General features: G+C 50.5%; 60 protein-coding genes and 1 pseudogene (2 of these 61 cut by a window edge). 36 read left to right on the top strand and 25 right to left on the bottom strand.

Annotation, left to right across the window (positions count from 1 at the left end):
- Positions 1–266 (bottom strand): annotated as a pseudogene (locus HRU77_15140) (hypothetical protein) (it extends 429 nt beyond the left edge of the window).
- 79 nt (positions 267–345) lie between these two features.
- The gene (locus tag HRU77_15135) at positions 346–1,260 is read right to left on the bottom strand and encodes a LysR family transcriptional regulator (protein QOJ21900.1); all 915 of its coding nucleotides are present in this window, start codon (positions 1,258–1,260) and stop codon (positions 346–348) included.
- 211 nt (positions 1,261–1,471) lie between these two features.
- On the opposite strand from HRU77_15135, the gene HRU77_15130 reads away from it, so the two are divergent.
- The 5 genes from HRU77_15130 to HRU77_15110 all read left to right on the top strand — a co-directional run bounded on the left by HRU77_15130 (position 1,472) and on the right by HRU77_15110 (position 7,251).
- Positions 1,472–2,893, top strand: a complete 1,422-nt coding sequence (locus HRU77_15130; protein QOJ22207.1) for a form I ribulose bisphosphate carboxylase large subunit — start codon at positions 1,472–1,474, stop codon at positions 2,891–2,893.
- 66 nt (positions 2,894–2,959) lie between these two features.
- Positions 2,960–3,316: a ribulose bisphosphate carboxylase small subunit gene (locus HRU77_15125; GenBank protein QOJ21899.1), complete on the top strand. Its 357-nt coding sequence runs from the start codon at positions 2,960–2,962 to the stop codon at positions 3,314–3,316.
- Positions 3,317–3,432: 116 nt separating this feature from the next.
- Entirely contained in the window at positions 3,433–4,239 is an 807-nt protein-coding gene (locus HRU77_15120) for a CbbQ/NirQ/NorQ/GpvN family protein (GenBank protein ID QOJ21898.1), read from the top strand.
- A gap of 47 nt (positions 4,240–4,286) precedes the next feature.
- The gene (locus HRU77_15115) at positions 4,287–6,614 is read left to right on the top strand and encodes a nitric oxide reductase activation protein NorD (GenBank protein QOJ21897.1); all 2,328 of its coding nucleotides are present in this window, start codon (positions 4,287–4,289) and stop codon (positions 6,612–6,614) included.
- A gap of 115 nt (positions 6,615–6,729) precedes the next feature.
- A complete protein-coding gene (locus HRU77_15110) occupies positions 6,730–7,251 on the top strand; it encodes a hypothetical protein (protein ID QOJ21896.1) in 522 nt (173 codons plus the stop codon).
- A 67-nt stretch (positions 7,252–7,318) separates the two neighbouring features.
- Here the strand turns inward: HRU77_15110 and HRU77_15105 are convergent, their stop codons facing one another.
- From HRU77_15105 to ccmA, 12 genes are all read right to left on the bottom strand, one after another.
- Positions 7,319–7,642, bottom strand: a complete 324-nt coding sequence (locus tag HRU77_15105) for a DNA-binding protein (GenBank protein ID QOJ21895.1) — start codon at positions 7,640–7,642, stop codon at positions 7,319–7,321.
- Between the two features lie 46 nt (positions 7,643–7,688).
- Positions 7,689–9,428 (bottom strand): dihydroxyacetone kinase family protein, encoded by a 1,740-nt coding sequence (locus HRU77_15100; GenBank protein ID QOJ21894.1) that lies wholly within the window; start codon positions 9,426–9,428, stop codon positions 7,689–7,691.
- 108 nt (positions 9,429–9,536) lie between these two features.
- Complete coding sequence (locus tag HRU77_15095) at positions 9,537–10,004, bottom strand: peroxiredoxin (GenBank protein QOJ21893.1); 468 nt, start codon at positions 10,002–10,004, stop codon at positions 9,537–9,539.
- Between the two features lie 3 nt (positions 10,005–10,007).
- Entirely contained in the window at positions 10,008–11,336 is a 1,329-nt protein-coding gene (ccmI, locus tag HRU77_15090) for a c-type cytochrome biogenesis protein CcmI (protein QOJ21892.1), read from the bottom strand.
- Positions 11,333–11,833 carry a cytochrome c-type biogenesis protein CcmH gene (locus tag HRU77_15085; GenBank protein QOJ21891.1) on the bottom strand — a complete coding sequence of 167 codons (501 nt, stop codon included), beginning with the start codon at positions 11,831–11,833 and terminating at the stop codon, positions 11,333–11,335. The genes ccmI and HRU77_15085 overlap by 4 nt, the downstream gene beginning before the upstream one ends.
- Positions 11,834–11,872: 39 nt before the next feature.
- On the bottom strand, positions 11,873–12,403 hold the full coding sequence (locus HRU77_15080) for a DsbE family thiol:disulfide interchange protein (protein QOJ21890.1): 531 nt from the start codon (positions 12,401–12,403) through the stop codon (positions 11,873–11,875).
- Positions 12,400–14,454, bottom strand: coding sequence for a heme lyase CcmF/NrfE family subunit (locus HRU77_15075; protein QOJ21889.1), 2,055 nt, complete (start codon positions 14,452–14,454; stop codon positions 12,400–12,402). Before HRU77_15075 ends, HRU77_15080 begins: the two co-directional genes overlap by 4 nt.
- 74 nt (positions 14,455–14,528) lie before the next feature.
- Positions 14,529–14,978 carry a cytochrome c maturation protein CcmE gene (ccmE, locus tag HRU77_15070; GenBank protein ID QOJ21888.1) on the bottom strand — a complete coding sequence of 150 codons (450 nt, stop codon included), beginning with the start codon at positions 14,976–14,978 and terminating at the stop codon, positions 14,529–14,531.
- Positions 14,962–15,159 carry a heme exporter protein CcmD gene (gene ccmD, locus HRU77_15065; GenBank protein QOJ21887.1) on the bottom strand — a complete coding sequence of 66 codons (198 nt, stop codon included), beginning with the start codon at positions 15,157–15,159 and terminating at the stop codon, positions 14,962–14,964. Before ccmD ends, ccmE begins: the two co-directional genes overlap by 17 nt.
- The gene (locus HRU77_15060) at positions 15,159–15,902 is read right to left on the bottom strand and encodes a heme ABC transporter permease (GenBank protein QOJ21886.1); all 744 of its coding nucleotides are present in this window, start codon (positions 15,900–15,902) and stop codon (positions 15,159–15,161) included. Before HRU77_15060 ends, ccmD begins: the two co-directional genes overlap by 1 nt.
- Before the next feature lie 110 nt (positions 15,903–16,012).
- Positions 16,013–16,672: a heme exporter protein CcmB gene (ccmB, locus tag HRU77_15055; protein QOJ21885.1), complete on the bottom strand. Its 660-nt coding sequence runs from the start codon at positions 16,670–16,672 to the stop codon at positions 16,013–16,015.
- Position 16,673: 1 nt separating this feature from the next.
- Positions 16,674–17,288 (bottom strand): cytochrome c biogenesis heme-transporting ATPase CcmA, encoded by a 615-nt coding sequence (gene ccmA / locus HRU77_15050; GenBank protein ID QOJ21884.1) that lies wholly within the window; start codon positions 17,286–17,288, stop codon positions 16,674–16,676.
- 782 nt (positions 17,289–18,070) lie between these two features.
- On the opposite strand from ccmA, the gene HRU77_15045 reads away from it, so the two are divergent.
- The 4 genes from HRU77_15045 to HRU77_15030 all read left to right on the top strand — a co-directional run bounded on the left by HRU77_15045 (position 18,071) and on the right by HRU77_15030 (position 21,703).
- A complete protein-coding gene (locus tag HRU77_15045) occupies positions 18,071–19,945 on the top strand; it encodes a histidine kinase (protein QOJ21883.1) in 1,875 nt (624 codons plus the stop codon).
- Positions 19,911–20,567 carry a response regulator transcription factor gene (locus HRU77_15040; GenBank protein QOJ21882.1) on the top strand — a complete coding sequence of 219 codons (657 nt, stop codon included), beginning with the start codon at positions 19,911–19,913 and terminating at the stop codon, positions 20,565–20,567. Before HRU77_15045 ends, HRU77_15040 begins: the two co-directional genes overlap by 35 nt.
- 324 nt (positions 20,568–20,891) lie before the next feature.
- Entirely contained in the window at positions 20,892–21,239 is a 348-nt protein-coding gene (locus HRU77_15035; protein ID QOJ21881.1) for a hypothetical protein, read from the top strand.
- 95 nt (positions 21,240–21,334) lie between these two features.
- On the top strand, positions 21,335–21,703 hold the full coding sequence (locus HRU77_15030) for a DUF393 domain-containing protein (GenBank protein ID QOJ21880.1): 369 nt from the start codon (positions 21,335–21,337) through the stop codon (positions 21,701–21,703).
- Between the two features lie 38 nt (positions 21,704–21,741).
- Here HRU77_15030 and pyrC read toward each other — a convergent pair whose 3' ends face one another.
- Positions 21,742–22,782 (bottom strand): dihydroorotase, encoded by a 1,041-nt coding sequence (gene pyrC / locus HRU77_15025; protein QOJ22206.1) that lies wholly within the window; start codon positions 22,780–22,782, stop codon positions 21,742–21,744.
- A gap of 48 nt (positions 22,783–22,830) precedes the next feature.
- On the bottom strand, positions 22,831–23,691 hold the full coding sequence (rsmI, locus tag HRU77_15020; GenBank protein ID QOJ21879.1) for a 16S rRNA (cytidine(1402)-2'-O)-methyltransferase: 861 nt from the start codon (positions 23,689–23,691) through the stop codon (positions 22,831–22,833).
- 10 nt (positions 23,692–23,701) lie between these two features.
- Between rsmI and HRU77_15015 the strand changes: the two genes are divergently transcribed.
- On the top strand, positions 23,702–24,841 hold the full coding sequence (locus tag HRU77_15015) for a penicillin-binding protein activator (protein QOJ21878.1): 1,140 nt from the start codon (positions 23,702–23,704) through the stop codon (positions 24,839–24,841).
- A complete protein-coding gene (locus tag HRU77_15010) occupies positions 24,828–25,166 on the top strand; it encodes a YraN family protein (GenBank protein ID QOJ21877.1) in 339 nt (112 codons plus the stop codon). The genes HRU77_15015 and HRU77_15010 overlap by 14 nt, the downstream gene beginning before the upstream one ends.
- Before the next feature lie 24 nt (positions 25,167–25,190).
- On the opposite strand, the gene HRU77_15005 is transcribed toward HRU77_15010, so the two are convergent.
- Entirely contained in the window at positions 25,191–25,931 is a 741-nt protein-coding gene (locus tag HRU77_15005; protein ID QOJ21876.1) for a pteridine reductase, read from the bottom strand.
- A 97-nt stretch (positions 25,932–26,028) separates the two neighbouring features.
- On the opposite strand from HRU77_15005, the gene HRU77_15000 reads away from it, so the two are divergent.
- The 19 genes from HRU77_15000 (at position 26,029) to HRU77_14910 (ending at position 41,423) form a co-directional block, all read left to right on the top strand.
- Positions 26,029–27,195, top strand: a complete 1,167-nt coding sequence (locus HRU77_15000; protein QOJ21875.1) for a class I SAM-dependent methyltransferase — start codon at positions 26,029–26,031, stop codon at positions 27,193–27,195.
- 179 nt (positions 27,196–27,374) lie between these two features.
- Entirely contained in the window at positions 27,375–28,259 is an 885-nt protein-coding gene (locus tag HRU77_14995) for an HDOD domain-containing protein (GenBank protein ID QOJ21874.1), read from the top strand.
- Positions 28,260–28,357: 98 nt separating this feature from the next.
- Positions 28,358–29,443, top strand: a complete 1,086-nt coding sequence (locus tag HRU77_14990) for a histidinol-phosphate transaminase (GenBank protein ID QOJ21873.1) — start codon at positions 28,358–28,360, stop codon at positions 29,441–29,443.
- 41 nt (positions 29,444–29,484) lie between these two features.
- On the top strand, positions 29,485–30,072 hold the full coding sequence (gene hisB / locus HRU77_14985; GenBank protein ID QOJ21872.1) for an imidazoleglycerol-phosphate dehydratase HisB: 588 nt from the start codon (positions 29,485–29,487) through the stop codon (positions 30,070–30,072).
- Positions 30,073–30,098: 26 nt separating this feature from the next.
- On the top strand, positions 30,099–30,743 hold the full coding sequence (hisH, locus tag HRU77_14980) for an imidazole glycerol phosphate synthase subunit HisH (protein QOJ21871.1): 645 nt from the start codon (positions 30,099–30,101) through the stop codon (positions 30,741–30,743).
- A gap of 54 nt (positions 30,744–30,797) precedes the next feature.
- On the top strand, positions 30,798–31,553 hold the full coding sequence (gene hisA, locus HRU77_14975; protein QOJ21870.1) for a 1-(5-phosphoribosyl)-5-[(5-phosphoribosylamino)methylideneamino]imidazole-4-carboxamide isomerase: 756 nt from the start codon (positions 30,798–30,800) through the stop codon (positions 31,551–31,553).
- 75 nt (positions 31,554–31,628) lie between these two features.
- On the top strand, positions 31,629–32,405 hold the full coding sequence (gene hisF / locus HRU77_14970; protein ID QOJ21869.1) for an imidazole glycerol phosphate synthase subunit HisF: 777 nt from the start codon (positions 31,629–31,631) through the stop codon (positions 32,403–32,405).
- 51 nt (positions 32,406–32,456) lie between these two features.
- The gene (hisI, locus tag HRU77_14965; protein QOJ21868.1) at positions 32,457–32,849 is read left to right on the top strand and encodes a phosphoribosyl-AMP cyclohydrolase; all 393 of its coding nucleotides are present in this window, start codon (positions 32,457–32,459) and stop codon (positions 32,847–32,849) included.
- Positions 32,846–33,172, top strand: coding sequence for a phosphoribosyl-ATP diphosphatase (locus HRU77_14960; GenBank protein ID QOJ21867.1), 327 nt, complete (start codon positions 32,846–32,848; stop codon positions 33,170–33,172). Before hisI ends, HRU77_14960 begins: the two co-directional genes overlap by 4 nt.
- Positions 33,173–33,175: 3 nt before the next feature.
- Positions 33,176–33,526 carry a histidine triad nucleotide-binding protein gene (locus HRU77_14955; protein ID QOJ21866.1) on the top strand — a complete coding sequence of 117 codons (351 nt, stop codon included), beginning with the start codon at positions 33,176–33,178 and terminating at the stop codon, positions 33,524–33,526.
- 32 nt (positions 33,527–33,558) lie between these two features.
- A complete protein-coding gene (gene tatA / locus HRU77_14950; protein ID QOJ21865.1) occupies positions 33,559–33,873 on the top strand; it encodes a Sec-independent protein translocase subunit TatA in 315 nt (104 codons plus the stop codon).
- A 79-nt stretch (positions 33,874–33,952) separates the two neighbouring features.
- Positions 33,953–34,339, top strand: a complete 387-nt coding sequence (gene tatB, locus HRU77_14945) for a twin-arginine translocase subunit TatB (protein QOJ21864.1) — start codon at positions 33,953–33,955, stop codon at positions 34,337–34,339.
- An 83-nt stretch (positions 34,340–34,422) separates the two neighbouring features.
- Positions 34,423–35,199 carry a twin-arginine translocase subunit TatC gene (gene tatC / locus HRU77_14940; protein QOJ21863.1) on the top strand — a complete coding sequence of 259 codons (777 nt, stop codon included), beginning with the start codon at positions 34,423–34,425 and terminating at the stop codon, positions 35,197–35,199.
- A gap of 132 nt (positions 35,200–35,331) precedes the next feature.
- Positions 35,332–35,952, top strand: coding sequence for a hypothetical protein (locus tag HRU77_14935; protein QOJ21862.1), 621 nt, complete (start codon positions 35,332–35,334; stop codon positions 35,950–35,952).
- A gap of 35 nt (positions 35,953–35,987) precedes the next feature.
- Entirely contained in the window at positions 35,988–38,381 is a 2,394-nt protein-coding gene (gene cadA, locus HRU77_14930; protein ID QOJ21861.1) for a cadmium-translocating P-type ATPase, read from the top strand.
- Between the two features lie 30 nt (positions 38,382–38,411).
- Entirely contained in the window at positions 38,412–38,621 is a 210-nt protein-coding gene (locus tag HRU77_14925; GenBank protein ID QOJ21860.1) for a heavy-metal-associated domain-containing protein, read from the top strand.
- A 107-nt stretch (positions 38,622–38,728) separates the two neighbouring features.
- Positions 38,729–39,406 carry an IS1595 family transposase gene (locus HRU77_14920; protein QOJ21859.1) on the top strand — a complete coding sequence of 226 codons (678 nt, stop codon included), beginning with the start codon at positions 38,729–38,731 and terminating at the stop codon, positions 39,404–39,406.
- Between the two features lie 116 nt (positions 39,407–39,522).
- Complete coding sequence (locus HRU77_14915) at positions 39,523–39,720, top strand: hypothetical protein (protein ID QOJ21858.1); 198 nt, start codon at positions 39,523–39,525, stop codon at positions 39,718–39,720.
- Entirely contained in the window at positions 39,717–41,423 is a 1,707-nt protein-coding gene (locus HRU77_14910; GenBank protein QOJ21857.1) for an EAL domain-containing protein, read from the top strand. The genes HRU77_14915 and HRU77_14910 overlap by 4 nt, the downstream gene beginning before the upstream one ends.
- A 675-nt stretch (positions 41,424–42,098) precedes the next feature.
- On the opposite strand, the gene HRU77_14905 is transcribed toward HRU77_14910, so the two are convergent.
- The 3 genes from HRU77_14905 to HRU77_14895 form a co-directional block, all read right to left on the bottom strand.
- Positions 42,099–43,127, bottom strand: coding sequence for a carotenoid 1,2-hydratase (locus tag HRU77_14905; GenBank protein ID QOJ22205.1), 1,029 nt, complete (start codon positions 43,125–43,127; stop codon positions 42,099–42,101).
- 71 nt (positions 43,128–43,198) lie between these two features.
- The gene (locus tag HRU77_14900) at positions 43,199–45,739 is read right to left on the bottom strand and encodes an ABC transporter permease (GenBank protein QOJ21856.1); all 2,541 of its coding nucleotides are present in this window, start codon (positions 45,737–45,739) and stop codon (positions 43,199–43,201) included.
- Positions 45,736–46,401 carry an ABC transporter ATP-binding protein gene (locus HRU77_14895; protein ID QOJ21855.1) on the bottom strand — a complete coding sequence of 222 codons (666 nt, stop codon included), beginning with the start codon at positions 46,399–46,401 and terminating at the stop codon, positions 45,736–45,738. The genes HRU77_14900 and HRU77_14895 overlap by 4 nt, the downstream gene beginning before the upstream one ends.
- 134 nt (positions 46,402–46,535) lie before the next feature.
- Here HRU77_14895 and HRU77_14890 point away from each other — a divergent pair, with 134 nt between their 5' ends.
- The 3 genes from HRU77_14890 to HRU77_14880 all read left to right on the top strand — a co-directional run bounded on the left by HRU77_14890 (position 46,536) and on the right by HRU77_14880 (position 49,169).
- Entirely contained in the window at positions 46,536–46,817 is a 282-nt protein-coding gene (locus tag HRU77_14890; protein ID QOJ21854.1) for a peptidylprolyl isomerase, read from the top strand.
- 75 nt (positions 46,818–46,892) lie between these two features.
- Positions 46,893–47,342: a hypothetical protein gene (locus tag HRU77_14885; GenBank protein ID QOJ21853.1), complete on the top strand. Its 450-nt coding sequence runs from the start codon at positions 46,893–46,895 to the stop codon at positions 47,340–47,342.
- A 54-nt stretch (positions 47,343–47,396) separates the two neighbouring features.
- Positions 47,397–49,169: an ATP-binding cassette domain-containing protein gene (locus HRU77_14880; GenBank protein QOJ21852.1), complete on the top strand. Its 1,773-nt coding sequence runs from the start codon at positions 47,397–47,399 to the stop codon at positions 49,167–49,169.
- Here the strand turns inward: HRU77_14880 and HRU77_14875 are convergent.
- The 4 genes from HRU77_14875 to HRU77_14860 all read right to left on the bottom strand — a co-directional run bounded on the left by HRU77_14875 (position 49,152) and on the right by HRU77_14860 (position 53,796).
- Complete coding sequence (locus HRU77_14875; protein QOJ21851.1) at positions 49,152–49,919, bottom strand: phosphorylase; 768 nt, start codon at positions 49,917–49,919, stop codon at positions 49,152–49,154. The genes HRU77_14880 and HRU77_14875 overlap by 18 nt on opposite strands.
- On the bottom strand, positions 49,916–51,913 hold the full coding sequence (gene shc / locus HRU77_14870; GenBank protein QOJ21850.1) for a squalene--hopene cyclase: 1,998 nt from the start codon (positions 51,911–51,913) through the stop codon (positions 49,916–49,918). The genes HRU77_14875 and shc overlap by 4 nt, the downstream gene beginning before the upstream one ends.
- A 143-nt stretch (positions 51,914–52,056) precedes the next feature.
- The gene (locus tag HRU77_14865) at positions 52,057–52,881 is read right to left on the bottom strand and encodes a VacJ family lipoprotein (GenBank protein ID QOJ21849.1); all 825 of its coding nucleotides are present in this window, start codon (positions 52,879–52,881) and stop codon (positions 52,057–52,059) included.
- A 306-nt stretch (positions 52,882–53,187) separates the two neighbouring features.
- Positions 53,188–53,796, bottom strand: a complete 609-nt coding sequence (locus HRU77_14860; protein QOJ21848.1) for a MotA/TolQ/ExbB proton channel family protein — start codon at positions 53,794–53,796, stop codon at positions 53,188–53,190.
- Positions 53,797–54,152: 356 nt separating this feature from the next.
- On the opposite strand from HRU77_14860, the gene HRU77_14855 reads away from it, so the two are divergent.
- Positions 54,153–55,505 (top strand): exodeoxyribonuclease VII large subunit, encoded by a 1,353-nt coding sequence (locus tag HRU77_14855; GenBank protein ID QOJ21847.1) that lies wholly within the window; start codon positions 54,153–54,155, stop codon positions 55,503–55,505.
- A gap of 61 nt (positions 55,506–55,566) precedes the next feature.
- The gene (locus HRU77_14850; protein ID QOJ21846.1) at positions 55,567–55,941 is read left to right on the top strand and encodes a DUF423 domain-containing protein; all 375 of its coding nucleotides are present in this window, start codon (positions 55,567–55,569) and stop codon (positions 55,939–55,941) included.
- Positions 55,942–55,965: 24 nt separating this feature from the next.
- On the opposite strand, the gene HRU77_14845 is transcribed toward HRU77_14850, so the two are convergent.
- Positions 55,966–56,307, bottom strand: coding sequence for a hypothetical protein (locus HRU77_14845; GenBank protein QOJ21845.1), 342 nt, complete (start codon positions 56,305–56,307; stop codon positions 55,966–55,968).
- A 200-nt stretch (positions 56,308–56,507) separates the two neighbouring features.
- Here HRU77_14845 and HRU77_14840 point away from each other — a divergent pair, with 200 nt between their 5' ends.
- On the top strand, positions 56,508–57,113 hold the 5' portion of the coding sequence (locus HRU77_14840; GenBank protein QOJ21844.1) for an IS1595 family transposase. Its footprint extends 72 nt past the window's final position; only the first 606 of its 678 coding nucleotides appear in the window; the start codon lies at positions 56,508–56,510; its stop codon lies off the right edge, out of view.

The following is a 57,113-nucleotide window of genomic DNA, read 5'->3' as shown; positions in this document are numbered from 1 at the left end:
ATCTCACTTGGCGGTGATCCCCAATAGCCAACCCCGACCAGCAGTGAACTGGTAAATGCGATGATGATGGTGAAGTGTTTGTCGGGGGATCTTAACGAAATCAGCACTACGACTACGTAAAGAATGCCATTGGCGATCCCTAGCGGAGTAACAAAGTCGATCAATAAAATAATCAGCGAAACCACTCCGCATTCCAAATAAACACCCCATTCGGTTGAATTGGTGCGGTCTGTTTGCTTTTCATCGGAACGGTGAGAATCGGGCATGGCGAATTTTCAACTTTGGCAGTAGTGAAATTCTTACACGCTATGTTAAACCCAAAATTGTCTCATCTTAATGAAATTATTAATTTTTCGATTCATCCAGCAATTTAGCGGCTTCTTTCAGTAAAAATTCTCTGAAAGCATTGGCGACACTCGATAAGCGTTTATTCTTCCGATTGACGACATGCCAATAACGGATGATCGGGAAACCCTGCACATCCAAAATTTTCAACCGACCCGTCTCTAATTCCAGCTCGGCGGTATGCTGCGACATGATACCCAATCCCATACCGGCCTGAACGGCTTGCTTAATCGCTTCCGTGGTATCCGTTTCCATTCCTTTGTTGATTTTGATCTTGTGCGCGGCAAAAAACCGCTCCATCGCACTGCGCGTCCCCGAGCCCGATTCACGCACGAGAAAAGTCTCGTTGGCTAGCCGTTTCACCGGAATATTGTGTTCCTGGCAAAGCGGATGACCCGGCGGCGCTACCACCACTAGCGGATTCTCCATGAAAGATTCGCTGTCGATATCGAGATTTTCCGGCGGCTGCCCCATGATGGCGAGGTCGATCAAATTATCCGCCAATTGCTTTAATACCGTCTCCCGGTTGGAAACGTTCAGACTGACCGTCACACCGCGATAACGCTGACAAAATTTTGCCAGCAAATGCGGCGCAAAATAATTGGCGGTCGTCACTACCGAAATATTTAGTTTACCGCGCTCCATGCCTTTCAATTCATCCAGAGCGACTTCCATATCGGCCAATTGCTGCGAAATCGCCCGGCTATATTGATACAATTCACGCCCGGCTTCGGTCAGATAAATTCGTTTACCTAAATGCTCAAACAGCGGTAAACTGATGTTGTCTTCCAACTGCTTAATTTGCATGGAAACAGCAGGTTGGGTAAGATGCAGCTCTTCGGCGGCACGCGAGTAACTGAGGTTCCGGGCAACAGACTCGAACACTTTCAGTTGCCGCAAAGTCAGGTGGAGCATAGGTCAAATATCAGTTCTGATTCATTCCGTAAAGTTTTATAAGTATAACCTTATTATAAACATCAAAATTACTGATTTGTTCTTATAGGTAAACAGCGCTATAGTGCGCTTCATGGATTTGAGTAGTCATGTTTGTTGTTTGTAACGCAATATCCTCTCGTTTCTGTCTGTATCGTTGGCTGGAGTTGAGTGGAATTTAACTGGAGAAAATATTATGGCAAAGACATATAACGCAGGTGTTAAAGAATACCGGCAAACCTACTGGATGCCCGAGTACGCCCCATTGGACACGGATATTCTGGCTTGCTTCAAAATTACCCCTCAACCCGGTGTGGATCGTGAAGAAGCAGCAGCAGCTGTTGCCGCCGAATCATCCACCGGTACCTGGACAACCGTATGGACCGATCTGTTAACCGATCTGGATTACTACAAAGGCCGTGCTTATCGCATTGAAGACGTACCTGGCGACGACACCTGTTTCTATGCATTCATTGCTTACCCGATCGATCTGTTCGAAGAAGGATCCGTTGTCAACGTGTTTACCTCCCTCGTTGGCAACGTATTCGGCTTCAAAGCGATTCGTGGCTTGCGGTTGGAAGACGTGCGCTTCCCGATCGCTTACGTCAAAACCTGCGGCGGCCCTCCTCACGGCATTCAAGTTGAACGCGATATGCTCAATAAATATGGCCGTGCGCTGCTCGGTTGCACGATCAAGCCAAAACTGGGTCTATCTGCCAAAAACTATGGCCGTGCCGTATACGAATGTCTGCGCGGCGGTCTGGATTTAACCAAAGACGACGAAAACGTGAACAGCCAACCGTTCATGCGCTGGCGTCAACGTTTTGATTTTGTCATGGAAGCGATCCACAAGGCAGAACGCGAAACCGGTGAACGTAAAGGCCACTACCTGAACGTAACCGCACCGACTCCGGAAGAAATGTACAAACGCGCTGAATACGCCAAAGAAATCGGCGCACCGATCATTATGCACGACTACATCACCGGCGGTTTCTGCGCTAACACAGGCTTAGCAAACTGGTGCCGTGACAATGGCATACTGCTGCATATTCACCGTGCAATGCACGCGGTAATCGACCGTAACCCGCATCATGGTATTCACTTCCGTGTGCTGGCTAAAATTCTGCGTCTGTCCGGTGGTGATCACCTGCACTCCGGTACCGTGGTTGGTAAATTGGAAGGCGATCGCGGTGCAACGCTGGGCTGGATCGATTTGATGCGCGACAGCTTTATCAAGGAAGATCGCAGCCGCGGCATTATGTTCGATCAAGACTGGGGTTCTATGCCAGGCGTATTCCCAGTGGCTTCGGGTGGTATTCACGTTTGGCACATGCCGGCGCTGGTAGCGATCTTCGGTGACGACGCTTGCTTGCAATTCGGTGGCGGTACCTTAGGCCATCCATGGGGCAATGCAGCGGGTGCCGCTGCTAACCGTGTGGCGCTGGAAGCTTGCGTGGAAGCACGTAACCAAGGTATTGAAATCGAGAAGAAAGGTAAAGAGATTCTGACCGCCGCTGCTAAACACAGTCCGGAACTGAAAATCGCGATGGAAACCTGGAAAGAAATTAAGTTTGAATTCGACACCGTCGACAAACTGGACGTCGCTCACAAGTAAAAATACATGCTCCGGCACAAAGCATGCGTCTGCGTGCCGGAAATCTAATTGATTAGGAGTATCACAATGTCAGAAATGTTGGATTACAAAAGCCGTCTGAGCGATCCTGCCAGCCGCAAATTTGAAACATTCTCTTATCTGCCTGCAATGTCGGCCAAGCAGATCAAGAATCAGGTTGAATATATTGTTAAAAAAGGCTGGAACCCAGCGATTGAACATATTGAACCAGAGTATCTGATGGATAACTACTGGTACATGTGGAAATTGCCAATGTTCGGCGAAACCGATGTAGCTCGTATTCTGGAAGAAGCGGAAGCTTGTCACAAAGCCAATCCAAACAATCATGTGCGTTTGATCGGCTACGACAACTTTGCGCAAAGCCAAGGCGCATCGATGGTTATTTACCGCGGCAAGACGGTATAAGTTTTAACGGGTTTCGAACCCTGAAACCCCCATATCCCTGTAACAGGGCGGGGGTTTTTTTTCGACCTGAATTTAGACACTGCATGTTTTTCAAATAACTATTACAGGAGCTCATCATGAGCGATATCATCGAACAATATCGTGTCACCAAAGAACCCTATTACCATCCGGTAGCTGATGAAGTGCAATTGTACGAAGCAGCCTACTCGGTGCGCATGCCGATGATGCTGAAAGGCCCGACCGGTTGCGGTAAAACCCGTTTCGTCGAATACATGGCATGGAAACTAAAAAAACCGCTGATCACCGTAGCCTGTAACGAAGACATGACTGCTTCCGATCTGGTCGGACGTTTCCTGCTCGATGCCAACGGCACCCGCTGGCAAGATGGCCCCTTGGCCGTGGCTGCCCGTCATGGCGCCATCTGTTATCTGGATGAAGTGGTGGAAGCGCGTCAGGACACCACTGTCGTGATCCATCCTTTGACCGACAACCGCCGTGTGCTGCCATTAGAGAAAAAAGGCGAACTGATTCAAGCACACAAGGATTTCCAGATCGTCATTTCGTACAACCCAGGCTATCAGAGTCTGATGAAAGATCTGAAACAATCGACCAAGCAACGTTTCGGCGCGCTGGATTTCAACTATCCGAACCATGACGTGGAAAGTGAAATCGTCGCGCACGAATCCGGTGTTTCAACAGAGGTTGCCGAAAAGCTGGTATCGATTGCCGAGCGCGCACGCAACTTGAAGGGACATGGCTTGGATGAAGGTATATCCACCCGTATGCTGATTTATGCCGGCAGTTTGATTGCCAAAAAAGTCGATGCACATGCCGCCTGCCGCGTGGCACTGGTGCGCCCGATCACTGACGACCCGGATATGCGCGATGCGTTGGACGCCGCAGTCAGCACGTTCTTCAACTAAACCGGAAAAAATAACCCGTTTGTTTTAATCCATTAACAGGTGCTGCCATGAGTATCAATCTGGACGATTACAAAGAATTGCTCGAGGATCTGGAACCGGAATCGGTTGAGTTGCTAAACCATGCCTGGCCGGAAGCGGTCAAAATCTTTTCGCCGCGCGGCCTGGATAACTATCTGAAAGGCGCATCGGCGATCCGCGGCCTGGGGCGCGGGCGCAGCGTGGTCGATTGCTGGATCGACGAAATTCCGCTGGTTGCCAAGGAAATCGGCGAAGACGTTGTCGGCGATCTGGCCACGTCGGTGTTGAGTCTGGCTTCGCGCACCTCCGGCGCGGTCATCGAGCTGGTGCTGGCAACCTCGCCGACTGCCGCCAAACGGCTGGGCGACGCGCAACTGTTTCAGAATTACCTGCAATTCCTCAACAATCTGATCGCGCAAGCACCGCGCGGCATCCGGCCGATGCTGGGCAAACTGGACATCCTGTTCGGGCAATTGACACTCGGCGGCTTGCGCCGCTGGGCGATGTGGGGCGCGCATGCACACCGCACCAACTACGAAGAGCAAATTCGTTATTTCGGTCTGGAGTCGAAAGAATCGCTCGCGGTGTTGCAGAAAGAACGCAAAGGCACCTTGTTCGTCGACGTGCAGCGCCGTATCAACATGTATCTGCGCGCGCTGTGGGGACGCGATTTTTTCATGAAACCCACGTCCGGTGACTTTGAAACGCGCGAAGGCTACAAACCGTTCATCGAGAACTATTTCATCCATCTGCCGGATGCCTACGATGCTTACGGCGATGTCTCCGCCACCGAAGTGTACCGCGCCGCCGCCGCGCACGCCGCCGCGCATCTGGTCGAGACCAAGCAGCCGATTTCCGCGGAAAGTCTGAATCCGCTGCAAATGGCGGTGATTTCGGTCATCGAGGATGCACGCATCGAAGAACTGTCGATCCGCCGCTTCCCCGGCTTACGCCAAACCTGGTCGGCGTTGCATAGCGCAACACCGGAGATGAATGCGTCGATGGGCGATTACCTGAACCGCCTGGCGCGCGCCCTGCTCGACCCGGATTACCAGGACAAGGATCCGTGGATCGTGGAAGGCCGCAAATTGTTCAAAGCAGCGAAAGACCAGCTCCATAGCCACAAAACATCTTGGGAAATCGGCGTGCAGCTCGCGCACAGTTTCATGGACAAACGGATTCCGTACAGTCCACGCAGCGACACACTCACCGCGCCGTACCGCGACGACAACCGCTATTTCTGGGAATTCGAGGAATTCGATTTCAACAAATCGCTGTCCGCCGGTTACGATGCGCCGAAACAAGTGCGCAAATACGTCAACGTGATGGAATTCGCCAACGAGATCGACGTTGAAACCGCTGGCGACGACGCGCAGGAAATCTGGGTCATGGGCACAGAATTCTTCCCTTACGAAGACATGGGCGTATCGTTCAACGACATGGAAGGCAAGGAACCGGTGTCGGCACCCTACCACTACTCCGAATGGGATTACCAAATCCAGCTGGAACGTCCGGATTGGGCCACGGTACAGGAAAAACGCGCCAAACTGGGCGACATGCAGTGCATCGACGACATCGCCAATCAATACAAACGTGAAATTGCCCGTATGAAATTCCTGCTCGATGCGATGCAGCCGCAAGGCACGCGCCGCATCCGCAAGCTTGAGGACGGCGATGAAATCGACATCAACGCCGCGATCCGCTCGCTGATCGACATCCGCATGGGCATGCAACCCGACCCGCGCATCATGATGCGCTCGGTGCGCAAAGTACGCGACATTTCCGTGCTGGTGCTGCTCGATCTGTCCGAATCGACCAACGAAAAAGTCGCTGGACACGACTACTCCGTGCTCGACCTGACGCGCCAAGCCACGGTGCTGCTCGCCAACGCGATCAATAAAATCGGCGATCCGTTCGCGATCCACGGCTTCTGCTCCGACGGACGGCACGACGTCGAGTATTTCCGCTTCAAGGATTTCGATCAACCGTACGACGAAATTCCCAAAGCCAAACTCGCCGGCATGTCCGGGCAACTGTCGACCCGCATGGGTGCGGCCATGCGTCACGCCACGCATTACCTGAAATTGCAAAAATCGGCAAAAAAACTGCTGCTGGTCATCACCGACGGCGAACCAGCCGACGTAGACGTGCGCGACCCGCAATACCTACGCCACGACACAAAAAAAGCCGTCGAGGAAGCTGGCCGCTCTGGCATCCTGACCTACTGCATGAGTCTCGACCCGCGTGCGGATCAGTATGTATCACGCATTTTTGGTGAACGTAATTACTTAGTAGTGGATCATGTGGAGCGGCTGCCGGAGAAATTGCCCGTGTTGTATGCGGGGTTGACGAGGTAAGACAAATATATTGTTGGTTCTCGGGGTAATAAGCAACCCCGTGGCAAAACTACGTGGAATCGCAAATTAAATGACGTGTAAGAAATTTACCGCGATAACCAACGATGGGAAAGACATGTCTGCGGAACTAGCTAATTTTGCTGACTTTATTGGTCTTGATACTGTAGTGCCTAATCGATACAGCATTCTTCTGGTACTTGGATTATTTGGTGGTTTTAAATCCAAACACTTGAACCCTGCGAATGTTATGCACGAGATTAAAGCTTTGGAAGGGATTGGCACATCCAGCCAGATGAAACCAGCCACCCCATTTAAACACCCGCCACTGAAAGGACTAGATAGATACGGTATCCCTTTATTCAAAGAGCGCATTCTTGAAGCTCAAGAGGCAGGCAAAGAACGCTATGTATCAATAGAGGATTGCAAATTGCTCGCAGATGACATAGTGCAAGGTAATTGGATGCGATTAGCTAATACAGAAGCTTTAACAGGCCAGTGGATTGTTTATGCTCAATATGAAGGAAAAAACTACTATCTCTGTTTAGGAATGCACGATAGCGGCGATCACAATCTTCGAAACCAAATCGGCACCATATGCTGCCAAGAATTCCCTTTCCTTACTACATTGCTCACATAGAGCAGTGCGGTAGGTTGGAGTGACACCAGGAACTCCAACATTTCCATCAAGCCGCCTGCAGCAAAATCTACCTTGATGCCTCATAAGGAAATTCAATCACGCCGCTTCCGGTGCGGTTGAGCAGCCCCGCTTCCAGCAATGCTGTCACGTCGCCGCGCACACCTTTGACATCGCGCACCACCCGCCGGGAGGCTTCTCGGATGGAAACCGGGCCTGCGCCACACAGCGCTTTCAGCAATTCCCAGCGTTTTGCGGTCAATACTTTCCAAAGCAATTCGGGCGACGCGATACTAATGCGATCTGCTGCCTCTCGTTGATTCGAGTGCCGGGCTCGCACAAAACCAGCCATCGATTCCTTTGGATCTCGTACGTCAAGAATAACCATTTTCATGATTCCACCTTGCAAAATCATGTTTGAAAATTGATTAATAATTTTCTTATGAACACTGCCTTCTAATAATTTTACCTGCCGCATCGATAATCAACGCCATCGACACCGCTCCCGGATCAGGGTTACCGATGCTTTTGTCTGTATGCGGGCGGGCGCGGCCGATTTTGGGAGTGAGATTTTTGGTAGCCTTGGCGGATTGTTTGGCAACTTCCGCGGCGGCTGTCCAGGCTTCGGGTGTTGAAAACCCTTGGCTAGCGCTTTTCGTCAAGGCAGTAGAAAATGGATACAGGACGTCGACCAGGGTTTTATCGTTCAGTTGCGCTTTTCCGGCAACGATAACAGCTTGCAGCGCCTCTGCGATACCGGTTGCAATGGTTGCGGCATCCGGTTTGGTTTCGTCACCCACGGCATGACCAAGATTGCGCAAAATAACACCCCACAGCATGCCCGAGGTACCACCCGCTCGATCCGACCAGGCATCGCCGGCAGCGATCAGTGTTGCCCCCGCTCCGGTTTGCGCGGAGATTGCAGCCCTGGCCGCATCGACGGCTGCTTTCAGCCCGCGCTGCATGCCAATGCCATGATCGCCGTCACCGGCTATCGCATCCAATCGGCCCAATTCATCCTGTTGCATCTCAATGACATCGAGCGCCGCTTCCAGCGCTGCCAGCACGATGCTGGCGGCCGCTTGCGATTCCGCAGAACCCGGCTTTACGGAAGATTCTTTTTGCGTATCCTTTGACTCGATGTCATTGTCGATCAAGTAATAGGTATCGGTGATCACACCGCGATGAAACGCCGGTGTATCGGCAGCCACCAGCCAGCTTTGCTCAAGTTCGTCATCAAGCCAGAACAACGTCAACGACACACCCGCCATATCGAAGCTGGTAATCATTTCATCCACGACCGGTGCAGCGATGGTCAATCCGTGTGCAGTCAACAGCTGCTCGATCTTGCGGTAAACGACAAATAATTCTTCGTATTTCACTGCACCGAGGCCGTTCAGGATGACACCGACGCGTGCGCCGGAAATATTGTTGACGGTTTCTGGGATTTCGGCCAGCAGTTTGCCAACCAGCATTTCCGCCAAACCATCGGCGCTGGGTGCTTTGACACGGTCCAGACCGGGTTCGCCGTGGATGCCCATGCCGACTTCCATGATTCCGGATTCAACTTCAAACAAAGGTTTGGCTGAGCCGGGCAATGTGCAGCCGGAAAACGCCACCCCCAGCGAGCGCACGCGGTCATTGGCTGCGGTTGCGACACGCACGACTTCATCCAGCGGCTTTCCGGCATCGGCGGCAACGGCCGCGGCCTTGAACACTGCCAGCGTACCGGCGATACCGCGGCGTTTGTGCCGCTCATCGGCCGGAGCCGAAGCAATGTCATCGGTTACCACCACCGAACGAACATTGATACCTTGTACGCGCAGACGTTCCTGCGCTTGCGTGAAATTGAGCACGTCACCGGCGTAATTCGCGTAACAGAACAAAATACCGGCACCCGCATCGACGGCTTGCGCCACGTTGCAAATCTGCTGCGCGGACGGTGCGGCGAAAACATTACCGAGAGCGGCGCCATGCGCTAATCCTAAGCCGACAAATCCGCCGAACGCGGGGTAATGCCCCGACCCGCCGCCAATGATGACGACCACCTGACCGGATTTGGTTTTGTGACTGCGGATGACACCGCCGTCGACGCGCCGGATTTTATCACGGTGAGCGGCGGCATAACCCTCGGCTAATTCATCAGCAAACTGCGCCGGATCATTGAATAAGTAGGTCATCTCATCCGGCCTATTTTATTCCTCAGCTACCGGGGGAGCGTTAAAACAATCTTGGAAAGAGAGAAACAAATATGACAAGCACGCCGATTCTTTGTATCGCCAGGCATGCTATTGATTGAGTGTGGTTACAAAATCCAGAACTTCCTGAACGTGTCCGGGTACTTTTACGCCGCGCCATTCTTTTCTTAGGATGCCTTGCGCATCGATGACAAACGTACTGCGTTCGATGCCAAGAACTTGCTTGCCGTACATATTTTTCATTTTCATGACGCCAAACAGATTGCAGACTTTTTCATCTTCATCACTCAGTAATTCAAAGGAAAACTGCATTTTTTCCTTGAAACACTGGTGTGATTTGAGATTGTCACGTGAAACACCAACAACGATGCAATTTTCCTTCGTAAACTCAGACAGGTGATCACGAAAATCCTGGCCTTCCAGTGTGCACCCAGGTGTATCGTCCTTGGGATAAAAATAAATAACCAGATGTTTACCTGCATTAGCCGACAATGAGAATGGTGTGCTATCCGTTGACGGCAAGGAAAAATCTTCAACAGGTTGATTAATTTCGAGCATTTTTTAAGGCACCTGTTTATTGATTACGATCGCTATATTATTGTGGCCGAGCTTGACCGGTTCGCTGAATCCTTGCAGATCGCCGCTGGCAGTGACAGCTTGGCCGGATTTCGAGACTCTGGCTTCGATCACGACTTCCGGAAAGCTCGACATTTTCATCGTCGGCGTCATCGCCATGTCATCCGTCAGCGTGAATGACGCAGGAAGATCGCTCGCTTTCAATCGTAAAATCGCCAGTGGCATTTTAGGTCCCGATTTGGCGCGCGCGTAAATGAATAAGGTATCGCCCGGTGAGACTTTCGCCGCCAGATCGCTGCTGATCGTCACGCTACCCGACACAGAAAGCGATGTTGCCGCAGGCGCTTCAGCACTGACAGCTTTTTCCGTCGGTTGCGCGCTGGCTTCCGGCTTCGATTCTGCTACTTTAACCGCTTGGTCTGGTGCTGCCGCTTTGCCGCCAGAAGCCAATAATCTGGCTTCAGCGATACTATCTTTCACGGTTTGAGTCAACTGCGCATCTGCGGGAATCACTTGCAGCAAATTTTCCCAATGTTCGGCTGCTTGCGCATATCGTTCTTGCTCAAATTCCGCCGTACCCGCCAAGGCCAATGCTTTAGGGTATTTGGGATCAATGCTCAGCGCCTGGTAAATCAACTCAGCCGGTTTACCCGCTAAATTACCTTGATTCTTCATCGCCAGAACATCGGCGTAATCACTCAGGATTTGCGGATTATTCGGAATCAATTCGGCCAGCTTGGCATAGGTATTACTGGCTTCTCCGTACCGGCCCATGATGGCGTAGGTACGTCCCAGCATCACCCAGCCTTCGACATCTTCGGGATTTTCACTGAGGCGCTTGATCAGATTTTCCAGCACCGATGAAAAATTGTCATGCCCCGCAGGTGACCCGCCGCCATCGCGATTCATTTGAGTAGCGCTGGCGAGTTGCGCTTGCGGCAGCAAGCCGCGCGTATCACCGATGGCTAAATACAAACTGACGGCAGCCAGCGGCAGTGTTAATGTAATGACTACGGACAAGGCGATATTGCGGAACTTCTTATTCTTATCAACAACGACAGTGTCACGCTCAGTCACATCCTGCAGCATGCGTTGTTGCAGTTCCTGCTTGCTTTTATCATACTGTTCCCGGCTGAGAATATCGTTCTCCAAATCTCGATCCAGCTCGGCAATTTGATCGCGATAGACTGTGATGTTAACCGCATCGTGCTCTAAATTTTTAAGCTCATTGTTTCTGCTGCGCAATAGCGTTGGAACCACAAACAGCAGCGCGGTGACAATAAAAACCCCGGAAATAACCCAAAAAGCCGTCATACGTTTTTACCTTTTTTATCCTCGTTCAGTAACGCTTCCGCTTTTTCAAGCTCTGCTTGCGAAAGTGACACCTCTTCTATTTGCACACGACGGCGTCTTAAATATATAACCAATGAAATCAATCCAAACAACAACAAAGCTGCCGGACCAAACCACAGCAAGATGGTGGTAGCTTTCATCGGCGGGTTATAAAGGACGAAATCTCCGTAGCGATCGACCAGAAACTGAATAATCTCCAGGTCTGTTTTATTCGCTTTAATTTGTTCGCGGATTTCACGCCGGATGTCGTTGGAGAAATCAGCACGCGAATCCGCAATCGTTTCATTCTGACAAACCAGACAGCGCAAATTCTCCGTCAGCGTCAACATCCTTTTTTCAACTACAGGATCTTCCGCAACCGGTACCGCCTCTTTCGACCATCCGGTCAGTGGAATCAGCAGAAATAGCAGAAGAACAAGCGCTGCGGCCTTCGTTACACCATTCAATTGACGTTTCATGACAAAACTAACCTTTATTTATGAGACTCGCATAATCACTTATGCTTGTTGCTGCAGTTCTTTGATGAGTGGGATGATGGTCTTTTCAAGCGAGTCAACAGTCACTGGTCCGATTTGTTTGTGTCTGATGATGCCCTTCTTATCAATCACATAAGTTTCCGGAACACCATAGACACCGTAATCGATTCCAACTTTGCCATCGGAATCCACGATGCTGATGGTATAGGGATCGCCGTAGCGTTTTAACCATTGCATTGCGGTATTCCGTTCGTCTTTATAATTCAAGCCATAGATCGGAACGATCCCGGTTCTTGCCAATTGCACCAGCAATGGATGCTCGTCTCGGCACGCCACACACCAGGATGCCCACACATTCAGCATCCAGACTTTTCCGAGATTATCATCAGATGACATTATCTTATCGGACTCTTGCAGCTGATTTAGCTGAAACTTTGGTGCCGGTTTATCAATCAGCGGCGAAGGCACTTGGCGCGGATTCAGCGTTAATCCCACCAGCAAGAATGCAGCCAGCACCAAAAAAGCAAATAACGGAATCAAATAGCGCATCATGCTTTGGTGGTCTCCGCTGCCAATTCAACTTTGTTTGCGGATGGCGCAACAGCCACCGGCATTGGCGTTTCTGCCGATGCACTAGTCTCTTCTTCAGTTCTGACAGCATTCTTTTTGGTAATCTTTAGGCGATAACGGCGGTCGGTAATTGACGTAATACCACCGAATGCCATGAGCAGACATCCCATCCATATCCAATCGACAAAAGGTTTATGATAAGCACGAACCACCCAGGCACCATTGGACAACGGCTCGCCAAGAGCAACGTACAGATCGCGGAAAAATCCCGTATCGATAGCCGCTTCTGTCATTGCCATACCGGATGCGTTATAAGTGCGTTTTTCCGGATGCATATTACGAACAAATTGATCGTCCTTGCTCACGGCAATATCTCCAATCACAGCTTTATAGTTTGGCCCAACATCATTGCGGGTGCCGTTAAACTGAAAAGTATAACCGCCCACCGTCACCTTGCTGCCAATTTCCATGCGCACATCTTTCTCGGTCTCGTAACTGTTCACCAAGGTAACGCCGATAATGAATACGGCTACACCGAGATGCGCACAGTGCATGCCGTAATAGCTTCTGGATTGTTTTAGCAGTCTGGTAAATACGTTACCTTCAGTACTGGCGCTGATGCGATGCTTCAAGTTGACGAATACGCACACGATAATCCAAAACGCCAGCAACAGACCGAAGCTAGTCATCGGCTTCCATTCCCCAATGAAGTAAGGCGCGACAAGCGCTGAAACCACGCTCACTGCAAACGCCCAGCGTAAACGAACTGCTAATGCCGGCAAACTCATTTGTTTCCAGCGGGCAATCGGACCGACGCCGATGAGGAAAATTGCCGGTGTCATGACAGGAACAAAAACAGCCTCGAAATAAGGAGGGCCTACCGACAATTTACCCAGACCCAAGGCGTCGATAATCAATGGATATAACGTTCCGAGCAATACACTGGCGGCGGCAACCAGCAATAAAATATTATTTGTCAACAACATGGATTCGCGCGACAGCAAATCGAATTTACCGCCCAAACCAACTTTCGGCGCCCGCCATGCAAACAATACCAGCGAGCTGCTGATGACGATAAACAAGAAAGCCAGGATAAATACCCCGCGCGAAGGATCTGTCGCGAAGGCATGAACCGACGTCAAAACACCGGAGCGGACTAAAAATGTTCCTAACAAACTTAGAGCAAACGCGCATATCGCCAACAAAACGGTCCAACTCTTGAAGCTGCCACGTTTTTCAGTAACCGCCAAGGAATGCACCAAAGCCGTTCCAACCAGCCACGGCATAAAAGACGCATTTTCGACCGGATCCCAGAACCACCAGCCGCCCCAGCCCAATTCATAATACGCCCACCAGCTGCCGAGCATAATGCCGCAGGTCAGAAACACCCAAGCGACAATCGTCCAAGGGCGGGACCAGCGCGCCCAGGTTGCATCCAGCTTTCCGCTCAGTAGTGCCGCGATTGCAAAAGCAAAAGCGATGGAAAATCCGACATACCCCATATACAACATCGGCGGGTGCATCACCATACCCGCATCCTGCAATAATGGGTTCAAATCGCTTCCTTCTGGCGCAGCCGGTAATAAGCGGTCGAAAGGATTTGAAGTAAACAGCATGAATACATAAAAACCGATGGCCACAAGCCCTAGCACCCCCAGCACCCGCGCCACGATGTCATCCGGTAATTGCTTACTGAAAACACTGACAGCGACAGACCAGCCTGCGAGCATAAAAACCCACAGCAATAAAGATCCTTCATGAGATCCCCACGTAGCCGCCAATCGATAATGAAATGGTAATTCGGTATTCGAATTCTTTGCCACGTTCATAACGGAAAAATCACTGCTGACAAAGGAATAGGCTAAACAGAGGAAGGCGATCAGAGCAAATACGAACTGTCCTTGAACAACCGGCCTAGCAAGTGCTATCCAAGAAGGGATACCGCGCGCCGCTCCGATGATCGGCAGCGTTCCTTGGATAATGGCTAATAGCAGGGCGAGAATTAAAGAAAAATTACCAATTTCTGGGATCATGATTTTTTCTTATGAATGAATAGTTATTAAGAATCTGAAAATGATACGCTCAGACTGTATGAAAACAATTGGAATTACTGCGTCAAGGATGCCTTTTGTGCTTTGGCGGCTTGTTCCAAGGCTTCCGCTGCTTCCGGCGGCATATAATTTTCATCGTGCTTGGCAAGTACTTCATCGGCTATAAAAACCCCATCCGCCGCTATTTTCCCCTGCGCGACAACCCCTTTACCTTCTCTGAATAAATCCGGAAGAATGCCGGTATACACAACCGGAATCGTTTGCGCCGTATCGGTTACTGAAAAGCGGACAGTGGTGGTTTTATCGTCGCGTTTGACACTGCCCTCCTCAACCAGCCCGCCAATCCGAAAGCTCTTTCCAATCGGTGCTTCTTTTGCAACGACCTGGGATGGACTGAAAAAGAAGACCAGATTACTTTGAAATGCATTTAATACAAGAACAGCAGCAACACCTAATGCAACTACTCCGCAACTTATAATTACAAGTTTCTTATGACGTGGTTTCATTTTTTATCTCTTCTTTATTGATGCCGTTGATGAGACTGTATTGTTTTTCCAAAGTTCGGTGGCGTTTTGAAATTAATAGAATTTCACCGGCAATACAAATAAATGTCACGGCGTACGAACCCCACACATACAATCCATAACCCCCCATTGCAAAAAACTCTGACCAGCTTGTCCAGTTCATTATACCGCTCCCTTCTTATGCAGCTCAGCCACCCACGCCGTATGACTCTCACGTTCCAGAATAATCACGCGCGTGCGTTTTAATATGACAGCAATGGAATACATCCAACTTGCAAACACCATAATCAACATGCCCGTCAACATGGTACTCGCCATTGCAGGCGCCTGATTGACGCTCACCGATGCCCCTTGATGCAAGGTATTCCACCACTGCACCGAAAAATAAATAATCGGAACATTCACTACACCGACCAGCGCAATGATAGCGCCCGCTTTATCGGCGCGGCGCGGGTCGTCGATCGCCGCTTGCAACGACATAAAACCGATATACAAAAAAAACAGAATCAACTCGGAAGTCAGCCGCGCATCCCAAACCCACCAGGTTCCCCACATCGGCTTCCCCCATAATGCACCGGTCCACAGTGCAATAAAGGTGAACATCGCACCGGTCGGAGCGATTGCAGACGCAAACATGGAAGAAAGCCGGGTATTAAACGCTAAGCCGATGCCCGCCCAGAATGCCATCACGACATAAAGAAACATCGACATCCACGCCGCGGGCACATGGATAAAAATAATCCGGTACGCTTCGCCTTGCTGAAAATCGGTAGGTGCAACAAAAAAGCCAACATAGAGCCCCGCCACCAAGAGTATCGCTGCGGCAAAAACGAATAGTGGAATCATTTTTCCAGCCAGTGAGTAAAAACTGGCCGGAGAAGAATATTTGAACCAATTGATAGCCATATTAAATTTTATAATTCTTCACGTTAAATTTCAGTTCCGATTCAGTCCAAAAATTTTAGCCGCCAATTCTATACCAAATCAATACCAAATAGGCAGTGTAAAAATCCGCCTTATTCCAATGAAACGCGCAGCGACCAAGCGGCCGCCCAGGGAGCGAAAACAATCGTCACCAAAAGGAATGCGCCGATTAATGACAGATGCGCGCTAAACTCAACCCCGGACATATTGGCCTCCACCGCGCCTGAGCCAAAAATCAACACCGGGATATATAAAGGCAGCACGAGCAGTGAAACCAGCACACCGCCGCCGCGCAACCCGAGCGTCAACGCCGCGCCAATTGCGCCGATCAGACTCAGAACCGGCGTGCCCAGCAATAAAGCCGACGTTAAAACAAGCAACGCCTCCGCCGGCAAATCATATTGAATACCCAGAACCGGCGCCATCAACACCAGCGGTACGCCGGTCACCAGCCAGTGCGCAAAAGCCTTTCCCAACACCAAAAGCGATAACGATTGCGGTGACAGCAGCATTTGCTCCAATGTGCCATCGAGATAATCATTAGAAAACATCCGTCCCAACGACAGCATCGAAGCCAGCAAAGCGGCAACCCACACCACGCCCGGCGCCATGGTGCGCAGCATGTTCATTTCCGGTCCGACGCTGAGTGGAAACAGGCTTACCACGATGATGAAAAAAAACAGCGTAGTCAGTACATCGGATTGGCGCCGCACCGCCAGCAGAAGATCGCGTTTAATTATCCACATAAACATATCAGGCCAAATGCAATTGCGTGGTTGATGCTGCTGTAATATCAATTTCCTGATGTGTCGTCATCACCACCATGCCGCCTTCCTGCAAATGCCGCTCAAGCAATTCCTGAATCAATTTTACCGCCGACACATCCAATGCAACCAAAGGTTCGTCCAGAATCCATAAGGGTGTTTTGCATACCAACAAGCGCGCCAGCGCAACGCGGCGTCGCTGACCTTGCGACAATACCTTGACCGGTAAGGCTTCCCTGCCGCGCAATCCTATGTGACTGAGGGCTTCTTTTGCCTGATCGGCGCCGATTTCAAAACCTGCCAGCGCACTGGATATACGCAAATTCTCAATGACCGTTAAATCATCTTTTGTTCCGCTCAAATGACCGATATAAGTCATCGCGGCGTAATATTCCCCATCCATGTCACGTATCGAGGTATCTCCCCAGCGAATTTCACCGGCGGCTGGATTGGACAATCCGCACAGCATGCGCAACAGACTGGTCTTGCCGCTGCCGTTCGGACCGCGCACTTGCATCAAGCCGCCCGCTTCGAGTGAAAAATTGACATCTCTAAACAGCTCGCGGTCGCCGCGGACACACGCGAGATTAATACCCTGCAGCATTTTTAGACCAGTTGACAAATTAAACCAAGGATTATAGCGCAATGAGGATATCTATAATACTGATAGATCGCTTGTTGTATAGGCAAAATCCGATCGCCGAAATTTTAATGAACATTCTTCATTTCTAATATACTTAACTGAATCCATTAATCCCAATGAAGGAGAGTAATTTGTCATTGACGCACGATGATCGCAAAATCAGCATTATAGGCGGCTTATTGTTGCTCGGACTTACGCTGACAACGGGTATCACCGTGTACACCGTCATGCGGCAGGAAATTGAATCGGTACTGGGAAGAGGATTGGCGGTTGCCTTACAAGGAAAAGCGCATTTACTGGAATCGCAAATTGAAAAAGGATTGGCGGATACCCGTGCATTGTCACTGCGCCCGTTTATCGTTCAGTCGATGCAACAACTCAGCACCGAGCCGGACAACCATAATGCCCTGCATGATCTTGTGCGAAATGTTAACTCATTACCCGAGGCAGGTTTTTCGGCAGCTGTCGTTCACGATAAACAAGGCAAGACGCTGTCGCAAGTAGGTCAGTTTTCCAACAGTAAAAAGGTGCTGCGGTTAAACAAAGACACGCTCTTGATATGGGACGAAGAACTTATTCTTCACACCTCCAATGATGTGCTCGATCAAGATAAACACCGCATTGGCAGTATCACAACACAAGTCAAATTGCCGCAAGTGACGCGCCGGTTCAGAGGAATACGATCCATTGGTGAAACGGGTGAGTTCATCTTATGCGCAAAACCGGAAAAGGGAAAACATGAAATGGCTTGCTTGATCAGCCAGATTGATGGTGTCAAATTCAAGCATCTGGCTCCTGATGAAAACATACTGTCAAAGAACTATACGCTTGACAAGAAAAGTAGCGTAGCCGCTACTTTCGATTATCGTCAAGTACCAGTCATTGAAACCTATGCTTCTTTGCACTCCATCGGCCTTACCATGATTCTCAAGCTGGATGAAGAGGAATTATTCAAACCGGTTAATGAAAAGCTGAAAGATATCATTGTTTATCTGGCGGCCTTGATTAGCGCTGAAATATTGTTATTAAACTGGTTCGTGCGCAAGCTCATCCAATCAGAAAAAGAAGCCCGGCAAGCTAAAGAAACAGCCGAACAATACTCAATAGAATTGAGCCGCAAAGAAAGTGAATTACGAGAACGTTTAAAAGAAATCATATGTCTCTATGAAATTCGCCGCAGCCTCGGTCTCGAGTTATCGGTGGAGGCAGCCTGCCAAAATGTTATTAAGTTTTTAATACCCGCAATGCAGCATCCGGAATATACCTCGATCACAATCAAACTCGATGGAAAACACATTTCTTCCGTACCCCAGACAAGGGATTTCACACATAAATTGACATCGGAAATCTGTATTAATGGTAAGGCTTGCGGCCAGTTAAGCGTTTATTACCCTAAGGACAAGCCCTTTTTAATAATGGAAGAACAAAGGTTGATCAATGCCATCACGAGTGATCTGGCGTTATGGCTGGAGCGCAAACAAGTGGATGAACTATTGCATGCCCGCTTGAAAGAGATTACCTGTCTGTATGAAATACGCCGCAGTATGGGAGTGGAGCTCTCGTTGGAAGATGTCTGCTTTAGTATATTTAAATACTTAATACCCGCCTTGCAATATCCGGAAATTGCTACCGCGGTCATCGACATCAACGACAAACATTTCACTTCCAGAAATGAAAACCAGAATCATCTTAATCAACCCCATGTCCATGTTGTTAGCAGCAAAACAGATACGAACTTATTATCCGGCTCTGAACTTAACCGGGAAATTTATCAAAGTAAATCGGTTTTGCGATCACGAATCTTTATCAATGGAATAGAATGCGGCCATTTAAGTATTTTTTACGCGGAAGACAAACCCTTTCGTTTACCGGAAGAACAAAAGCTTGTCAGTGCGATTGCCAATGATCTGGAAAGTTGGCTTGAACTTAGGCATTTGGAGCAAGCGTTGGTATCGGTGGCTGAGGAACAAGCGCATACGATCGGGCAAGAATTGCACGATAATGTCGGACAGCAAATAGCGGCTATCGGGTATCAAGCCAGAGTATTGGAAAAGAAAATTTCTAATTCAGTGAGCGGAGATAACAATTTAGCGATGCTGGCTTCCTCCATTGCTTCTCAAACGCAGACAGCCGTGATCCATATCAAGCAACTTGCGCAAGGATTGCTTCCGTTTGAACTGGAAGCCAATGGTTTGATCAAAGCATTGCAAACCTTAGCCACGCGAATTTCAACAACGTATAATATTGATTGTGACTTTTCGGGAAATAATATTAATATTATCAACGATAACACTACTGCGCTCAATTTGTACCGGATCACCCAGGAAGCAGCGAATAATGCAATCCGGCACGGTAAAGCGAAACATCTGGCCATTTCCTTAACGTCCGATGAAAAAACGCTGTGTTTATCCATCTGCGATGATGGTTGCGGTTTCACGGGAATTGACACCGATCATCCGTCAACACCGGGAATGGGTATTAAAATTATGCAGTACCGCGCGAAGGAATTGGGCGCAAAGTTGGAAATTCTCGCTCGCAAAGAAGGCGGTACGGAAGTTCGTTTAAAAACACAAATCACTAAAAATGTCGACAAAGAAAGCAAAAGTAATGCTCGTTGATGATCATGCCATGTTGCGGCATGGTCTTGCCATGCTCATCAATATGGAACCGGATATGGAAGTATTTGCCGAGGCTGGTGACGGCACCGAGGCTCTGGAAATCATCAAGAAAAATAATCCCATTGATATTATTTTATTAGATGTGACGCTGAAAACGGTATCAGGACTTGAAGTAATCAAAAGTATCCATGCTTTGGTCCCGGATTTACCTGTACTTTTCATTTCCATGCATGATGAATCGGTTTATGCCGAACGGGCTCTTCGCGCCGGAGCGCTAGGCTATGTCATGAAGCACGAACCGGGCGAAGTTTTGCTTGAAGCTATCCGCGAGGTTCTAAAAGGTAATGTTTATCTAAGCAAGCAAATGCACAAAAAGTTGCTAAAGCGAATGGTTATGAAAAGCTCCGAGCCCGAGCATTTAATCAATACGCTTACATCCAGTGAACTAGAGGTTTTACACTTGATCGGGCAAGGGCATAATAGCCACGAAATTTCCCAGATGCTTTGCCGCAGCATCAAAACAATCGACACGCACCGCTTCAATATCCGGTCAAAATTAAACCTGAAAGATGGTGCCGATCTTATCCGCTATGCCACACGCTGGATCTCCCAGCAGCAATAGAATCACACACGAGCGATCTTCACCTCCCTATCTGTCCTGCATTAAATGTAAGGGATGCAAATTACCTGGTTCTTTTTGAACTGGCGTCAACATCGTCCCCGCTCCAGTCTTAGACTGACCCTATCGCATTTGAATTCTTTTGTGCGGTGCTTGCTCGTCACCGCTTTTCTTCTTTGGCCGGATTGGTTCCATAATCATATTGGGTTAGTTCGCTATAAACTTTTCGGCCGCATAACCGATAAATGTTGAAAGTTCAAGATCAAGAACTTGATCCAATTCAACTAAATTCAATATCTACAATAATACTTTGACACGATAATTCCTATGCCAAAATTACGCCTCAAAATTATCAAACAAACAGCACAAAAATACCCAACGCAAACACACAATTTCTTAAAAGATATCCGTAAGTTTGCGCAAGAAAAAATCAATCAAATACTCGATAATGATGTATTGCCTTTGATTATCGCACCATTCATTTTTATCATCTTTGCTGGTCTGGAATGGTGGCGCTGGTATCTGGAAATACCGACGCCCATCCCGCTTCTTTTAACTGTCACCGCCCTGGGTTTAGGCGCATATTGTGCTTATAAGTTGTTCGGGCATAAAAAAAGGGAAGATTTGCAGAAAGACTTGCAGACGACTCTCAATCGACGCCCGGAATTACATTGATAGCGTCAAAAACCGAATAAATGCAACGGGTGTTCGCGCCTCATATCAGCAAACTGATAGTATTACGCTGTTCCTTCCTAGAAGAAGATTACGGAATGCCCGCTAAAGTGTATTACAACAGTGCCTGTCCCGTTTGCAATGCAGGAATAAAAGATCAACGCCAGCGCATGGCGCAGTGCGGGATTGACGATGTCGAATGGGTGGATGTGCACAACAGCCCGGGAGCAGCATCGGAAACCGGCCATTCACTGAAACAGGTGCGTGAGCGGTTACATATCAAAGACGACAATGGCGAATTGTATATTGGCATCGATGCATTTATTCATCTTTGGCAAAAAACCCCGCAGCAACGCTGGCTGGCAAAGTTGCTGCAACTACCGGTTATCGGATTACTCGCGCATCATGCCTATAACGGCTTTGCGCGGCTGCTTTATCGCTGGAACCGGATATTAAAACACTGGTAATTTCCTCGCCCGCCATTTGCGCCGGAAATTCTTCCGCGCTACACCAATTTCCAATTCAAAGGCGCGCCCGCATAGAGCGGTATCAATGGCTCTCCGGCAAAATCAAACTGTTCCGGAACAAGCCAGCTTTCTTTCTTCAGCGTGATTGAGCTTGTATTGCGCGGTAATCGATAAAAATTCGCACCATGAAAACTGGCAAACGCTTCCAGTTTATCCAGCGCTCCCGCTTGTTCAAAAGCCGTTGCGTATAGCTCGATAGCGGCATGCGCGGTAAAAATGCCCGCACAACCGCAGGCATTTTCCTTACTTGTCTGTCCATGCGGTGCACTATCGGTACCGAGAAAAAATTTCGGATTACCGCTGGTAGCCGCCGTCAGCAACGCTTGCCGGTGCATTTCGCGCTTCAATACCGGCAGACAGTAATGATGCGGACGGATGCCACCCTGAAAGATCGCATTACGATTCAGCAATAAGTGATGCGCCGTGATTGTCGCTGCAATATTGCCGGATGCTGCTGTTACAAACTGCACCGCATCGCGTGTGGTGACATGTTCAAATACGATGCGCAAACCCGGGAAACGCCGGGTTAACGGTGTCAGTATGCGGTCAATAAAGATTTTTTCGCGGTCGAATACATCCACCTCGATATCCGTCACCTCGCCGTGCACCAGTAACGGCAGGTCATTCTGTTCCATCGCCGCCAGCGTGGCATGACATTTGGCGATATCGGTAACACCGGCGTCGGAATTCGTCGTCGCTCCGGCCGGATATAATTTTACGCCATGTATCGCGCCGCTTTCCTTGGCCCGCACTATTTCCGCCGGTGCTGTATTGTCCGTCAAATACAAGGTCATCAACGGTTCAAAAGCGGATTTCAGTGCCGTAGGCAAAGCAGTCAGAATCTGGGCACGGTATGCCAGCGCCATTTCGACTGTAGTAATCGGTGGCCGCAAGTTGGGCATAATGATGGCACGCGCGAATTGTTTTGCCGTATGCGGCAGCACAGCGCGTAATGGTTCGCCGTCACGCAAATGCAAATGCCAGTCGTCCGGGCGGGTAATGGTAATGCTGGTCAAGATGATTTCCCGATAGTGATGGTGACCGCTATTATAGCGCAGGCCTTGATGCTAGCCGGAACTGCCCGCCGCCTTTAAATCCAGCGCTAATTGGTAGAGCGCTTTCTTGTTTTCGCCGCTGATCTCCACAGTCAGCTTAACCGCCTGCTTGAGCGGCAATTCAACCAGTAAACAAGTTAGCATATGCCGTGCCTGGTCGCTGATTTCCGATTTCTCCGGAACCTCCGCTCCGGATAGCAGCAATACAAATTCCCCTTTTTGCTGGTTGGCATCCGCTTGCAGCCAATCCAATACCTGTCGTAGCGTTCCGCTATGAATCGTCTCGAATAATTTGGTTAATTCCCGGGCAATAGTCAGCTCGCGATCCGATCCGAAGATCTCCAGCATATCTTCAACACATTCTAGAATACGGTGCGGCGCTTCATAAAAAATCAACGTATAGGGGTACGATTGCAGGGCTGCCAGCTCGCGCTTGCGCAATCCGCTTTTGGCCGGCAGGAAACCGTAAAACAAGAAGTGAGGATTCACGATGCCGGCGGCGGACATCGCGCAGACCGCCGCATTCGGGCCGGGAACCGGAATCACCCGGTGATTCCGCGCACGCACCTGCCGGACCAGAATCGCGCCGGGATCGGAAATACCCGGCGTACCCGCATCGGTCACTAAGGCAACGCTTTTTCCGGCATCCAGCATGGCCAGTATTTTTTCCGAAACCGCCGCTTCGTTGTGCTGATGAAGGCTGATCCATTTTGCTGTTGTAATGGCGTGCACTGACAGTAAATGTTGGGAATCCTGCACATGTTCGGCGGCAATCAGGTCAACTTTTCCCAGTACATCCAAAGCCCTCAGGCTGATATCGCTTAAATTTCCTATTGGGGTAGCAACCACATATAATGCATTTTTTTCCAGCATCGTCTTCACTATGGCACGTTTCGTTACAATTCTCGCGGCATTTCTGCTGGCACTATACGGCAACCCGCCGGTAATGGCCATCGATACGGAAGAGTCCTCGCAGCCGGAAATTGTGTCCGGGCCGGTGATCGTTTCCCATATCGCGCTATTGCTTCCGCTTGAATCCACTGCATTCGCCGAAGCCGCGAATGTTGTCAAGGAAGGATTTGAAACCGCCGCGCAACGCGGACAATCGCTGCCGCTGACGATCCGTCTCTATGCCACCGGCGACGATCCGCTCGATATCCTCATGAGTTACCACAATGCCGTGGCTTCCGGCGCGGTATTTGTCCTCGGGCCGCTGACGCGCGATGGCGTAGCGGCGATTGCCTCCGGTCATTCGCTCGCGGTACCGACGTTGACATTGAACACCACTGACAGCCACCAGTCCATGCCGGCCAAACTGTATCTGTTCGGTTTGCAAACCGATACCGAAGCCGGTCATATCGCGAAATGGGCGCTCGCAAGCGGAAGAAACCATGCCGTTATCATCGGGGATGACAGCGCCCTGTCAAAGCGCTTGCAGAATGCCTTCAAACAACGCTGGCAAGGCGAATATGGAAAAACCGCCGAATCACTCCGTTACACGGAGAATCCGCTGGTGTTGCAACAACTGCGCGAGCTGACAGCCGGAGCAGACCGGCTGGCCTTTTTGGCCCTGGATGCAGCCAAAGCCCGCGTCCTGCGTAACTATCTCGATCCGGAAGCACCGGTGTATGCCACTTCGCAGATTTTCACCGGTAACGACAATCTCCTGCTCAACAGCGATTTGAACGGCATCCAGTTTCTCGATATGCCATGGCTGCTGCAACCCGATCACCCCGCCGTCATGGCTTATCGCCATGCCAGCAAAACCCGGAATACCGAAATGGAACGTCTGTACGCGCTGGGCATCGATGCTTTCCGCTTGATGACCGACCTTCTGCACCAGCGGCCTGCCAAAGATATCGCGTTTGACGGTGTGACCGGCAATATCCGTTTCACACCGCCCAATCTCTTTACCCGCGAACCCATTGCGGCGCAATTTGATAACGGTAAAGTGCAGTTGATCGCAATACCTTCGAATCTGCCGGAAACACCCCAGAATCCGCCCGAAAATGAAGGGCAGTGACGCCGAACAGATCGCGCTATCGTACCTGCAACAGCAAAACCTGGTACTGATCGCGCAAAACTACCATTGCCGCTTCGGCGAAATCGATTTGATCATGCGCGACGGCGCAACTCTGGTTTTTGTCGAAGTCCGCATGCGTGGAAGCGAAGCATTCGGCGGCGCCGCCACCAGCATCACTCCGGCGAAACAAGCCAAACTGCTACGTACCGCGCGGCATTATCTATCCCAGCTTAATAGCGAACCAGCTTGCCGGTTCGATGCACTGCTGCTATCGGGTACCGATGGGCGGAAAATTGAATGGATTCAGAATGCGTTTGGGGAATGATTGCATATTTTGAATGCGTTTCTATCACAAATAAATACTCCGTCCGCCATCCACCGCAATGATCTGCCCGGTGATATACGGCGCATCGGCAACTAGAAACTGTACGGTTCTGGCGATGTCGTCGGGTTCGCCGCAGCGTTTGAGTAAAGTGCTGGCGATAATTTGCTGGCGGGCGGCTGCGTCGGCCCATTCGCCGTCTTCCGGCCACAGGATCGGTCCCGGAGAAACACCATTGACGCGCACTTCGGGTGCCATTTCCACCGCTAGCGATTTGGTCAGCGCCAGCAAACCGCCCTTGGCGGCGTTGTAGATCACATAATTTTTCAGTGGCCGTTCGGTATGGATATCGACGATATTGACGATACAACCGCGTTGCTCCTTCAGATACGGCGCTGCCGCCTGGGCTAGAAACAAAGGTGCTTGGAGATTGCTGCCGACAAGGTCATGCCAATCCGCCAGCGTGCATTGCTGCAGCAGGGTCGGGAAGAAACTCGACGCGTTGTTGATCAGCACATCCAGCCGCCCGAAACGGCCGGCTGCTTTTTCCACCAGATCCGGCAACAGTTCCATATCCAGCAAATCGGCTTGCACCAAAGCTGCCGAATCGGCGCGTTTCCGGTTCAACTCGTCGTGCAACGCTTTGGCTTCATCGAATGACGAGCGGTAATGCACGACCAAGCGCGCGCCCTGTGCATGCAAACGGCGGCAGATGGCCGCCCCCACCCGTTTTGCGGCACCGGTAACCAGAATCACTTTGCCTTGCACGCGCGTCTCCTTCAAAGAACTGCTACACTATGGCCCATTTTACAAACGAACCTTACAATCCACTCTAAATTTATTCCATATATCATTGATCAATAACATGTTACCTCCCAATAAAATTGCTTTAACCCATAGTCGGTCGGTACAGGCAATGATCCGGGAAAAAATTGTTGCAGCCAATCGCTGGATTTCTTTTGCAGATTATATGAATCTTGCATTGTACGCACCTGGAATGGGTTATTACAGCAGCGGCGCCACCAAACTGGGGCATGCCGGGGACTTTGTCACGGCGCCGGAAATCTCCCCGCTGTTCGGCCGCACGCTGGCACAGCAACTCATACAAATTATGCAGCCTATGGCAACGGCGGACATTCTGGAATTCGGTGCCGGATCGGGCAAGCTGGCGCGGGATATTTTACTTGAGCTGGAAAAATCCGATGCACTGCCAAGAAAATACTACATTCTCGAAGTCAGCCCCGACTTGCGCCAGCGGCAACAAACGCTATTGGCTGACGAAGCGCCTCGTCTTTTAGCGCGAATCGAGTGGCTGGAACGGTTACCCGAACCATTCACCGGCATTATGCTTGCCAACGAAGTGCTGGATGCGATGCCGGTGCATATCGTCCGATGGCATGGTGATGCCGTGCTGGAGCGCGGCGTGACTTGGCAAGACAATCAATTCGCGTGGCAGGATCGCCCTATTGCGAATGCGGAACTGCGAGCAGCCACCAACGAGCTAAGCGCCATAATCAATCCGGACAATCAGCCGGTCGATTATGTCAGCGAAATCAATCTCGCGGCGGTTCGTTTCATGCACAGCCTGGCCAGCACGTTGCAGCAAGGCGTCGTATTACTCATTGATTATGGTTTCGGCCGCAGCGAATATTACCACCCACAACGCAGCCAAGGCACGCTAATGTGCCACTACCGCCATCATGCGCATGACGATCCGTTTCACCTTCCCGGTTTGCAAGATATCACCAGCCATGTCGATTTCAGTGCACTGACGCAAGCCGCGGAAAATGCCGGATTGCAGCTTCTGGGTTACACCACGCAAGCCTATTTTCTGTTGAATTGCGGCATTACCGGAATGCTTGCGCAAACATCCGCGGAAGATGTTCATCACTACTTACCGCAATCGAACCAATTGCAAAAACTGGTTAGCCCGGCAGAAATGGGTGAACTGTTCAAAGTGATTGCTTTTGGGAAAAATTTTTCTGAGCCACTGCACGGCTTTAGCGCCGGCGACATGAGCCGCTTATTGTAAAAACTATAATCTCAGTAAAGAAGACAGAAAACCTGCCGCTTAGCCAAGAGGGTAAATTTTCCTTCAGTTTATGCATTCATCGTTCTACTGCCGGTCGCTTCTCGTCATATCAAGTTCAATCAGAAGCTAAGAATCAAGCGATCGCAGATCATGCTAACCAAAATTTTGAGGCCGAATCAATGTTGATCATTAATAAACTGGAATTCAGCCAGAACTTCCGCAGCATTCTGCAACAAGCCGGGCAAATCCCCCCGTTACCCGAAACCGCGCGCGGACTATTCAGGTTGCGCAACAATCCGGAAACCAATCTGGAGCAGCTGACGGGAGTCATTGAAAAGGATCCCGCTCTGGCTGCATTCATTATGAAATACGCACGCATGTCAATCTTCGGCTACGGCAGCCGGATCACCGCGGCGCATCTCGCCATATCGCTGGTATTGGGCTTTAATACCACACTCAATTTAGCCCTAGGTGTCATTTCTTCCAGCTGCCTCAAATTGCCGAATCACGGCGCATTAGGCCGCATCCGCATTTGGAATCAAGCATTGGAATGCGCCGCGCTCTGCCGCGAACTTTGTCACGTTATGACAGAAAAACAGCTCGTGAACTGCGAGCTAATCTATCTCAGCGGATTATTTCACAACTTTGGCTATTTCCTATTCGGACACCTTTACCCGAAAGAATTTTCCTATCTCAACGATTTAGTCACCCGCTACCCGGAACAGGATGCCCGCGCACTGCAACTACAGGTTTTCGGTATTACGCACGACACCATCGGCATGTATCTGATTAAAGCCTGGGATTTGCCGGAAGAAATCGCCGTTGCCGTCGCCGAGCAGAATTTTCCCGATTACTCCGGTAAACATGCGCCCTATGTCAAGCTGCTCGCTATCGCCAATCGTATGTTACAGGATCAAACACAAGCTGACGGTTGCCCTTATATCGATACACTTACACTGATGGATTGCCTGGGAATCGATCAACATGCGGCCAAGGCGGCGCAAGAAAAAATCCGCGGCTGTCAAAGCGAATTTCATATGCTGGCACAGGACCTTGCGGCATAAAATCTTCCCCATAACTTACATTGCTTTGAGCAAAACAAGTACCGATCTCAAGTGACAACTTGAGCCCTGCGTGTTGTCTTGAGTTAGAATAAGCGCCTATGCCTAACATTCATAATCCAGAACACATTATCCGCCCGGAAATTCTTGCATTATCGGCTTATCATGTACCGCCCGCAGCGGGCATGATCAAGCTTGATGCCATGGAAAATCCCTACCCTTTGCCGCCGGTATTGCGTGACGAAATTGCGCAATTAGCGCTGCATGCGCCGGTAAACCGCTATCCCGATGCCAGCGCGGCTACCCTTAAGGCAACCTTGCGGCAAGCACTGGGCATTAACAATAATCTTGACATTCTGCTGGGCAACGGGTCGGACGAAATCATTCAGATCATTGCGATGGCCATCGCCAAACCCGGTGCAGTGCTACTGAGCGTTGAACCTGCGTTTGTCATGTTCCGCATGATCGCCACATTCGCCAACATCCAGTATGCCGGGGTACCGCTAAAAAACGATTTCTCGCTGGATCTGGATGCCATGCTGGCGGCGATTGCCAAATATCAACCGGCCGTGATCTTCCTGGCTTATCCGAATAACCCGACCGGCAATTTATTTGATCGCGCGGCAATTCTAAGCATCATCCAAGCCACTCCGGGTATTATCGTCATCGATGAAGCTTATCAGGCTTTCGCAGAAGACAGCTTTATCGATATGCTCGGTCATTATCCGAACCTGTTATTGATGCGGACGCTATCCAAATCAGGCTTAGCCGGTTTACGGCTGGGACTTTTAATCGGCCGCTCCGAATGGCTGAAGCAATTGGAAAAGGTGCGTTTACCCTATAATATTGGCATAATGACACAATTGATTGCGGAAAAGGTATTGCATCACACCGCGGTATTATCGGAGCAAGCGCAAGCGATTAAATCAGAACGTGCAAAAATGAGTGCATTTCTTGGTACAATGCGCGGCATTACGGTATACCCTTCCAATGCCAATTTTATTTTGTTTCGTGTTAACGCAGCCAGTCAAATCTTTCAAGCACTCAAACAGCACAACATATTGATCAAGAACCTGGACGGCACTCACCCGTTACTAGAAAATTGCTTACGTGTAACCGTGGGTACCCCCGATGAAAATTCACAATTTTGCACAACATTACGCACCATTCTGAGTGAAACAGTTTAGAATCCCTCAATTTTCTTGCTTTCATCAAAGATTCATAATTTATGCGCCGGGCACAAGTCATACGAAATACGCTGGAAACCCAGATCAGTGTTCATCTGAATTTGGACGGAACCGGTAAATCCGCGCTCGAAACCGGTGTGCCGTTTCTCGATCACATGCTCGACCAAATCGCGCGTCACGGCATGATCGATCTTGAAATTGCCGCGAAAGGCGACTTACATATCGATGCCCATCATACCGTTGAAGACATCGGCATCACACTCGGTCAGGCGCTTGCCAAAGCTGCGGGCGATAAAAAGGGGTTGCGCCGCTACGGCCACGCCTACGTGCCGCTGGACGAAGCACTGTCACGTGTCGTCGTCGACTTGTCCGGACGCCCCGGTCTGGTTTTCAATGTTGATTTCACCCGGGCGCGCATCGGTGACTTCGATGCCGATCTGTTTCATGAATTCTTCCAAGGCTTGGTCAATCACGCCTTGATAACCCTGCATATCGACAATATATCCGGAAGAAATGCACATCACCAAGCGGAAACGGTCTTTAAAGCATTCGGGCGTGCTTTGCGCATGGCGATAGAGTATGATCCCGCGGCTTCCGGCATCATTCCATCCACCAAAGGTACTTTATAAGTCACTTTGTCTCTAAACATCACGATATGACTGATATCGCAATTGTTGACTATGGCATGGGAAACCTACGTTCCGTCCATAAAGCGCTTGAACATGTAGCCCCTACTGTCACGACAACGGTCACCAGCGATCCCGATGTCGTACGGAAAGCTGCACGCGTCGTAGTCCCCGGCCAAGGCGCTATGCGCAATTGTATCGATGAACTGGAAACTCGCGGATTGCGTGAAGCCGTTGTAGAAGCGGCCACTCATAAGCCTTTTCTCGGTATCTGCCTCGGTCTGCAAATGCTGTTTGAAGAAAGCGAGGAAGGCAATGTCAAAGGCTTAAACATTCTGCCCGGAAAAGTCGTGCGCTTCCCGGCTTCAGCCATGATCAATGCGAACGGACAAAAACTGAAAGTGCCGCACATGGGCTGGAATCAAGTGTATCAAGCCATCAAACACCCGCTGTGGGAAGGCATTGCAACCGATACGCGCTTTTATTTCGTGCACAGTTATTATGTCGATACACCGGACAAGGAATCAATTGCAGCGCAAAGCCATTATCCTTTCCCATTTACTTGCGCCGTTGCAAAAGATAACATTTTCGCGGTACAGTTCCATCCGGAAAAAAGTCAATTGGCGGGATTAACTCTGTTGAGTAATTTTGCCAAATGGAAACCGCGTTTCTAAAATCAATTAGTAGTAAACTGATCCTGTTAATCAACTCTCCATTCTGATTACGTTATGCTGATTATTCCCGCAATCGATCTTAAAGATGGACATTGTGTCCGGCTCAAACAAGGGGTTATGGAAGACGCCACGGTATTTTCCGAAAAACCCGGTGAGATGGCGGCGCATTGGTTAAAGCAAGGTGCGCGCAGGCTTCATTTGGTTGACTTGAACGGCGCTTTCGCCGGAAAACCGAGGAATGAAGCGGCGATTCGTGAAATCGTCGAAGCTCTGGATGACCAGATTCCGATTCAACTGGGCGGTGGTATCCGCGATCTCGATACGATCGAACGCTATCTCGACGATGGGATCACGTACGTTATTATCGGTACTGCCGCGATCAAAATACCCGGGTTTCTGCAGGATGCCTGCAATGCTTTTCCGGGTCAGATCATGGTCGGACTGGATGCCAAGGAAGGCAAGGTTGCGGTCGACGGCTGGTCCAAAATTACCGGACACGATGTCATCGATCTGGCGAAGAAATTCGAAGGTTACGGCGTGGAAGCGATTATCTACACGGATATCGGCCGCGACGGCATGCTCAACGGCGTCAACATCAAGGCGACTGTCGAATTGGCGCGGGAACTCACCATCCCGGTGATTGCCAGCGGTGGCATCACCAATATCGATGACATTCACAAACTGTGCGAAATTGAATCGGAAGGCATTATGGGCGCGATTACCGGGCGTGCTATTTATGAAGGCTCACTGGATTTCAAAGAAGCACAAATTCTGGCCGACAAAATCAGTAAGGATAATGGCCTCTCTTGATAGTGACCCCGAAATTCGCCATTATTCTATTCCTATTAATCCCACTTTTTATATTCCAAACAGCTTTAAAATCCGATGAGCCTCGCTAAACGTATCATTCCATGCCTGGACGTCACCAACGGGCGCGTGGTCAAAGGTGTCAATTTCGTTGAACTGCGCGATGCAGGCGATCCGGTGGAAATTTCGCGCCGCTACGACGAGCAAGGCGCGGACGAGCTCACTTTTCTCGACATCACGGCCAGTTCGGATAACCGTGATCTGATTCTGCACATCATCGAAGACGTCGCAGCGCAAGTATTCATTCCGCTGACCGTCGGCGGCGGCGTGCGCCAGGTGGCGGATGTCCGCCGGTTACTCAATGCCGGTGCCGATAAAGTCAGCATCAATACCTCCGCTGTTCTGAATCCGCAATTGGTAGCGGACGCATCCGATCATTATGGCTCACAGTGCATCGTCGTGGCGATCGACGCCAAACAAGTCCATTCGCCCGATAGCAGAACACCGCGTTGGGAAGTTTTTACCCACGGCGGCCGCAAAGCGACCGGTATCGATGCCATCGAATGGGCAATCAAAATGCAAACGCTCGGCGCCGGTGAAATTTTACTCACCAGCATGGACCGTGACGGCACCCGCAACGGTTTTGATATTGCTTTAACACGCGCGGTATCGGACGCCATCGATATCCCGGTGATCGCCAGCGGCGGCGTCGGCAATCTGGATCATCTGGTCGACGGCATTTTGCAAGGACATGCAGACGCGGTATTAGCCGCCAGTATCTTTCACTACGGCGAATTTACCGTGCAGCAAGCCAAACAGTATATGGCGCGGCATGGCATCGAAGTGCGGTTATAATGCTAAAATTACAGGTGAAATCGATAATTGAACGGAAGTAACACGCAACTTATGCCTCCCGATACTTGGCTTAGTAAAATCAACTGGTCAGAAGATGGATTGATACCGGTGATCGCCCAGGAAGCGGGAAGCGGGAAAATCCTCATGGTGGCTTGGATGAATCGCGATGCCCTCAAATTGACCGTGGAAAAAGGTGAAGCCGTATACTGGTCGCGCTCGCGCAAAAAACTGTGGCATAAAGGTGAAGAATCCGGTCACACACAAAAAGTGCAGGAAATTTACCTGGATTGTGATGAAGACGTACTGCTGCTTATGGTCGAGCAAACCGGTGGAATTGCCTGTCACACCGGGCGGCACAGCTGTTTTTTCCAGAAATTGGAAGGCAATGAGTGGATTGTTGCTACACCTGTGATCAAAAATCCGGAAGAAATCTATATCAAATGACGGACACAACAATTCTTCGCCGCCTCGCGGAAACCATCGAAGCGCGCAAATCGGCGGATGCGAACAGTTCGTACGTTGCCAAGCTGCTGCATGGCGGACAAGATAAAATACTCAAAAAAATCGCGGAAGAATCCGCCGAAACATTGATGGCATCGAAAGACGGCGACACGCGCCAAGTCATTTATGAAACCGCCGATTTATGGTTTCATTGTCTGGTATTGCTTGCCTACCACGGATTGACGCCGGAGGATGTGCTGCAGGAACTGGAAAGACGCGAAGGTGTTTCCGGCATAGCAGAAAAAGCTTCTCGAAAAACGGACTAGCGCATGGACAACTGTATATTCTGTAGAATCGTACGCGGGGAAATTCCCTCCAATAAAGTCTACGAAGATGAAGACATTCTCGCTTTTCATGATGTCAACCCAGCCGCGCCGGTACATTTTTTGCTGATCCCCAAGTTGCATGTCGATTCGCTGGCCGATGTGCAGGAGAATCACCGCGATTTGTTGGGGAAGATGCTGCTCTTAGCGCCGAAACTGGCCAAAGAACAAGGCTGTGAGAATGGTTTCCGCACCGTCATCAACACCGGGCAGGCGGGCGGCCAGGAAGTATTTCATTTGCATTTCCATATCATCGGTGGCCGGGAACACCTACCCGGAATAATTCACCGCGGCTAGACCGGTGCTGTTTCACCTAACAGGAGAAAGTCATGGGCACATTTAGCATCTGGCATTGGATTATCGTGCTGATCATTGTTGTTTTAGTATTCGGCACAAAAAAATTGCGCAATCTCGGCAGCGACTTGGGCGGTGCGTTGAAAGGATTCAAGGAAGGCATGAAAGAATCGGAAGGCAGTTCGACTTCATCATCGCACTCCAACCAAAACAATGAACCGGTCATCGAAGTCACCGCAAGCAAAGAAACCGGCGCGAACACTTTCAAAGAAGGCAGCGCTACGCCCAGCGGCATCAACCGCCCGGTAACAGACGCTGAAATTAAGGAAAAAACACATACCCGGACTTAGTTCATCCGTTTTCTGCGGAGAAACTCAGTCATGCGTAAATCAATGATGTCATCAACCCGAACTCAACCAGTGCAACCGTATGTTTGATATTAGTTTTATGGAGTTGCTGGTGATTTCGATCGTGGCTTTGATCGTCATCGGTCCCGAACGGCTGCCTGCCGTGGCACGCACAGTCGGTCATCTGTACGGGCGCTGCCGCAACTTCGTCTATGCCATCAGAACCGACATCCATAACGAAATGCGCATGGAAGAATTGAAAAAAATGCAATCCTCCGTGCAGGAAACCGCACAATCGATTGAAGATTCGGTGCAGCAGGGTGTCGATCATTTAAAAACGGTGGTGACCGATAACAAAAGTGAAGAAACCTCGCCCGCAGACTTAGCGCCACAGTCCACAAACCAAGCACGACCAATCCCGGGCAGCACTGATGCCGCGCAAAGCAACCATGATCAGGATAAAAAGTAGCCGCTTAGTGTCGACAGTACGGACTACCCGGTATTTATCGGTGCCGATTGATCTTCATCCGCGTTATCGCGATCACGATCATCATGCTTGAAGGCTCGTTCCTATCCCATTTGGTGGAACTGCGAGTCCGCATGATCCGTATCCTGAGCGTGCTGCTGATCGGATTCCTGCCATGCGCTTTTTATGCGCGTGAGTTGTACACCTTGCTGGCGCAGCCGCTGTTGGAGAAACTGCCACAAGGCGGACAAATGATCGCCACCGATGTGGCAACGCCGTTTTTCGTACCGATGCAGGTTGCGATGATGATGGCTTTTGTCCTCACCTTGCCGCATACGCTGTATCAAATCTGGGCTTTCGTCGCCCCCGGACTTTATTCTCACGAAAAGCGCCTGGCGCTGCCGCTGGTCATCGGCAGCAGCTTTTTGTTCTTTTGCGGCATGGCGTTCGCTTACTTCGCCGCGCTGCCGGTAGTATTCGAATTCATCACCTATTTCGCGCCGGAAGGCGTGGCCGTAATGACCGACATCAGCAAGTACCTGAGCTTTGTTTTATCGATGTTCATCGCATTCGGCGTGACTTTCGAGGTACCGGTATTCGTCATCGTGCTGGTCAGAACCGGTGTCATCACCGTTGAAAAACTCAAGGAAGTTCGTCCCTATGTCATTGTCGGCGCATTCGTCATCGCCGCCATTTTCACACCACCCGACATAGTTTCGCAGTTCATGCTGGCGGTGCCTCTATGCCTGCTTTATGAACTCGGCATCTTCATCGCCATATTCATGCAAAAAAAACAGCTATCGGAAGAAAAAGCTCCGGTGGATGCCTCAAAACAAAAAAATACTCCGGCCAAAACCGATTGATCCGGCTATCCGGCCCGGTCTTCATGAAGAACCGGTAGCCGTGAAAAAAACAAAAATCGCTATAATGCAACCAACACACCCCCTCTCGATCTAAAAAATTTGTTATAGCCATTGTCTGCAAGGAGATTTGCGATGTTCAATAGCCGCTCTGCCACTGATACAGCAATCCGGATGACAGTGTTTACCGTTATTTTCTGTATCAATACGACCACCATCGCTTTCGCCCAATCCTCCGGAGCGGACTCAAACCAACGGCAGCCGCCGCAATCGCAGCGTCTGACGGCACAACCGCCACTGGAGAATCCGCCTGACGTCAACCGATCGCCGCGAATCATTCACCGCACCGGCACGGCCATTGCACCGCCGCGCAACAGTGTCAACATCAAAAGCACGGACGCAGGCATCATACACCGGCAACCGCCGGCATCCGGATGCAGCAACTGCGGAGTTATCGATTTCGTCAACAAAATCGGGCAAGGCCCCGGCCTCAATGCCATCGCCGGCGGCGTAATCGCCGGGACTGTCGCGCGGGAAGTCATGCGCCAGAATCCGTATCCGCATGGCACCGGCAATCCCGGCGCCATTCCGGGCCCTCATGCGGGAGGAGCCGCTCAACCGCACAATCAGTACCAGGTCGGCATCACCATGAGCGATGGCAGCCAGGCTATCATCGCACTTCCGGATGCAGCTCAATTTCATCAAGGCGATCGCATCAAATGGGTGGATGGCGTACTGATGATTGACCGGCAGTAACGGCTGGAACCACTTCACTACCTGGAAAAATAACCGTGAATTCGCAACCGCTCAAACACCTCGAACTACCGATTGAAGGCATGACATGCGCAGCCTGTGCGGCGCGTATCGAAAAAAATCTAAACAAGCTGCCGGGCGTGGAGGCAGCCGTTAATTTCGCCAATGAAAAAGCACAGGTGAACTACGACGAAAACCAAGTCAATACCGATGCATTGGTTAAAGCCATCGAAAAAGCCGGTTTTCACGTCACACCACGCGCGGTGCAACTGCAGCTGCACAAAATGACCTGTGCCGCCTGCGCCGGTCATATCGAAAAGGCGCTTAACCAATTGCCCGGTGTCGCGGCCACTGTCAATGTGGCCACCGAAACGGCACGAGTCAATTTCATGCCGGGTGCAGTCACCGTTGACCGCTTGATTCAAGCGGTCATTGACGCCGGTTACGACGCCACCGAAATCAGCGAATCCGGTCATGCCGAGGAAAAAGTGCGGCGACTCGCCGCGTACCAAGCGGAATTGCGATTATTCTGGATTTCAGCGCTGCTCACCTTGCCGTTGGTGCTACAAATGGGCGCTATGTTCACCGGTCACGACATGGACATGCTGCCGCGCTGGCTGCAATGGCTTTTGGCCACACCGGTGCAGTTCTGGATCGGCCGCCGCTTTTATACCGGCGCGTGGCATTCGTTGCGCAGCGGAGGCGCGAACATGGACGTGCTGGTTGCACTGGGCACCAGCATGGCCTATTGCTTCAGCGCCGTGGTCACCGCCCTCGAGCTGGATCAGCATGTTTACTTCGAAGCCAGCGCAGCCATTATCACGCTGGTGCTGCTCGGCAAATTGATGGAAGCACGCGCCAAAGGAAAAACTTCCGAGGCCATCGAGGCCTTGATCAAACTACAACCCAAAATGGCTCGCATCGAGCGTGACGGTGAAACTCTCGAAGTTCCAGCCAGCAGCTTGCAAGTCAACGATGTTTTCATCGTGCGCCCCGGCGAGAATCTCCCGGTCGATGGCGTCGTTATCGAAGGAGCTTCAAGTGTCAACGAATCCATGCTGACTGGCGAAAGTCTGCCGGTCGGCAAACAGGTAGGCGCTAAAGTTTTTGCCGCCACACAAAATGTAAACGGCCTGCTCAAATGCCGCGCCACCAGCGTGGGTACGCATACGCAGCTCGCTGCCATCATTCGGTTGGTCGAAGAAGCGCAAGGTTCGAAAGCACCCATCCAGCGCCTGGCCGATACGATTTCGGGTATTTTCGTCCCGGTTGTCGTGGTCATCAGTCTATTGACTCTGGGTGTTACCTGGTGGCTCACGCACATGTTTGTTGCCGCGCTCATCAACGCCGTCGCCGTGCTGGTGATCGCTTGTCCTTGCGCATTGGGGCTGGCCACACCGACCGCGATTATGGTCGGCACCGGACGCGGTGCGCAGATTGGCGTACTGGTGAAGAACGCAGCGGCGCTGGAACACGCGGAGAAAATCCAAACCCTGATTGTCGACAAAACCGGTACTTTGACCGAAGGCAAACCCGAAGTCACGGATATCATCCCGGCCCATTCAATCAGCGCGCAGGAATTGTTGCAGACCGCAGCGTCACTGGAGCAAGGATCCGAACATCCGCTGGCGCGCGCGGTGCTGGATAGCGCGCAAAAGCAGCAGCTTTCGCTGCGCGCAATTACCGATTTTTCCGCTATCGCCGGTAGCGGCATTACGGCACGGATCAATGGTGTTCAATACCTGCTGGGTTCCCCTAAATTTCTTGCGCAACAAGGCGTCGTGCTGGAAGAAAAGCCGGTTGCCGCTTTGCAAAACGAAGGAAAAACCGTCGTAGCTGTTGCATCCGGCGCTGAAAATACGCCCCGATTACTTGGCTATCTGGCGATTGCCGACCGGCTGCGCGCCACTTCGATTAAAGCGGTCAAGCAACTGCAAGCGATGGGTATCGACGTGGTCATGCTGACCGGTGACAATACCATGACGGCCGCAGCTATCGCCCAACAAACCGGTATTTCGCACTATCGCGCCGAGGTCCTGCCGCAAGACAAAGCGGCAGAAGTTACCAAGATGAAAAACAGCGGCAAATTCACCGCAATGGTTGGTGACGGCATCAACGACGCACCGGCTTTGGCTGCCGCGGATGTCAGTTTCGCCATCGGCGCCGGGTCGGATGTCGCCATTGAAACTGCCGACATTACCTTGATACGTAATGACCTGATGAGCGTTGCCGACGCCATTTCCTTGTCGCGCGCCACGCTGAGGAAAATCCGCCAGAATCTGTTCTTTGCTTTCGTTTACAATACCCTGGGTATTCCATTGGCAGCTGCCGGCATGCTCAATCCGGTCATTGCCGGTGCCGCCATGGCCATGAGTTCGGTATCCGTTGTCAGCAACTCACTATTATTAAAACGCTGGCAAGCCAATCATTAGATAATAAGATCATTTTAGGGAGTCGTCATCATGCAAACCGTTACGATCAAAATCAGAGGCATGACCTGTATGGGCTGTGTCAACAGCATCAAAAACGTGCTCAAGAATTTGCCGGGAATCGCTCAATTGGAAGTTACACTCGATCCCGCACAAGCCGTCGTCCAATTCGACCCCGCCAGCACCAATCCGAATCAACTCAAGGAAGCCATCATCGATGCAGGATTTGATGTCGTCGAGTAAATCTGTTCCACCGTTACCGGCCGGCAAAAAATCAGAAATCTTTCCCAAGCTATTTTGCTTGGGTCTTAGGAAGTTAAGCACTTACTAAAGTGTGCTAACTTTCTGAGATGAATGCTAAAAACAGATACTATTTTCGTTCTCGAATCAGAGAAGCAAAATTCAGGCAACTTATTCGATGTTTTTCGATGGATTTTACTGCTACTGACACAGCCCAATTGACCGGCATTTCTATCCGATCCGTCAATACCATTTATCTTAAAATACGACAGCGAATTGCCCAGAATTGCGAACTTGAATCCCCTCTGCAAGGTTCTGTAGAAGTTGATGAGTCTTACTTTGGTGCCCAGCGAGTCAGGGGTAAAAGGGGGCGGGGCGCTTATGGCAAAACAATAGTCTTTGGTGTGCTTAAACGCCAAGGAAAAGTTTATACAGAGATTGTTCCAGATTGCTCTAAAGCGACATTGCAAGCCATTATCCGTGGGCATGTAGCGCCCGATACCGTAATCCATTCCGATGGATGGCGTGGTTATGACGGATTGGTCGATATCGGCTTTGATAAGCACTTCAGGGTTCACCATGGTGACAATGAGTTTGCCAGTGGCGAGCGGCATATTAATGGTATCGAGTCTTTCTGGAGTTTTGCTAAAAGACGTTTGGCCAAGTTCAATGGTGTGCCCGAACATACTTTCTACCTGCACTTGAAAGAAACCGAATTTCGTTTTAATCATCGCCGTGATAATCTCTATCATGAAATTCTTAAATTGTTACGTTTAAACCCGCTTTAACTTCCTAAGACCCTTTGCTTATAGTAGAATTCATGCCTATCCGTGTAGGATAATTCCTATTCATTAAATTTTAAATGAATATTGCGCTATCCCAAAAAATATAAAAACGGGATTTTATGAAGGTAATCATCGAAGCGGGGCGGCTTGGACTCATGCCGTGCGCAAGAAAAATCGCAGCAACTTATCGCGGTACCAGTGCGCCCGCTCATCTATCAATCGCACTCACGGCCAACGACGCCTTCAACATCGCCGGGCAATTTACCTACACTTCGCGGGCAATTCCGGAACATCGCCGGTGCCGGATCCGACCATGATTTACAAGCAAATAATCAACGATGCGGCACAAAAAATTCTGTCGGTCATCGATTCGGTTGTTATCGTTACCAGCGAAAGAGGCATCATCATTGAAGCCAATCACAGCGCCTGTCAATTATTCGGTTATAGCTCGGAAGAATTAATCGGCAGTCCGGTACATCTTTTGCTGCCGCCCTATTACCGCGAGCAACATGCCGACGCACTCGAGCAATTTGTGCTGAGCCCCGAGACGCAGCGCCGCATGAACCAACGCAACTCGGTTTTAGGATATTGCAAAGACGGCACTCTGGTTGAGCTTGAAGCCGGCATCGCCAAATTTCATCTGGATGATCAGTGGATATTGGTGGTCACCATGCGCGACATTACGCAGCGCAAGCATCAAGAGCAGGAATTGATCCGCCAATCGACACACGATTCACTCACCGGCTTACCTAATCGCAAACTGATCCTTGAACGTTTAAACAATGCCTTGCAACGCTCGTTGCGAAGCAGGCTGAGTGTCGCCTTACTGTTTATCGACTTGGATGGCTTCAAAATGATCAATGATAACCATGGCCATGAAACCGGCGATGAAGTACTGAAAATAATCGCCGGCCGGTTGCTGGATCAGGTCCGTCCCGGTGATACCGTAGGGCGGTTGTCCGGGGATGAATTCATTGTGTTGTGCGAGCAAATTGAGAAACCGGAATTAATTGCAAATTTAGCGATGCGCATCAACGATGAGCTGAAGGAAACCATTCAATTTAAGGAATTGAACCTATTGGTCACTGCGAGTATCGGCATCATTATCGGTCACGGTCAGCAGTATTCAGCCGATGAAATGATGCGCTCAGCGGATACGGCCATGTACGAAATGAAACAAAGAGGCCGCGATGGATGGCAGTTTTTTAACGACCAACTGCAACGGCAAGCGCAACAGAAAAATTCGATCAGCCTGGGATTACGCCGCGCACTCGAGTGCAATGAATTTTCGTCTGTTTTTCAACCGATCATTGCACTGCATACGAAACGAATTGCCGGTGCCGAGTTGCTGTTGCGCTGGAATATGGACGGAAAAGCCGTTTCCCCGGAAATTTTTATCCCAGTTGCGGAAATGACCGGCATGATCTTCGCCATCGGCGAGTGGGTATTTCGCGAAGGCTGCAAAGCACAGGCCGATTGGCGGCAGCGCTGGAAAAAAGAGACGCCGTTTGTCGCAATCAATTTGTCTGCACGGCAATTGAGTCAAAAACAATTAGCCGCGAATTTTGCGGCGATACTGCAAGAAACGGGAGCCGATCCTGCGGGAATTGTGCTTGAGCTAACGGAAATAGCTCTGATGCCGGATGTTATTGAATCGAACTTGACGATACTTCATCAGCTAGCGGACTTAGGCTTACAAATCGCCATCGACGATTTCGGCACAGGACATTCGTCATTAACGCAATTAATTCAACTCCCCATCAGTCAGCTAAAAATTGGCAAATCGTCTGTCAATGATCTGGAAAACCGGCAGAATACAAGCGTATTGATCGATGCGATTGTGCGTTTGGGACATTCCTTAGGATTACAGCTCGCCGTGGAAGGTATAGAAACGGAGGCGCAATTGGCAGAACTCAAACGCTATGATTGCGATTTCATTCAGGGCTATTTCTTTCACTCACCGATGCACGAACAGAATTTCATCCAGCACATGAACCACCAAGTGATGAAAAACAACTAACGGCATTATTTGATGCCGGCATGCCTTCACATTGAGAAGATCACAACAAAACATATTACTGCAAAAATGAACAATGCCCATCGGTGGATATTCACCAGATGGGCATTGTATTAAGAATATTCGACTGATCTTGCCCTTGCCTGTTTATCACTTATCGTGATAGCTTGGATATTGAAAAAAGTAAGTTTTTACAAAATCAAGCCAAGGGCATCGATAATTTTTTCAGTCTAGAATACGCCGTAAACAATTGCTCCAATAACGAGGAAAGCAGCTGTTGAAATGAAGAACAATCTCAAAACTTGCGCGTCTGTTTCTCTTCTGTTGATTTCGGCCATAACAATCTCCTTTGATTAAGAATTAAAACCGATCAGTGACCGGCCCCTCCACATACGATTACAAAACTTTATAACCGTTTAACTTTATTCTCTGTTCCTCAGATTCACTGCAATAGCGATCTTTTCTTTATAGAACCGAGTACATTATCCGCAATCATCTTGCACCATTCAGATTATTGCGCCCACTGATTCTAACTCACATTTAACAACAATGAAAGTATTGAAATTGAGTACACCCTATTTTTATTATAAAAACCCAAGAAATCAGCAGAATATCTCATTCATACCGCTGATTAAGCAAGCGATCACGCGCGACTTTCATTCAATGAAAAGAATCTATTTATAGCGTCAAAGGCTTTGCATAGCCAGTCAATTCAAGATAGCCGCGCCCAGCCGGTTGATTATCCCGGGTCAGAGTCACGGCACCTTCCCAGTAAATCGAGCCGGTTGATTGGCTTGAGTCCAATTCCTGATCGTCCAGCAACGGCGTGAGCCGCCATTCGATTTCGGCTGTGCGGATATGCATGGCGACAGGATAAATCGCTTCCGTATGCGGCGATCGCCAAGTGCGAATCGGCGTAAATTCCACTTCTTCCGGCGCAAAAAAACGGATACTGCCGCTCGCATCGCGCAGTGCGGCATACGCCCAAACTTTACCGCCGCCTTTGCGGCGGATCTGAAAAGCCATCAATGCCGAACCGTCATCCAAATTGACACCGGTCCAATCCCAGCCATCCGCATCGGGATCGAGATAGGCCGTCGACCATTCATGATCCAGCCAAGCGCTGCCTGTGACCTTAACCGGTTTGCCGTTGCGCAACACGGCGCCGGTCACTTGCAAATGCGGTTCGCTGTAATAGTAGCTTGCCTGCTCCGGTTTCGGCCCTTTGCGCGAGAAACCGTTTTGATCTTGCAGCATCGCCATTTGTGTTGGCGTCAGCGCTAGCCGTAAACCGAAATCGCTGCCCTGCATATCAATCTGGTAGCGTCCATCCACTTCCCGCACCAACGTCCAATCGTCCAGTTTCACATCGGTATTGCCTTCCTTGGCATACGCCAGATCGAATCCCTCACGTAACGATTTTTCTTCATGCATCAGTTTGCCGGTAGCCGGGTCGGATAACGCCAGATGCGCGATGATCAGATATTTTGCGGCAAATCGGCTGGGATTATCGCGATTCTGATCAGTCGCATAACGGAAAAAAGTCACCTGAAAGCCCAACGGCTTCCTATCTTCGGTCTGCAGCCAGCCGGTGATGTACCACCATTCGATGCGAAAATCCTGATGCGCGCCGTAATCTTGCGGAAACACCAGCTTGTAGTCCGGCGTGACCGGTTTCAACCGGCTCGACTCGGCCAGCACCTCCATTCCGCAAAACCCAATCAACGTCAATACGAACACAATCAAGCTGTGCGCATTAAAAAGCGTGCAACGCTTCATTACCAATCCTCCTTCACCGCGCGTACCACTTCACCGGAAATCGCCCGCCGTCCGGCCAGCAATGCCGTCAACGCCGCCGCAACCAGCATGATCACGGCGATCATAGCCAGCCAATTCCACGGCAGATGCAACTCCATCGTCCAATGGAAGGATTGCGGATTGACGATAAAAACCAGAATCAGGCTGATGCTCCACCCCAATACAAACCCCAGAACCATACCCAACGCGGTCAGCAAACCGCCTTCCGCCGCCAGCATCGCAAGAATCTGCCGCCGCATCACGCCGATATGCCGCAACATGCCGAACTCTTTGATTCGCGCCAGCGTCTGCGCAGAAAAACTCGCCGCCACACCAAGCAGGCCGATCACCACGGCAATTAGCTCCAGCAAATACGTAACCGCAAAACTGCGGTCAAAAATCTCCAGACTCAACGCGCGCATATCGCTCGAACGCGATATCTCCAATGCGCCACCGAAGGGCAACTGGCGCAATCCGGCAATAGCCACATCGATACTGACACCCGGCCGCACCCACAGCGCCACGGTGTTGATGCTCAAATCGCCGGTCAATGCCTGATAATCGGCCAATTGCATCTGAATCGCGCCGAATTGACGTCCGTAATCGCGCCATACCCCGGCAACCAGAAATTCACTGGGTGTTGCGCCGACCGGCAACATCACTTTCTCCCCAACTCGGTAGCCGTATAAATCCACCATCGCTTCCGACACCCACACCGGCATGGCATTTTCCGGCAGTGCTCCGGGGGCGATCATGTCATCCGTCAACGGCAATGTGTTGCGGGGATCCACCTTATCGACAGGCCGGGCGAACAGCGTGATTTCCGGGCGATTGGCATCCAGCGTCAGTTGCTGGGTGCGAAAAAAATCCACCCGGTCGAAACCGGGCAGCCCGGCAATCGCCTGTTGCGCCTCCCCCTGCAAATCGCCGCTGGCCGCAGCGCGCACGTACAAATCGGCCGGCAGCACACGCCCCAGCCAATGATCGATCGAGATACGGAAACTCGTCACCATGATCGCCATCGCCACCATCAAGCTGAAACTCGCCAATATGCCGCCCAGCGCGATGGCGGACTGATTCGGCGCATTCGCCAGACGCGCCAGCGCCAGCGTGGACACAACACCGATCCGGCGCTGCTGCCATCGAGTCGATAAAACAGAAAAGAACCCTGCGGTCAAACGCGGCATCAGCGCAATGCCGCCGATCAGCAGCAAAGAAATAGCTAGATAACCGAAAATAGGCAACTCGAAAACCGGCGGCAATTGCGTGAATATCGCTGCAACTGACAAGCAAATCAGCGCAAACCACGGCACGGATAATTTCGCCATCGCCGTATCCTCGCTGCCGGAGCGCAAGGCCACTGCCGGTTTGGCACGCGCCGCCTCCAAAGCCGGAATGATGCTGCCCAGCAGCGTCACGACCAAGCCCACGGCAAAAAATAGCGCTGCATCCCAGGGATCGAAATGAATGCCCGGTTTAACGCCTGGAAAAAAATTGGTGCCCAAATCGCCGCCCAGCAAACGGATTGCCAGCACCGCAACTCCATAACCCAGCACCACCCCGAACAACGAGCCGGTCACCCCCAGAATTCCGCCTTCAGTCACGATCTGCCGCAGCAATTGCCGCCTCGTAAACCCCAGCACGCGCAGCAACGCAAATTGCTGCCGCCGCCGGATGACCGATAGCGCCTGCGTGGAAAATACCAGAAACGTGCCGGTAAACAGCGCCACCAACGCCAGCATGTTTAAATTGATGCGATAAGCGCGTGACATATTCGCGATGCGCTTTTCCTGATCCACGATCTCAGTCACCCAATACGCGCCGCCCAGTTCATCGGCCAGTTTGGCTTTAAATGCTTCATGATTGACGCCATTCTTCAGCTTCAACTCGATACGCGACAACACACCAAGATGTTGAAAGCGCCACTGCGCCGCGCCGATGTCCATCACCGCAATGCGCTGCCCTGCCCGCGCACGCACCAAGCCCCCGGCCACACGCAGCGTGATGGTCTGCAATCCGGCGTGCAACTGCAGTGCATCGCCTTGCTCGACTTGCAACCATTCCATCGCGGCGGGTGACAGAAAAATCGCATCGTCCGCCAGCCGGTCGAGCGTTTTTCCTTCTTCGGTCAAGCCAAGCAAATCAGGCGAGACCTGCACCGCCCGGAACATGTCGGTACCGATGATTTTCAGTTTGTGATCGTTTCTGTTTTGCTCTTTGCCCGGTATCGCAACATCGAATTCAAGCACCGGATTCGCCACCGCAACACTGTCGTGTTTGACCAGCACAGGGTACAGCGCTTCGTCAAAAAACACTTTGCGCCCACGCACCTGCAAATCCGATTGCCCGGATAAGCTTTTACTGGCAGCGGAAAATTCGTTGAATGCAGCAGTGTTGATCAAATGAATGGAAAACGCCATGGCCACGCCGATGGCAATGGCGATCAGCGCCACGCTTACTTGCAGCCAGTGCGCGCGCCACTCACCGGTCAACAGCCAGCGCGATAACACCGCCACTTTCATACGATCTCGCCCGATTTGGCCGGTTGCAAACCGTCCTTGGTCAAATTCAGCACCCCATCCGCCGTCGCAGCCGCAGCGTGCGAATGCGTCACCAGAATACCCATCGCGCCGTTGGCTTTGATTTCGGTGCGCATCAACTGCAGGATTTCATGCGCAGTATCGGGATCGAGGTTTCCAGTCGGCTCGTCCGCCAGCACTAATTTGGGCCGGTGTACCAGCGCGCGCGCAATCGCCACGCGCTGCAATTCGCCGCCGGACAACTGGCGCGGAAAATCATCGCCACGCCCCTGCAATCCGACTTGTTCCAGCATCTGTTGCACACGTTCCGTGCTTTTACCGTTCAGTAGCAGCGGTAACGCGATATTCTGTGCCAGCGTCAAGTGCGGCAGCACATGAAACGCCTGAAAAACAAACCCGAACTGCTCGCGCCGCAATTGCGTCGCGGCATCGTCGCCGAGTGAAGAAATCGCCACACCGTTAATGCGAATCTCACCCGAATCCGGCGCATTCAGCCCGGCGATCAAGTTCAGCAAGGTCGACTTACCGACCCCCGACTCGCCCATGATCGCAACATACTCACCGGCATTCAGTGTGTAACTCAAACCGGCCAGCACTCTGCGCCCTCCGGCATACGCTTTGCTGACATTGATTAACTCAAGCATTTACACTGGCACCACACAAAAATTCATCAAATCCTCTCCACGTAAAAATGGCACAATGCTTCAACCAGCACGCCAATCTGTGCTTAAATGTATCACGTACGAAAAATTATTTTTGATAAATACAGGAGAACCCCATGGCACGAGCCAGCGCACGTCATATCTTGGTCAAAACCGAAGAACAATGTAACAACCTGAAAGCGGAAATCGCAAACGGCGCCAGTTTCGCCGAAATCGCGCAGCAACATTCACTCTGCCCATCCGGCAAACAGGGCGGTGACTTAGGAGAGTTCGGCCGCGGGCAAATGGTTCAGGAATTCGACACCGTCGTATTCAGCGCACCGGTCGGCGAAGTGCAAGGCCCGGTTAAAACGCAATTTGGGTATCATTTGGTGGAAGTGACGAAACGGAATGACTAGTATTACCGGTTTTTGTGCTTTGAGATAATCCCAAAAGCGCTGCCGCAAACAAGTTAGCCCCCCGGGAGAGACAGCATGAGCGTGCAAACTCGAGCAAGACAAATCCTGATCCACGGTCTGGCATTGGTGTTGGCCGGCATCGTCTGGGGGCTAGTGATACCGCATACGCCTTTTCCGCGATTGGCCCTGAGCGCGCACATCCAAGCGGTACTGAACGGCATGTTGTTCATTTTGATGGCAGTATTGCTTCTTACGTTGCCGCATAAGGTCAGCGCACGCTCGGCTCTGGTCATGTTGGTTGCGGTTTGTTTGACGTGGCTCACGGTTATTTCCGAAATCGCCAATGCCTGGTGGGGCACCTCGGAATCTCTTTCCATAGCCGCTAAAGAGGCTGTCGCGATCGGAGGTACCGTGTGGCAAGAGCAGTTTGTAAAACTGACGCACATCCCGGCAATCCTTGGTTTGATCGTAGCCTGGATATTGCTCATCGCCGGATTTGTGAACAAAACGGCTTCTCAAGACTAATTTTTGCAATTCACAGTGATTTCAGCATTGCCCGCAGTTCTGCGGGAATAATTCATGACAGATTCCGGAAAAAACACGCAAACGCGCTGGCAGGCGATAAAACAAGCAGCGCAGTTCATTGCGCCGTACCGGCGTCAGGTTATCTACAGTTTGCTGGCGCTGTTATTCACTGCCATGATCACGTTGTCGATCGGGCAAGGCATCCGGTTGATGATCGACCAGGGATTTGCCACGCAATCCAAAGAATTGCTGAGTCAGTATGTCGGTATGTTTCTGCTGCTGGTGATTGCCTTAGCCATCGGCACGTTTACACGTTATTACTGGGTCACTTGGCTGGGTGAGCGGGTGATTGCCGATGTCCGCAGCCGGGTTTTCAACCATCTGATTCATCTGCATCCCGGTTTTTTCGAGGAAAACCGCAGCCTCGAAATCCAATCGCGTCTGACCGCCGATATGACGTTGCTGCAAACCGTCATCGGTTCGTCGATATCGTTTGCATTACGTAATCTAATCATGATGATCGGCGGCATCGTCTGGCTGTTTATTACCAATGCGAAACTGACTGCACTGGTGATGATTTGTGTGCCACTGGTGGTGATTCCTATCGTGATTTATGGCCGTCGTGTACGGCAGTTGTCGCGCCAAAGCCAGGATAAAATCGCCGCAGTCGGCGCTTATGTCGGCGAGGTGCTCGGTCAGATCAAAACCGTGCAAGCCTACAATCACCAACCCATCGATCAGCGTACTTTTCATAGCCAGGTCGAGGAAGCTTTTACTGTCGCCAAGCAACGCACGCTGCAACGCGCATTACTGATCACCTTGGTCATTCTGCTGGTGATGGGCGCGGTCGGTGTGATGCTGTGGGTGGGCGGCTTGGATGTGATCGAAGGACGAATCAGCGCGGGCGAATTGGCGGCATTTGTTTTCTACAGCGTCATTGTCGGCTCCGCTGTTGCTTCCATTTCGGAAGTCATCGGCGAATTACAGCGTGCCGCCGGTGCCGCCGAGCGCACGGTAGAATTGTTGCAAGCGCCGAACCGGATTCAGTCGCCGGAAACCCCTCAGCCTCTAACCAACGTATCAGGAAATATCGCCATCGATCAACTGTGCTTCGCGTACCCTTCCCGCCCCGATATCCTAGCCATCGACAATCTGACCTTGACGGTCCGGGCAGGTGAAACACTCGCATTGGTCGGTCCTTCCGGTGCGGGCAAGTCAACGTTGTTCGACCTGTTACTGCGTTTCTTTGACAGTCAATCCGGTTTCATTAAGTTGGAAGGCGTCAATATCCGCAACCTCGATCTGTTTGCGTTACGCCGCTGCTTTGCGCTGGTGTCGCAAAATCCGGCGCTATTTTACGGCACCATCGGCGACAACCTGCGCTACGCCCATCCCAATGCCAGTGATGCGGAAGTAGAAGCAGCCGCTATTGCCGCATACGCGCATGAGTTTATCTGTCAATTGCCGCAAGGCTATCAAACACACCTGGGGGATTCCGGATTGGGTTTATCGGGTGGACAGAAACAGCGTCTGGCCATTGCCCGGGCGATTCTGGCCGATGCGCCGGTTTTGTTGCTGGATGAAGCCACCAGCGCGCTAGACGCGCAAAGCGAGCATTGGGTGCAGCAAGCGTTGCAGCAGTTGATGCGCAATCGTACCACGCTGGTCATCGCGCACCGTCTGGCAACCGTGCAATCCGCAGACCGGATTGCTGTGCTCAATCACGGGCGGCTGGAAGCGATAGGAACACATGCGCAATTGCTGCAATCCAGTCCGCTGTACTCGCAACTGGCTGCATTGCAATTCCAATCACTCGTTATTGATTGACTGACTCTGATGTTCCTGAAGATTACGGTAAGAAGGCATGTAGTCGCTGGCAAAAGTCAGTCCGGTTCTTTGCACGACTTCAATCAACGCGGAGCGCGCCACATGCATGCCAAGCCCAAGATGGATCAGCGTTTTGATCGATATGGAACCGTTCAGCACTAATTTAATCAACTGAACCGCATCCACGCTGCCATCCGGATAGACTGCGCTCATCAATGCTTCCGGCGGAGAAAACTCGATAGGATCGACAATCGCGCGGATGGCAAGAAACGAAATACCGGCCTCAGCTGCCACTTTTGCTATCGCCGCCGTTTCCATATCCGCCGCGCAAGCGCCCGTTGCTTCACCCAGCGCCAGTTTTTGTTCGGTTGAAGTTAGCGGTTCCTCGCAAGACGCCAGAATTCCACCGGCAACCGTCAGCTGTTTTGACATCACGCCCGCCAGCCGGTTACGCCATTCCAAATCCACCGGCAGGACCTCACCGTTCATCGTAACCGCCTCCGGCAACACCAGATCACCAGGAATCAATTCGTTATTCACAGCAGCCGCAACACCGAAACTGACCAGAGCATTAATGTCGCGCTCGCGCAATTTCAACGCCGCCCCTCGCGCCGCCTTGCTGCCGATGCTGCTAAGACATAATGAAGTTCTTTCCCCGATCTCCACCACCTGATAAAGCGGAAAGTTCTGTTTTTCCAATAAGCAGCTGGCTTCGGATTTTAGCGCCGAAACAACGCCGATGATTTTCAATTGCCGACCTCTCTTGTTAAAACCCGATAACGCGCCAATGCCCACAGCGGAAAGAATTTTGAATAGCCGTGATAGCGCAGATAAAAGACGCGCGGGAAGCCAGGTGCGGTAAACCAGGGTTCTTCCCACAAATGATCGTCGCACTGGTTGCGCAGCAGATACTGGATGCCTCTGCGTACCGGTTCGCTATGCACTTCGCCCGCCGCCATGAGACCCAACACCGCCCACGCGGTTTGGAACGCGGTGCTGGTTTCAGTAAACCGGCCTGCCAGTTGAGTATCCAAATAAGAATCATTGGTTTCCCCCCAGCCGCCATCCACTCTTTGCACCGATTCCAGCCACTTCACGGCGCGGCGCACCGATATATGCTGCATATCGAACTTGGCCAGCCGGAAGGCTTCCAGCACCGACCAGGTACCATAAATATAATTGGTGCCCCAGCGCCCGAACCAGGAGCCGTTTTTCTCCTGTTCCCGCAGTAAAAAGCTGATACCGCGCCAAACTTCACGCTGATGTTTACCGTATTTTCCCAGCAAACCGACGCAGCGCGCCGTCACATCGCTGGTCGGCGGATCGATCAACGCACCGTGATCGGCGAAAGGAATTTCATTCAAATAGTGATGGACATTATCAATGTCGAAAGCGGCAAAACCGCCATTGCGCGACTGCATACCCGCGAGCCAGTTGGCTGCTCGTTCCAGCGACTGCTGATGTCGCTCCGCCCCTCCTTGGTCTAATGCCCAAGCCACTGCAGCCGTATCGTCGAGGTCCGGATAATGCGGATTGGCATATTGGAAAGCCCAGCCACCGCCCAGCAGATCGGGGCGCTTGTCGCGCCAATCGCCCGGTTCATCCAAAACCTGCTGGTCGACCAGCCAATCTAGCGCCTTCAACACCGGTTCCTGGCCGGTCGTGGGATCTTCCTGTAGCGCCAGGCTTGTCAATACCGTATCCCAGACCGGCGATGTGCACGGCTGACACCAGGAACGTTCGCCTTCGTCGACCAGTAATCCGCGCAGCGCGTTACGGCATTGCACGCGGCTCGGGTGATCATAGTCATAGCCGAGCAAGGTCAGCGCTTCGTGCGCATTGACCATGGCCGGAAAAATGGCACCGATACCACACTCACCGTTCAAGCGCTCGAGCGTCCAGCGCTCAGCTTTACGAATCGAATACTGCCGAATCGATTGCGGGAGTTTCGGTTCGAAGCGCGACAAGATACGTTCGACCAGCATAAAAGCGCGCTTCAACAGCGTATCCGCCTTGGGAAAATAATTTTTTTCCTCTTCCGGCGGCACGATAAACAATTCGCGGATATTCACTTTGCGCGGATTGATCGCACGCGCTTTCATGGTGCACAGAATGGACAGCGGTATCATTACCGTGCGCGACCAATACGAAACCTTGCTGATATGAAAAGGAAACCAGCTTGGCAGCAATACCAGCTCCGACGGCACCACCGGTACGCCGCGCCACGGAATCTGGTCATACATGGCAAGCAGCAAACGGGTAAAGACATTCGCTTTGGCCGCCCCGCCGCGCTGCAGGATTGCTTCGCGTGCGCGCACCATGTGCGGAGCATCGGTCGAATCACCTACCAACTTCAACGCATAATACGATTTGATCGTACAACTGATATCGAACGCACCGCCATAATAAAGCGGCCAGCCACCGTGCGTCATATCCTGCTTATCGCGGATGAAACGGGCGATTTTGTTTTCCAGAATGACGTCGATTTCATCCATGAAATGCATCATCAAAATATATTCGGCCGGAATGGTACAGTCGGCTTCGAGCGGGAAACACCAGTGTCCATCCGGATTCTGTAATGCCAGCATGGCCGCACGCGCTTGAGCAAACTTCGTCTCCAGCTCGGCCGCATTGATTCCATCCTGGTTCAGGGCTGGCGCTGTATACGATTCAGGTGCTTCATCGTTAACCGTAAAATCATCTTGTTGTTGCGATACAGCCGCTATTCTTTGAGATCCGTTCATATATTCCTAAGCACTTATATTACGTTACAAATTCCCCAATGGATAATTCATTCGCTACCGTTCAGGCTGATTTTGATTTTACATACAAACAGCTTCTGGTAAATAGTTTATAAAAACAGACACGAGACGATAATTCGTATTCATTATTTTTTCTTTTTCCCGTCTTTCTCAAAAGGATTATCCTGAAAAGGCTCAGAGTCATAAAGGTCCAACGGCAGTCTGCCATCGTGCACGAGAAATTCACGTTGTTGCATGGAGGCTTCGCGCACGAACAAATAGGGATCAATTGCAGCTTCGTCGCGAATTCGCATTGCCCCCACCAAGCGCGCACGCTTATCGATAGCACCCAGGATAGTCAAAGGAGCCGCAAAGTATGATCCGACCGCAAGACCGGCATAGAATAATACATTGGTAAAAATACCTACGGGGATATTGGTTACGTCACGTTCGCTGCTCGGACCGACAAGGGGAATGAACAAGTAAGACCCGGGATCCACACCCCATACTCCGAGTGTCTGACCAAAATCTTCATCATTCTTCTGTAATCCCATGTGCGATGCCATATCAAAAAGTCCGAGCATTCCCACGGTTGAGTTCACAAAAAAACGTAAGGTATCGGAAGCACCTTGCTTTACCTTGCCCTGCAGAAAAGAATTCAACATGACATTGGGGTAAGACAAGTTATCGTAGAAATTGCCAATGGACCGCTGCGCAGCATTCGGAACATAATCGATGTAGGCGTTCACAATGGGCACGAACACCGTCCGATCCACTTTATCGGTAAAATCGTAAGAAGCACGATTAATCTTTTCGTGCGGATCAACCGGATCCGTTTCCAGATCACCATTTTTCGGCACCGATGCGCAACCTTGCAGCACAATAATACAAACAAACAACAAAATAACAATCAGGTAGCTATGATTTGTGATCGGATTTGTGTTTCTCAAAATACCCCTGTTCTCGTTCATGTACGTATAAAGCAATCAGCCTGCCAATCTTTTGCTAAGAAAACCATTGACTATCACTTAATTCAGTTTGACTTCGCGATCTCCAGACTCCGCGATCAAAGGGCAACAGAAAACATTCACCTTTCCGCTTACCTGTCTGTTCCTGCTTATATTTCAAGTCCAAATTGACTGAACCGAAGTATACACTACTACGTTGGCATCATGTTTCGCGGCATTTGTCATTCCAGCCTCGTGGCAAGATACTCTCTTCGATGCTTCGATTGAAGATATGCACTACAAGCCATGCGCACAAATTTATAGACTCACTCAGGTTTCCCGTTCGCCATGCACCATTTCAACCAGCTTCAATGCCTGCAATTCCATTTCTATGACGATATCGTCGACTTTCGCACGGAAGTGGCGGTAAAAAATCATGCTGGGAATGGCTACCAGTATCCCAAAGGCGGAATTATACAAAGCGACGGAAATTCCGTAAGCGAGCTGTGTCGGATTGCTGCCGGTGGGCGAATTCGATCCGAAAATCTCAATCATTCCAACCAAAGTGCCAAACAGACCCATCAGAGGACTCAGTGCGGCAATCGTTCCCAATGTTGTCAGATAGCGATTCAGATCGTGTGCAATCACCCGACCGGACTCTTCGATCGACTCTTTCATGATTTCACGTGTGCTTTTGACATTCTTAAGTCCACCGGCAAGAATTTGCCCCAGCGGAGAGTGCTTTTGCAAGCGTGTCAGCATTTCGGGATTCACGCCATTGCGCTTATATTCATTTAGCACCCTCGGAAGCAATTCCTTCGGCGCAATAACACTCAATCGCAATGTCCACATACGTTCTCCGATAATGCCCAAGGCCACGACGGAAGCAATGATGATTGGCCAGATCGGCCAGCCGGCTGCTTGAATTAACGATAACACGTGATAATCTCCTCACTTACTTTAGATCCAGGTATCATTCTGTGCCTTCCTAAATTTTTCAATTATATTCTATAACTAAGTAGCCGACTCAGCATGCACAGTATCGCAATACTCAATTTGCTGCAAAAATAACCGGCTTTCTATCCACAATTTCTGTGGATAAGTCTGTGAGTATGTAATCAATATAAGAATTAAGTGACCAAATCCAAACATTTTTTTTCTCTTGATTATTTTTTAATCTTACACAATTATTTTTAATAAACAGTCACTTATATACAGTAACAGCACGCTTTGAGAGCTACGCATTACACTGGTATAGTTCCAATAAATCATGCAAATAATGGCATGCGCCCATCATGAATCTTCTCCCTTTTCCATCAGCGAACCTTGCGCGTACAGTACTTACAGTCAGTGAGCTGAATAGCAACACCAAGCAATTCCTAGAACAGAACATTCCGTTGCTATGGGTAAAAGGTGAAGTCTCGAATTTGAAGTGCTATCAGTCCGGTCACTGGTACTTCTCACTCAAGGATTCCAATGCGCAAATCCGCTGCGTGTTGTTCGGTCACAAACATCAGTATCTGGATTGGCAACCGAAAGACGGCATGCAAGTCGAAGTGCTGGCGCTGGTTACTCTCTATGAACCCCGCGGTGATTTTCAGCTCAATGTCGAAACGATGCGGCGCGCCGGTTTAGGAGAATTGTTCGAAGCCTTCGAGAAGCTTAAGGCAAAGCTGGATAAAGCCGGATTGTTTAATCCGGCGCGGAAAAAACCACTACCCGCCTTCCCCACGCAAATCGGTATCATCACCTCCCCGGATACGGCCGCGTTGCGCGATGTTCTGTCGACATTGCAACGACGCATGCCATCCTTGCCGGTTATTCTCTACCCTGTTTTAGTTCAGGGAAAAGCTGCAGCCGGTTTGATCGCCACAGCAATAACAACCGCCAATCAACGCGCTGAATGCGATGTGCTGATCGTATGTCGTGGCGGTGGCAGCATTGAAGATTTATGGGCATTCAACGAGGAAATCGTCGCACTCGCCATTGCTGGCAGCACAATTCCGGTGATCAGCGGCGTCGGTCACGAAACGGATTTTACCATCGCGGATTTTGCCGCCGATGTCCGCGCCCCCACACCAACGGCGGCGGCTGAAATGGCAAGCAAGGATCATAAGGAATTAAGCCAGCGCTTGAACGCCCTGCAATTGCGGTTAGCTCGCGCCATGTTACATCGTATAGAGAATGCCATGCAACAGATCGATATATTGTCGCACCGCTTGATATATCCAGGTGATCGTATCAGACAGCAATCCATTCATCTGCACCATCTGCAAGACCGGTTGATGAAAACTTGCAGCCATCAGTTGGAAAGAAAGCTGTGGAAATTACTCGAATTTAATCAACGATTGGCGGCGGCAAGTCCCAATATCGCTCGAATTGAAGAGCAACAAAAAGAAATGGCTGCTCGATTCAATTCTGCGTATATCCGTCATTTCGAGTCCCTATCAATCCGGCTTCAACATGTGCAGGCACAGCTATCTCATTTGAATCCGCAATCGGTACTTGAGCGTGGATACAGCATCACGTACACCGCGCAAAACACCATCATCCGCGACAGCAAACAAATTCATTGCGGTGATCGAATTCAGGTAAAATTCGCGCACGGAATGTGCGAAGCGGATGTCACAAAAACGAAGAACTCCTGAAGCACGCACTCTCACACAATAATTACCTTATTTCACAAGAACAAGAAGGACTGGATCGCCGATGCCGAAAACTTTTCTCATACTGGGTACCTTGAATACGGTTTTATGCATCGCCTTGGGCGCTTTCGGTGCGCACGGACTGAAGCGGGTTATATCAGCCGACATGCTGTCGGTTTATCATACCGGCGTGCAATATCATTTTTATCACGCTTTTGGCATCATCGTCATCGGCTTACTATTGCTGCATTTTCCAAAATCCCGCCTGATGCCGGTATCCGGCTGGCTAATGATGGCGGGTATCGTATTATTCAGCTTTAGCCTTTACGTACTGAGCATAACAGGCGTGCGCGGACTCGGCATGATCACGCCATTCGGCGGCGTTTCATTTCTCACCGCTTGGTTATTGCTTGCTTATGCTATTTGGAAAGAGAAATGAAATGACCGGCAGTATTATTTCAGTTTACTTGATCATTTTCCGGTGTAAAGCAGCCATTTCCTTATTACGCTCAGCCGCTCTGGAATATTCCCGCAATAAAGCTTCGTGATGCGACTGGAAATCTTGGCCTTCTCGCCCGTAATATTCGCTATGCTGTTTATATTCTTCCAGTAACACCTTTTGTTCCTTGGCTTTCGCATTCATTTCATTAGCTTCTTTTTCATACATCTCAGCCAATCCGATATGATCGAATTTGGTTTTAGCTTGCGCTTCGGCTTTATCCATTTTCCCCAATTCTGCGAGGGATGTACCGGAAATAAATAATGCGGCAGTAATCAAAGTGATGGTCAGTATCGTTGTTCGCATGGCAAATCTCCTCAATTAAGTCAGTGAAAAGTAAACTCCAGTGCTACTATAAACATCAGTCAGGCTGATTCTTCTGATGATAACAAACTATCTAAAATCCATAAACGCTTAATGGATAAACTGAGCGATCCAACCGATTAAAGAAAAAACAAAGGGTCTTAGGAAGTTAAGCACTTACTAAAGTGTGCTAACTTTCTGAGATGAATGCTAAAAACAGATACTATTTTCGTTCTCGAATCAGAGAAGCAAAATTCAGGCAACTTATTCGATGTTTTTCGATGGATTTTACTGCTACTGACACAGCCCAATTGACCGGCATTTCTATCCGATCCGTCAATACCATTTATCTTAAAATACGACAGCGAATTGCCCAGAATTGCGAACTTGAATCCCCTCTGCAAGGTTCTGTAGAAGTTGATGAGTCTTACTTTGGTGTCCAGCGAGTCAGGGGTAAAAGGGGGCGGGGCGCTTATGGCAAAACAATAGTCTTTGGTGTGCTTAAACGCCAAGGAAAAGTTTATACAGAGATTGTTCCAGATTGCTCTAAAGCGACATTGCAAGCCATTATCCGTGGGCATGTAGCGCCCGATACCGTAATCCATTCCGATGGATGGCGTGGTTATGACGGATTGGTCGATATCGGCTTTGATAAGCACTTCAGGGTTCACCATGGTGACAATGAGTTTGCCAGTGGCGAGCGGCATATTAATGGTATCGAGTCTTTCTGGAGTTTTGCTAAAAGACGTTTGGCCAAGTTCAATGGTGTGCCCGAACATACTTTCTACCTGCACTTGAAAGAAACCGAA

It is taken from the genome of Gammaproteobacteria bacterium (assembly GCA_015709615.1).
In the GTDB taxonomy this organism is placed as follows: Bacteria; Pseudomonadota; Gammaproteobacteria; order Burkholderiales; family Nitrosomonadaceae; genus Nitrosomonas.
This window is presented reverse-complemented; position numbering and strand designations above follow the sequence as displayed.

What these genes read in the sequence shown, in the direction of transcription:
- HRU77_15015 (QOJ21878.1), top strand. Translation starts at nt 23,702, where the DNA reads ATGGCACGTTTCGTTACAATTCTCGCGGCATTTCTGCTGGCACTATAC.
- HRU77_15110 (QOJ21896.1), top strand. Translation starts at nt 6,730, where the DNA reads ATGTCTGCGGAACTAGCTAATTTTGCTGACTTTATTGGTCTTGATACT.
- HRU77_15040 (QOJ21882.1), top strand. Translation starts at nt 19,911, where the DNA reads ATGTCGACAAAGAAAGCAAAAGTAATGCTCGTTGATGATCATGCCATG.
- HRU77_14900 (QOJ21856.1), bottom strand. Translation starts at nt 45,739, where the DNA reads ATGAAAGTGGCGGTGTTATCGCGCTGGCTGTTGACCGGTGAGTGGCGC.
- HRU77_15120 (QOJ21898.1), top strand. Translation starts at nt 3,433, where the DNA reads ATGAGCGATATCATCGAACAATATCGTGTCACCAAAGAACCCTATTAC.
- HRU77_15075 (QOJ21889.1), bottom strand. Translation starts at nt 14,454, where the DNA reads ATGATCCCAGAAATTGGTAATTTTTCTTTAATTCTCGCCCTGCTATTA.
- HRU77_14960 (QOJ21867.1), top strand. Translation starts at nt 32,846, where the DNA reads ATGACGGACACAACAATTCTTCGCCGCCTCGCGGAAACCATCGAAGCG.
- HRU77_14865 (QOJ21849.1), bottom strand. Translation starts at nt 52,881, where the DNA reads ATGAACGAGAACAGGGGTATTTTGAGAAACACAAATCCGATCACAAAT.
- HRU77_14855 (QOJ21847.1), top strand. Translation starts at nt 54,153, where the DNA reads ATGAATCTTCTCCCTTTTCCATCAGCGAACCTTGCGCGTACAGTACTT.
- HRU77_15045 (QOJ21883.1), top strand. Translation starts at nt 18,071, where the DNA reads ATGGCTTGCTTGATCAGCCAGATTGATGGTGTCAAATTCAAGCATCTG.
- HRU77_14905 (QOJ22205.1), bottom strand. Translation starts at nt 43,127, where the DNA reads ATGGAGGTGCTGGCCGAGTCGAGCCGGTTGAAACCGGTCACGCCGGAC.
- HRU77_14935 (QOJ21862.1), top strand. Translation starts at nt 35,332, where the DNA reads ATGTTCAATAGCCGCTCTGCCACTGATACAGCAATCCGGATGACAGTG.
- ccmE (QOJ21888.1), bottom strand. Translation starts at nt 14,978, where the DNA reads ATGAAACCACGTCATAAGAAACTTGTAATTATAAGTTGCGGAGTAGTT.
- HRU77_15030 (QOJ21880.1), top strand. Translation starts at nt 21,335, where the DNA reads ATGCCCGCTAAAGTGTATTACAACAGTGCCTGTCCCGTTTGCAATGCA.
- HRU77_15085 (QOJ21891.1), bottom strand. Translation starts at nt 11,833, where the DNA reads ATGAAACGTCAATTGAATGGTGTAACGAAGGCCGCAGCGCTTGTTCTT.
- HRU77_14925 (QOJ21860.1), top strand. Translation starts at nt 38,412, where the DNA reads ATGCAAACCGTTACGATCAAAATCAGAGGCATGACCTGTATGGGCTGT.
- HRU77_15125 (QOJ21899.1), top strand. Translation starts at nt 2,960, where the DNA reads ATGTCAGAAATGTTGGATTACAAAAGCCGTCTGAGCGATCCTGCCAGC.
- HRU77_14995 (QOJ21874.1), top strand. Translation starts at nt 27,375, where the DNA reads ATGTTGATCATTAATAAACTGGAATTCAGCCAGAACTTCCGCAGCATT.
- HRU77_14850 (QOJ21846.1), top strand. Translation starts at nt 55,567, where the DNA reads ATGCCGAAAACTTTTCTCATACTGGGTACCTTGAATACGGTTTTATGC.
- HRU77_15115 (QOJ21897.1), top strand. Translation starts at nt 4,287, where the DNA reads ATGAGTATCAATCTGGACGATTACAAAGAATTGCTCGAGGATCTGGAA.
- HRU77_14955 (QOJ21866.1), top strand. Translation starts at nt 33,176, where the DNA reads ATGGACAACTGTATATTCTGTAGAATCGTACGCGGGGAAATTCCCTCC.
- hisH (QOJ21871.1), top strand. Translation starts at nt 30,099, where the DNA reads ATGACTGATATCGCAATTGTTGACTATGGCATGGGAAACCTACGTTCC.
- hisB (QOJ21872.1), top strand. Translation starts at nt 29,485, where the DNA reads ATGCGCCGGGCACAAGTCATACGAAATACGCTGGAAACCCAGATCAGT.
- ccmI (QOJ21892.1), bottom strand. Translation starts at nt 11,336, where the DNA reads ATGACGGCTTTTTGGGTTATTTCCGGGGTTTTTATTGTCACCGCGCTG.
- HRU77_15095 (QOJ21893.1), bottom strand. Translation starts at nt 10,004, where the DNA reads ATGCTCGAAATTAATCAACCTGTTGAAGATTTTTCCTTGCCGTCAACG.
- HRU77_15010 (QOJ21877.1), top strand. Translation starts at nt 24,828, where the DNA reads ATGAAGGGCAGTGACGCCGAACAGATCGCGCTATCGTACCTGCAACAG.
- HRU77_14845 (QOJ21845.1), bottom strand. Translation starts at nt 56,307, where the DNA reads ATGCGAACAACGATACTGACCATCACTTTGATTACTGCCGCATTATTT.
- HRU77_15000 (QOJ21875.1), top strand. Translation starts at nt 26,029, where the DNA reads ATGTTACCTCCCAATAAAATTGCTTTAACCCATAGTCGGTCGGTACAG.
- HRU77_15080 (QOJ21890.1), bottom strand. Translation starts at nt 12,403, where the DNA reads ATGATGCGCTATTTGATTCCGTTATTTGCTTTTTTGGTGCTGGCTGCA.
- ccmB (QOJ21885.1), bottom strand. Translation starts at nt 16,672, where the DNA reads ATGTTTATGTGGATAATTAAACGCGATCTTCTGCTGGCGGTGCGGCGC.
- hisF (QOJ21869.1), top strand. Translation starts at nt 31,629, where the DNA reads ATGAGCCTCGCTAAACGTATCATTCCATGCCTGGACGTCACCAACGGG.
- HRU77_14880 (QOJ21852.1), top strand. Translation starts at nt 47,397, where the DNA reads ATGACAGATTCCGGAAAAAACACGCAAACGCGCTGGCAGGCGATAAAA.
- HRU77_15135 (QOJ21900.1), bottom strand. Translation starts at nt 1,260, where the DNA reads ATGCTCCACCTGACTTTGCGGCAACTGAAAGTGTTCGAGTCTGTTGCC.
- HRU77_14890 (QOJ21854.1), top strand. Translation starts at nt 46,536, where the DNA reads ATGGCACGAGCCAGCGCACGTCATATCTTGGTCAAAACCGAAGAACAA.
- tatC (QOJ21863.1), top strand. Translation starts at nt 34,423, where the DNA reads ATGCTTGAAGGCTCGTTCCTATCCCATTTGGTGGAACTGCGAGTCCGC.
- ccmA (QOJ21884.1), bottom strand. Translation starts at nt 17,288, where the DNA reads ATGCTGCAGGGTATTAATCTCGCGTGTGTCCGCGGCGACCGCGAGCTG.
- hisA (QOJ21870.1), top strand. Translation starts at nt 30,798, where the DNA reads ATGCTGATTATTCCCGCAATCGATCTTAAAGATGGACATTGTGTCCGG.
- tatA (QOJ21865.1), top strand. Translation starts at nt 33,559, where the DNA reads ATGGGCACATTTAGCATCTGGCATTGGATTATCGTGCTGATCATTGTT.
- HRU77_15105 (QOJ21895.1), bottom strand. Translation starts at nt 7,642, where the DNA reads ATGAAAATGGTTATTCTTGACGTACGAGATCCAAAGGAATCGATGGCT.
- hisI (QOJ21868.1), top strand. Translation starts at nt 32,457, where the DNA reads ATGCCTCCCGATACTTGGCTTAGTAAAATCAACTGGTCAGAAGATGGA.
- HRU77_14885 (QOJ21853.1), top strand. Translation starts at nt 46,893, where the DNA reads ATGAGCGTGCAAACTCGAGCAAGACAAATCCTGATCCACGGTCTGGCA.
- HRU77_15035 (QOJ21881.1), top strand. Translation starts at nt 20,892, where the DNA reads ATGCCAAAATTACGCCTCAAAATTATCAAACAAACAGCACAAAAATAC.
- tatB (QOJ21864.1), top strand. Translation starts at nt 33,953, where the DNA reads ATGTTTGATATTAGTTTTATGGAGTTGCTGGTGATTTCGATCGTGGCT.
- ccmD (QOJ21887.1), bottom strand. Translation starts at nt 15,159, where the DNA reads ATGAACTGGACAAGCTGGTCAGAGTTTTTTGCAATGGGGGGTTATGGA.
- HRU77_14910 (QOJ21857.1), top strand. Translation starts at nt 39,717, where the DNA reads ATGATTTACAAGCAAATAATCAACGATGCGGCACAAAAAATTCTGTCG.
- HRU77_15100 (QOJ21894.1), bottom strand. Translation starts at nt 9,428, where the DNA reads ATGACCTACTTATTCAATGATCCGGCGCAGTTTGCTGATGAATTAGCC.
- HRU77_14920 (QOJ21859.1), top strand. Translation starts at nt 38,729, where the DNA reads ATGAATGCTAAAAACAGATACTATTTTCGTTCTCGAATCAGAGAAGCA.
- rsmI (QOJ21879.1), bottom strand. Translation starts at nt 23,691, where the DNA reads ATGCTGGAAAAAAATGCATTATATGTGGTTGCTACCCCAATAGGAAAT.
- HRU77_15060 (QOJ21886.1), bottom strand. Translation starts at nt 15,902, where the DNA reads ATGGCTATCAATTGGTTCAAATATTCTTCTCCGGCCAGTTTTTACTCA.
- shc (QOJ21850.1), bottom strand. Translation starts at nt 51,913, where the DNA reads ATGAACGGATCTCAAAGAATAGCGGCTGTATCGCAACAACAAGATGAT.
- HRU77_14915 (QOJ21858.1), top strand. Translation starts at nt 39,523, where the DNA reads ATGAAGGTAATCATCGAAGCGGGGCGGCTTGGACTCATGCCGTGCGCA.
- HRU77_14990 (QOJ21873.1), top strand. Translation starts at nt 28,358, where the DNA reads ATGCCTAACATTCATAATCCAGAACACATTATCCGCCCGGAAATTCTT.
- HRU77_14895 (QOJ21855.1), bottom strand. Translation starts at nt 46,401, where the DNA reads ATGCTTGAGTTAATCAATGTCAGCAAAGCGTATGCCGGAGGGCGCAGA.